55 protein-coding genes and 1 pseudogene (1 of these 56 only partly in view) are annotated in these 56,643 nt (G+C 69.3%); 27 read left to right on the forward strand and 29 right to left on the reverse strand.

Annotated elements, in window-relative coordinates:
• Positions 1–120 precede the first annotated feature (120 nt).
• Positions 121–600: pseudogene (locus KME78_RS15195) on the forward strand (transposase); the annotation flags it as partial.
• Between the two features lie 220 nt (positions 601–820).
• Here the strand turns inward: KME78_RS15195 and KME78_RS15200 are convergent.
• The 5 genes from KME78_RS15200 to KME78_RS15220 form a co-directional block, all read right to left on the reverse strand.
• Positions 821–1,180 carry a hypothetical protein gene (locus KME78_RS15200; RefSeq protein WP_219529539.1) on the reverse strand — a complete coding sequence of 120 codons (360 nt, stop codon included), beginning with the start codon at positions 1,178–1,180 and terminating at the stop codon, positions 821–823.
• Positions 1,181–1,274: 94 nt separating this feature from the next.
• Entirely contained in the window at positions 1,275–2,453 is a 1,179-nt protein-coding gene (locus KME78_RS15205) for a helix-turn-helix domain-containing protein (protein WP_219529540.1), read from the reverse strand.
• A 180-nt stretch (positions 2,454–2,633) separates the two neighbouring features.
• Positions 2,634–3,008, reverse strand: coding sequence for a FixH family protein (locus KME78_RS15210; RefSeq protein ID WP_219529541.1), 375 nt, complete (start codon positions 3,006–3,008; stop codon positions 2,634–2,636).
• A gap of 46 nt (positions 3,009–3,054) precedes the next feature.
• On the reverse strand, positions 3,055–4,377 hold the full coding sequence (locus KME78_RS15215) for a DUF8832 domain-containing protein (RefSeq protein ID WP_219529542.1): 1,323 nt from the start codon (positions 4,375–4,377) through the stop codon (positions 3,055–3,057).
• Positions 4,374–5,468, reverse strand: coding sequence for a hypothetical protein (locus KME78_RS15220; protein WP_219529543.1), 1,095 nt, complete (start codon positions 5,466–5,468; stop codon positions 4,374–4,376). Before KME78_RS15220 ends, KME78_RS15215 begins: the two co-directional genes overlap by 4 nt.
• 224 nt (positions 5,469–5,692) lie before the next feature.
• Here KME78_RS15220 and KME78_RS15225 point away from each other — a divergent pair, with 224 nt between their 5' ends.
• Genes KME78_RS15225 through KME78_RS15240 form a run of 4 tightly spaced genes read left to right on the forward strand, consistent with a single transcriptional unit; the run spans position 5,693 to position 9,017 of the window.
• Positions 5,693–6,460: an ATP-binding cassette domain-containing protein gene (locus tag KME78_RS15225; RefSeq protein WP_246651141.1), complete on the forward strand. Its 768-nt coding sequence runs from the start codon at positions 5,693–5,695 to the stop codon at positions 6,458–6,460.
• A 5-nt stretch (positions 6,461–6,465) separates the two neighbouring features.
• Positions 6,466–7,413, forward strand: a complete 948-nt coding sequence (locus KME78_RS15230; protein WP_246651170.1) for an ABC transporter permease — start codon at positions 6,466–6,468, stop codon at positions 7,411–7,413.
• Between the two features lie 10 nt (positions 7,414–7,423).
• A complete protein-coding gene (locus KME78_RS15235; RefSeq protein ID WP_219529546.1) occupies positions 7,424–8,380 on the forward strand; it encodes an ABC transporter substrate-binding protein in 957 nt (318 codons plus the stop codon).
• A 19-nt stretch (positions 8,381–8,399) separates the two neighbouring features.
• Positions 8,400–9,017, forward strand: coding sequence for a TetR/AcrR family transcriptional regulator (locus KME78_RS15240; RefSeq protein WP_219529547.1), 618 nt, complete (start codon positions 8,400–8,402; stop codon positions 9,015–9,017).
• Positions 9,018–9,051: 34 nt separating this feature from the next.
• Here the strand turns inward: KME78_RS15240 and KME78_RS15245 are convergent, their stop codons facing one another.
• The 5 genes from KME78_RS15245 to KME78_RS15265 form a co-directional block, all read right to left on the reverse strand.
• A complete protein-coding gene (locus KME78_RS15245) occupies positions 9,052–9,318 on the reverse strand; it encodes a hypothetical protein (protein WP_214639454.1) in 267 nt (88 codons plus the stop codon).
• Between the two features lie 70 nt (positions 9,319–9,388).
• Positions 9,389–10,240 (reverse strand): helix-turn-helix domain-containing protein, encoded by an 852-nt coding sequence (locus tag KME78_RS15250; protein WP_219529548.1) that lies wholly within the window; start codon positions 10,238–10,240, stop codon positions 9,389–9,391.
• 56 nt (positions 10,241–10,296) lie between these two features.
• Positions 10,297–10,545 carry a hypothetical protein gene (locus KME78_RS15255; RefSeq protein ID WP_308126961.1) on the reverse strand — a complete coding sequence of 83 codons (249 nt, stop codon included), beginning with the start codon at positions 10,543–10,545 and terminating at the stop codon, positions 10,297–10,299.
• 90 nt (positions 10,546–10,635) lie between these two features.
• Positions 10,636–11,655: a phosphotransferase family protein gene (locus tag KME78_RS15260; RefSeq protein ID WP_219529550.1), complete on the reverse strand. Its 1,020-nt coding sequence runs from the start codon at positions 11,653–11,655 to the stop codon at positions 10,636–10,638.
• 56 nt (positions 11,656–11,711) lie between these two features.
• Complete coding sequence (locus KME78_RS15265; protein WP_219529551.1) at positions 11,712–12,518, reverse strand: GNAT family N-acetyltransferase; 807 nt, start codon at positions 12,516–12,518, stop codon at positions 11,712–11,714.
• Between the two features lie 65 nt (positions 12,519–12,583).
• Here KME78_RS15265 and KME78_RS15270 point away from each other — a divergent pair, with 65 nt between their 5' ends.
• Positions 12,584–13,513: an ROK family protein gene (locus KME78_RS15270; protein WP_308126962.1), complete on the forward strand. Its 930-nt coding sequence runs from the start codon at positions 12,584–12,586 to the stop codon at positions 13,511–13,513.
• 31 nt (positions 13,514–13,544) lie between these two features.
• Here the strand turns inward: KME78_RS15270 and KME78_RS15275 are convergent, their stop codons facing one another.
• From KME78_RS15275 to KME78_RS15315, 9 genes are all read right to left on the reverse strand, one after another.
• Entirely contained in the window at positions 13,545–14,678 is a 1,134-nt protein-coding gene (locus tag KME78_RS15275; RefSeq protein ID WP_219529552.1) for a methyltransferase domain-containing protein, read from the reverse strand.
• Positions 14,678–14,833 (reverse strand): hypothetical protein, encoded by a 156-nt coding sequence (locus KME78_RS15280; RefSeq protein WP_219529553.1) that lies wholly within the window; start codon positions 14,831–14,833, stop codon positions 14,678–14,680. The genes KME78_RS15275 and KME78_RS15280 overlap by 1 nt, the downstream gene beginning before the upstream one ends.
• A gap of 44 nt (positions 14,834–14,877) precedes the next feature.
• Entirely contained in the window at positions 14,878–16,575 is a 1,698-nt protein-coding gene (locus KME78_RS15285; RefSeq protein WP_219529554.1) for an acyclic terpene utilization AtuA family protein, read from the reverse strand.
• The gene (locus KME78_RS15290; RefSeq protein ID WP_219529555.1) at positions 16,572–17,348 is read right to left on the reverse strand and encodes an enoyl-CoA hydratase-related protein; all 777 of its coding nucleotides are present in this window, start codon (positions 17,346–17,348) and stop codon (positions 16,572–16,574) included. The genes KME78_RS15285 and KME78_RS15290 overlap by 4 nt, the downstream gene beginning before the upstream one ends.
• Positions 17,345–19,216, reverse strand: coding sequence for an ATP-binding protein (locus tag KME78_RS15295; RefSeq protein WP_219529556.1), 1,872 nt, complete (start codon positions 19,214–19,216; stop codon positions 17,345–17,347). Before KME78_RS15295 ends, KME78_RS15290 begins: the two co-directional genes overlap by 4 nt.
• On the reverse strand, positions 19,213–20,745 hold the full coding sequence (locus tag KME78_RS15300; RefSeq protein ID WP_219529933.1) for an acyl-CoA carboxylase subunit beta: 1,533 nt from the start codon (positions 20,743–20,745) through the stop codon (positions 19,213–19,215). Before KME78_RS15300 ends, KME78_RS15295 begins: the two co-directional genes overlap by 4 nt.
• A 53-nt stretch (positions 20,746–20,798) precedes the next feature.
• Positions 20,799–21,431, reverse strand: coding sequence for a TetR/AcrR family transcriptional regulator (locus KME78_RS15305; RefSeq protein ID WP_219529557.1), 633 nt, complete (start codon positions 21,429–21,431; stop codon positions 20,799–20,801).
• Between the two features lie 85 nt (positions 21,432–21,516).
• A complete protein-coding gene (locus KME78_RS15310; protein WP_308126963.1) occupies positions 21,517–23,970 on the reverse strand; it encodes a serine/threonine protein kinase in 2,454 nt (817 codons plus the stop codon).
• 172 nt (positions 23,971–24,142) lie between these two features.
• Positions 24,143–25,504, reverse strand: coding sequence for an FAD-binding oxidoreductase (locus KME78_RS15315; RefSeq protein WP_308126964.1), 1,362 nt, complete (start codon positions 25,502–25,504; stop codon positions 24,143–24,145).
• A gap of 112 nt (positions 25,505–25,616) precedes the next feature.
• On the opposite strand from KME78_RS15315, the gene KME78_RS15320 reads away from it, so the two are divergent.
• On the forward strand, positions 25,617–26,138 hold the full coding sequence (locus tag KME78_RS15320; RefSeq protein WP_219529558.1) for a hypothetical protein: 522 nt from the start codon (positions 25,617–25,619) through the stop codon (positions 26,136–26,138).
• A gap of 46 nt (positions 26,139–26,184) precedes the next feature.
• Here KME78_RS15320 and KME78_RS15325 read toward each other — a convergent pair whose 3' ends face one another.
• The 3 genes from KME78_RS15325 to KME78_RS15335 are packed head-to-tail and all read right to left on the reverse strand — an operon-like array spanning position 26,185 to position 28,914.
• Positions 26,185–27,390, reverse strand: coding sequence for an aspartate aminotransferase type Ic (locus KME78_RS15325; RefSeq protein ID WP_219529559.1), 1,206 nt, complete (start codon positions 27,388–27,390; stop codon positions 26,185–26,187).
• Between the two features lie 45 nt (positions 27,391–27,435).
• Positions 27,436–28,047 carry a hypothetical protein gene (locus KME78_RS15330; protein ID WP_219529560.1) on the reverse strand — a complete coding sequence of 204 codons (612 nt, stop codon included), beginning with the start codon at positions 28,045–28,047 and terminating at the stop codon, positions 27,436–27,438.
• A gap of 39 nt (positions 28,048–28,086) precedes the next feature.
• Positions 28,087–28,914 carry a TIGR03619 family F420-dependent LLM class oxidoreductase gene (locus KME78_RS15335; protein ID WP_219529561.1) on the reverse strand — a complete coding sequence of 276 codons (828 nt, stop codon included), beginning with the start codon at positions 28,912–28,914 and terminating at the stop codon, positions 28,087–28,089.
• 209 nt (positions 28,915–29,123) lie between these two features.
• Here KME78_RS15335 and ctaD point away from each other — a divergent pair, with 209 nt between their 5' ends.
• The 8 genes from ctaD to KME78_RS15375 all read left to right on the forward strand — a co-directional run bounded on the left by ctaD (position 29,124) and on the right by KME78_RS15375 (position 38,230).
• Positions 29,124–30,827, forward strand: coding sequence for an aa3-type cytochrome oxidase subunit I (gene ctaD / locus KME78_RS15340; protein WP_219529562.1), 1,704 nt, complete (start codon positions 29,124–29,126; stop codon positions 30,825–30,827).
• Positions 30,828–30,907: 80 nt separating this feature from the next.
• The gene (locus KME78_RS15345; RefSeq protein ID WP_219529563.1) at positions 30,908–31,141 is read left to right on the forward strand and encodes a hypothetical protein; all 234 of its coding nucleotides are present in this window, start codon (positions 30,908–30,910) and stop codon (positions 31,139–31,141) included.
• A gap of 4 nt (positions 31,142–31,145) precedes the next feature.
• Positions 31,146–32,882 carry a fumarate reductase (quinol) flavoprotein subunit gene (gene frdA, locus KME78_RS15350; protein ID WP_219529564.1) on the forward strand — a complete coding sequence of 579 codons (1,737 nt, stop codon included), beginning with the start codon at positions 31,146–31,148 and terminating at the stop codon, positions 32,880–32,882.
• Positions 32,875–33,636: a succinate dehydrogenase iron-sulfur subunit gene (gene sdhB / locus KME78_RS15355; protein WP_308126965.1), complete on the forward strand. Its 762-nt coding sequence runs from the start codon at positions 32,875–32,877 to the stop codon at positions 33,634–33,636. Before frdA ends, sdhB begins: the two co-directional genes overlap by 8 nt.
• Complete coding sequence (locus KME78_RS15360; RefSeq protein WP_219529566.1) at positions 33,633–34,016, forward strand: succinate dehydrogenase/fumarate reductase transmembrane subunit; 384 nt, start codon at positions 33,633–33,635, stop codon at positions 34,014–34,016. Before sdhB ends, KME78_RS15360 begins: the two co-directional genes overlap by 4 nt.
• Positions 34,013–34,354: a fumarate reductase subunit FrdD gene (gene frdD, locus KME78_RS15365; RefSeq protein WP_219529567.1), complete on the forward strand. Its 342-nt coding sequence runs from the start codon at positions 34,013–34,015 to the stop codon at positions 34,352–34,354. Before KME78_RS15360 ends, frdD begins: the two co-directional genes overlap by 4 nt.
• A 112-nt stretch (positions 34,355–34,466) precedes the next feature.
• Entirely contained in the window at positions 34,467–37,211 is a 2,745-nt protein-coding gene (locus tag KME78_RS15370) for an immune inhibitor A domain-containing protein (RefSeq protein ID WP_219529568.1), read from the forward strand.
• A gap of 80 nt (positions 37,212–37,291) precedes the next feature.
• Positions 37,292–38,230 carry a diacylglycerol/lipid kinase family protein gene (locus KME78_RS15375; protein WP_219529569.1) on the forward strand — a complete coding sequence of 313 codons (939 nt, stop codon included), beginning with the start codon at positions 37,292–37,294 and terminating at the stop codon, positions 38,228–38,230.
• A gap of 196 nt (positions 38,231–38,426) precedes the next feature.
• On the opposite strand, the gene KME78_RS15380 is transcribed toward KME78_RS15375, so the two are convergent.
• From KME78_RS15380 to KME78_RS15395, 4 genes are all read right to left on the reverse strand, one after another.
• Positions 38,427–39,188, reverse strand: a complete 762-nt coding sequence (locus KME78_RS15380) for an SWIM zinc finger family protein (RefSeq protein WP_219529570.1) — start codon at positions 39,186–39,188, stop codon at positions 38,427–38,429.
• A complete protein-coding gene (locus KME78_RS64295) occupies positions 39,189–42,704 on the reverse strand; it encodes a DEAD/DEAH box helicase (protein WP_246651142.1) in 3,516 nt (1,171 codons plus the stop codon).
• Positions 42,705–42,722: 18 nt separating this feature from the next.
• Entirely contained in the window at positions 42,723–43,376 is a 654-nt protein-coding gene (locus tag KME78_RS15390) for a Uma2 family endonuclease (RefSeq protein WP_219529571.1), read from the reverse strand.
• A gap of 68 nt (positions 43,377–43,444) precedes the next feature.
• Positions 43,445–44,119, reverse strand: coding sequence for a Uma2 family endonuclease (locus KME78_RS15395; protein WP_246651143.1), 675 nt, complete (start codon positions 44,117–44,119; stop codon positions 43,445–43,447).
• Positions 44,120–44,185: 66 nt separating this feature from the next.
• Here KME78_RS15395 and KME78_RS15400 point away from each other — a divergent pair, with 66 nt between their 5' ends.
• Genes KME78_RS15400 through KME78_RS15430 form a run of 7 tightly spaced genes read left to right on the forward strand, consistent with a single transcriptional unit; the run spans position 44,186 to position 47,738 of the window.
• The gene (locus KME78_RS15400; RefSeq protein ID WP_219529573.1) at positions 44,186–44,761 is read left to right on the forward strand and encodes a class I SAM-dependent methyltransferase; all 576 of its coding nucleotides are present in this window, start codon (positions 44,186–44,188) and stop codon (positions 44,759–44,761) included.
• Between the two features lie 10 nt (positions 44,762–44,771).
• Positions 44,772–44,936: a hypothetical protein gene (locus KME78_RS15405; protein ID WP_219529574.1), complete on the forward strand. Its 165-nt coding sequence runs from the start codon at positions 44,772–44,774 to the stop codon at positions 44,934–44,936.
• A gap of 48 nt (positions 44,937–44,984) precedes the next feature.
• Complete coding sequence (locus KME78_RS15410) at positions 44,985–45,365, forward strand: phage holin family protein (protein WP_219529575.1); 381 nt, start codon at positions 44,985–44,987, stop codon at positions 45,363–45,365.
• Positions 45,362–46,087, forward strand: a complete 726-nt coding sequence (locus KME78_RS15415; RefSeq protein ID WP_219529576.1) for a DUF3618 domain-containing protein — start codon at positions 45,362–45,364, stop codon at positions 46,085–46,087. Before KME78_RS15410 ends, KME78_RS15415 begins: the two co-directional genes overlap by 4 nt.
• Before the next feature lie 26 nt (positions 46,088–46,113).
• The gene (locus tag KME78_RS15420; protein WP_308126966.1) at positions 46,114–46,560 is read left to right on the forward strand and encodes a protease inhibitor I42 family protein; all 447 of its coding nucleotides are present in this window, start codon (positions 46,114–46,116) and stop codon (positions 46,558–46,560) included.
• A gap of 30 nt (positions 46,561–46,590) precedes the next feature.
• Positions 46,591–47,289: a DUF1838 family protein gene (locus KME78_RS15425; RefSeq protein WP_246651182.1), complete on the forward strand. Its 699-nt coding sequence runs from the start codon at positions 46,591–46,593 to the stop codon at positions 47,287–47,289.
• 35 nt (positions 47,290–47,324) lie between these two features.
• Positions 47,325–47,738 (forward strand): HIT family protein, encoded by a 414-nt coding sequence (locus tag KME78_RS15430; protein ID WP_219529578.1) that lies wholly within the window; start codon positions 47,325–47,327, stop codon positions 47,736–47,738.
• Here the strand turns inward: KME78_RS15430 and KME78_RS15435 are convergent.
• Together KME78_RS15435 and KME78_RS15440 are read right to left on the reverse strand one after the other, a co-directional pair.
• Positions 47,716–48,939 (reverse strand): L-lactate MFS transporter, encoded by a 1,224-nt coding sequence (locus KME78_RS15435; protein WP_219529579.1) that lies wholly within the window; start codon positions 48,937–48,939, stop codon positions 47,716–47,718. The two genes, KME78_RS15430 and KME78_RS15435, sit on opposite strands and share 23 nt — an antisense overlap.
• Complete coding sequence (locus tag KME78_RS15440; RefSeq protein ID WP_219529580.1) at positions 48,936–51,125, reverse strand: FdhF/YdeP family oxidoreductase; 2,190 nt, start codon at positions 51,123–51,125, stop codon at positions 48,936–48,938. Before KME78_RS15440 ends, KME78_RS15435 begins: the two co-directional genes overlap by 4 nt.
• A 77-nt stretch (positions 51,126–51,202) precedes the next feature.
• On the opposite strand from KME78_RS15440, the gene KME78_RS15445 reads away from it, so the two are divergent.
• From KME78_RS15445 to KME78_RS15460, 4 genes are read left to right on the forward strand one after another with little or no spacing between them, the layout of a single operon-like run.
• Entirely contained in the window at positions 51,203–52,381 is a 1,179-nt protein-coding gene (locus KME78_RS15445; protein WP_219529581.1) for a sensor histidine kinase, read from the forward strand.
• 33 nt (positions 52,382–52,414) lie between these two features.
• Entirely contained in the window at positions 52,415–53,164 is a 750-nt protein-coding gene (locus KME78_RS15450) for a LytR/AlgR family response regulator transcription factor (RefSeq protein WP_219529582.1), read from the forward strand.
• Positions 53,161–53,574: a hypothetical protein gene (locus KME78_RS15455; protein WP_246651144.1), complete on the forward strand. Its 414-nt coding sequence runs from the start codon at positions 53,161–53,163 to the stop codon at positions 53,572–53,574. The genes KME78_RS15450 and KME78_RS15455 overlap by 4 nt, the downstream gene beginning before the upstream one ends.
• A complete protein-coding gene (locus KME78_RS15460; protein ID WP_219529583.1) occupies positions 53,571–55,058 on the forward strand; it encodes a sodium/solute symporter in 1,488 nt (495 codons plus the stop codon). Before KME78_RS15455 ends, KME78_RS15460 begins: the two co-directional genes overlap by 4 nt.
• Here KME78_RS15460 and KME78_RS15465 read toward each other — a convergent pair.
• A complete protein-coding gene (locus KME78_RS15465) occupies positions 55,055–56,044 on the reverse strand; it encodes a LacI family DNA-binding transcriptional regulator (RefSeq protein WP_219529584.1) in 990 nt (329 codons plus the stop codon). The two genes, KME78_RS15460 and KME78_RS15465, sit on opposite strands and share 4 nt — an antisense overlap.
• A 12-nt stretch (positions 56,045–56,056) precedes the next feature.
• On the opposite strand from KME78_RS15465, the gene KME78_RS15470 reads away from it, so the two are divergent.
• Positions 56,057–56,643 carry the 5' portion of a trans-sulfuration enzyme family protein gene (locus KME78_RS15470; protein ID WP_219529585.1) on the forward strand. It continues 577 nt past the right edge of the window, so 587 of the gene's 1,164 nt are visible here — the first part of the coding sequence; it begins with the start codon at positions 56,057–56,059; the stop codon falls past the right edge of the window.

Here is a 56,643-nt window from a genome sequence, read left to right on the forward strand (position 1 = left end):
GCTCGTTCAGGTGCGGAAACAGCACCCTGAACCGCGAGACAAGCTGATCGCGGACCTCGCTCGGTATGCCCATACCAAGTCAACGAGTTCAAGATCGAAAAGCAACGCCTTATTTCTTGACGGCTCCACTACCTGCGCAACCTGCTCACCACCGTGCCCAAATCGGCGCAGCCGTGGGTGGCCACGCTGGTGCGCACCATCTTCGACCAGCCCACCGCCGAACAGGTCCGCACCCAGCACGCCTGGGTCATCAACGCCCTGGAAGCCAAGTACCCGGCCGCCTGCGAGCACCTGGACGCCGCCCGCGACGACCTGCTGGCCTTCGCCGCCTTCCCGCGCGAGACCTGGCGCCAGATCTGGTCGAATAACCCACAGGAGCGGCTGAACAAGGAGATCCGCCGCCGCACCGACGTGGTCGGCATCTTCCCCGACCGCACCGCGATCATCCGTCTCGTCGGCGCCGTGCTGGCCGAACAGACCGACGAATGGACCGAAGCCCGCCGCTACATGGGCCTGGACATCCTCGCCAAAGCCCGCCTCCGGCTCATCGTCGGCGACACACCGACCCCGAACCCACTCCCACAGACACTTACCGCTTAACCTGCAGAAACAGGATCACGCGAAGATCGATTCATACACCACGTCCGTGGACGTGACCTCTGCCGGTCTCTTTATGGCCGTCTTTGGTGGTGGCGGAGGATCAAGAACTGTCCGCCTTGGCATGCTCACTTGTATATTCCGCCGCGGGACGTTTCTGTCACCCGGATACGACCTCTCGGGGCGTACGGTTCCCACGGCGCGTCTCGGTGGCGTGAAGACTTCATCCGTCGCGCTCGAACACGAGCTCGCCAGTCGCGTTGTCACGGCGTACGTGCATCAAGCTAGGCCCGTACTGATAGCTAGGGTGCCGCGCTGCGAGGTCAAGGCGGACACACCAGATCGTGCCGCTTGCCCCGGGCGCTGATGCCAAAAGGGCCTCAATAAGCCTGGCGGTAGCGCGCTGGTACTCGCTGGTGACGCCACACCCCCCGCGTCTGCTCCCGTTCGTGATGCCCCAGGCGTAGAAGCCATCGCCGTCCCCAAAGAGGTATTCCTGCGGCGTGTGGGAGGAGCGTGGCGACGGCTCGACGCGCCAGCGGATCCCGGCAGCCAGCAGCGAGAGCATGTCCTGGAAAGTCATGTAGCGAAGCTATGACTCTGAGTAGCCATCCTCCATGGACGGCGTGTCCTACCTGTGCTGACAGCCTCAGATGACCAGGACATCGTGTCCTACTTCAGATTTCGAGGGTGCTGGCCAGTGATCGAATGGCCGCCGAAGGGCGCGTTTCCCTTTCTCGGATGCTCTCCACTAGCTGGCGGGCAACTGTCTGGTGGCGGAACCACACCACCGATTGGGAGCGGGCCTCCATCAGCCGTTCGGTAGCGGTGGCCAGATGCCTGTTGTCAAGGTGAGCCTGTCCGACGTCCAGCAGGTGCCGACCGTAGGCGATGCCGGTAAGGTCGCCGGGCTGAATACGCCGGGCGGCTCGTAGCGCCTTCTCTGGCTCTCGCCGCACCGTGTAGGCGTGGGTCTCCTGTGTCGCTACGGCGGCAGGGCCGAAAGAGGTGTTGTAGAGGGCGACTCGGCGGCCGAGCCGCTGGGCACCGGCCATCGCCAGGTGGATGTAGCCGGCCACGTCTCGACCAGCCGCAGCAGTGGGTGCCAGAGCGGTCATCACTAGGTTGCCCCAGGCCGCCACGTGGTGATGTGGTGCTGAAAAGGCAGGCTCGATGCGTTGCGCCATGGTGGCGGCGAGACGTTCGGCCTCCTCCAAGCGGGCCTGATGCAGTAGCACCCAGGCGTAGGTGGCATGCAGGGTGGCCCACAGCAGTTCGTCAGTCCCACTGCGTGCGACCCTGATGGCACGTTCGGCGCCGATCGCGGCCAGATCCTCGCGGCCGAGATGGACCATGACGCTTGCGGCCAGGTCGTAGGCCATCGCCAGCGGGTAGACGGCTGCTTCACCCATAATCGAGTGGGTGAGCCTGGCTTCCAGGATCAGATCGGGCAGACGGCTGATCAAGGTGGCGAAGTCGCCCTTCCAGTAGGAGCGACACGCCTGATCAACCGCTTCGGCGATATCGCGTAGCGGAGTTGGTTCACCGTCGTGGCCGTCATCCAGGCCGGGCAGGAGCGACGGCGACAACAGAGCATTGCGAAGATCCAGGACGCTTGCTCCGTCACGGCCGGTCCCGAGTTGATCGCGCTTGCCGACCAACTTGCTCAGTTCGACGTCCAGAGCGTTGGCCAGTTTCATGAGGGAAGTAAGGCGGGCAGAGCTGCGCTGTCCCTGCTCCAGCTTGGCGATCAGGTCACGGGACAGGCCCGACCGCTCGGCAAGCTCCTCCTGCGTGAATCCCCGATCGCGTCGAACCGCCCGGAGACGCGAACCGATCGTGCCAGCGTGGGTCATCGACTCGGACCTTCCTCCGCATATCTCCACAATTCGCGATCAGCAATGCTGTGGCCTGGCGTTACGTGGAGTAAAACCCAGCAATCCTTGCCAGTCTGCCGAGGGAGAGCCGGAAAGGAAAGCGCCGGGATCAACACCCTCTTCCAGGACCTCGCGCCCTGCTAACCGATCGCGCGCCGATCAGCCAGTGATCGGCGCGTTCACGGTCAGCGTCTCCTCGCCCGCCGGTCCGTTCAGCCGGATCGAGAGCTCCCAGACGCCGGTCATCGGGAACAGCTCGCCCTCGGCGATGAAGTGGCCGGGCTCCGGCTCGCGGGCGGTGATCTCTGGCATGGAGTGGCCCATCGCGGGCATCACCGCGGACACGGCCACGCCGTCCGGATCGCCCGAAGTTGGCCGTACGTCCACGGTGACGCGGCCTGTGGTCGGCCGGTCGATCAGGACGGTGGCGGTGTAGCGCGTTCCCGTAATGGTCTGGCGGAGCGGGTCGGGGGCCGAGCTTCTGCCTACGATGAGGAACGCCGCTACCGCCACCGCGAGGACCGCGACGGCCACGGCCGCCCGCCTCACGACGAGTTTTCCGATGCCGTGATGTCCCGCCTCATGACGGGCTCCCTGATGCCGTGACGTCGACGGTGAAGGGCACGGTCACGATGCGGTCGCCGGTCGCGTACTGGGCCCAGGCGAAGTACCGTCCCGCCGACGGGAAGCTGAAGGTGAAGTGCAGTCGGGGGCCGGGTGAGCCCATCTCGTGTATGTGGCCGAGGAAGGTCCCGTCCTGGCTGCGTACGATCAGATGGCCGGTCATGCCCAGCCAGGGACGCACGGTGCCCGACGTGCCGAGTTCGATCGTCGTCGGGCGGCCCGCGACGGGAGCGGCGGGCCGTAGGAGTGGCGGCGCGGCGGCCTCGACGGGAGTCTCAGCTGTGACAGACGCGGCAGGGTCGCCGCCGACGCGGAACTCTCCGGCGAGGAGTTGTCCGCCGGAGTCCTCACGCTCCAGCTCGGCATAGGCCAGATACCGGCCCGGCCGGTCGACTCGCATCTTTACCTCCAACCGCCCCGGCGCCGTGCGCAGCGGGTGTACGTGGCGGAAGTAGCGACCGTCCTCGCTGGTCACGATCACGTGGGCGAGGGCTTCGTGATGGAGGACGAGATCGTCCACGGGCCGCCCGGTGGATCCGTCGATGAGGTCGAACCGCAGCGTGAACTCCTCTCCGGAGGCTGGGCGAGCCGGGGCCGTCACCACCAGGCCTTGCGCGAACGGGCGCCCACCCGCCAGCGCCCCGGCCGCCGTCCCCGCACTCGTTGCCACAGTCGGCGCCACCGTAGGTGCGGCGCCGTCGGGCGGGGCGGCGGGCAGCATCGGCTCGAAGATGACGGCCATGGCGGCTACCGTCACCCCGATCGCGGTGCCGCCGGCCAGCAGCATCGCCGGACCGGGACGGGTCAGTGCCCCGGTGAGCAGACCGCCCACCATCAGCAGGGCCGCCACAAGCAGGCCGCCGTAGATCAGCAGGTCTCCCGCCGACCCGCGGTCCACCAGGACGCGGAACGGCAGCACGGCGACCTCGTTCCCGGCCCGCAGCGTGAGCTCGTGCGGGCCGGTCGCGTCCACTTTGAGCTGGATGTACTGGGGGTCCCGCGCCGCCCGCGCCACGCCCGTCACCGTACGGCCGTCCGCGACCGAGCGCACCTCCAGCCCGACCGGCAGGTCGGTCACCGGCTGGAAGGCGATGACACCGATCTGCAACGGCCCGGGCACCCGCTTGGTCCCCTTGATCACGATGGTGAGCTCCGTGCCCGCGATCGTCTGGGCGATCCGCAGATCCGCTCCGGCCGTGACATTGTGCGCGGCGGCCGGAGCGGCCCCCGCCAACATCAGGACGGCGGCGAGACAGAGGACCCGGAGGACTCGGATCATGCCCGCTCGGCGTCGGGCGCGCTGGCCGGAACCGGCCCACTGTCGGCCGCACTGGCCGCAACCGGCCCGGCGTCGGCCGCAGTAGGCGGAACCCGCTCGGCGTCGGTCGCGGCGGCTGGAACCGGCTCGGCAGCGCCCCCGCTGGACGGAACGGCCTCGGCGGTGACCGCATTGGGCAGGAACAGCGCTCCCAGCGCCAGCCCGATCAGCCCAGCCACAATCGGCGCCCCGGTCCACAACTCAGGAACAGCAGGCAGCCCCCCAGCCGCCACCGACGCAGCCCCCATATACATCGACCACGTAAGGAACCCCGACAACCCAGCGAACGCCCAGTAAGCCCCCCGCCGCCCACCCGAAGGCCGCAGCCACCAGATCAGCAGGTCACTCACAAGCCCCGCCGCCACGAACGTCAGCAGAATCGACAGGTTCCCGAACGCGGTCTGCGCCCCCGACATCAAGATCCCCACCGCATGGAGAATCGTCACACTGCCGAACGGCAGACTCCACCGACGCGCCAGCAACAGCACAGGCGCCAGCGTGACCACGTTGCTGATGACCATGGCACTGGCGATCCGGTCAGCCCGCGTGCCCTCCACCGACGAGAAAGCTTCGACGATGCCCGGCCCGCTCCACTGCAGCGCATCGGCATACCCCAGGAACAACGACACCAGCGTGGTAGCAAACGCCAGCCCGATCAGCGACGGCAGCAGCCGCCCGAGCGAGGGCCGCGGGCCCAGATCGGGGGCGTTCCACGCGGAGCGCAGCGGCGTGGTGATGATGAGCATCATCGTCACGATCAGCCCCAGATGCGAAGGGCTGAACAGGATGTCGATGGTGGTCTCGATGCCGAGGAAGGTATGCCACATCAGGTCGAAGAGACCGAAGACGGCGAACGCGGGTATCGCGAGCAGCCCGGCCAGATACCCCATGGGCACCGCCGCCACTCCCTGGCGGCCGGTCCGGGTGTTACGCCACACCTGCCAGATGATCCACCCGGCGACCGCGGCGAACCCCGAATAGAACGCCGCATGCCACGGCGTGAAGAACGTCTCCAGCTGCGCCAGGTTGCTGTGCGCCCACGCGTCGATCATCAAACCGATGCCGAACCAGACCCCCAGCAGGGCCGTGACCAGGTCCGTCCTGGGTGACACCCACCCGCGTGGCTCCCCCGAGTCCGCGAGTAATCGCCGTATTCCGGCATTGTCCAAAGCCATGTCGAGGCTCCTCTCATCTAGATCAAATCTTGGCAGACATAGCTGGGAGTCGCGAAGATCGGGGATTGACAACGATGTCAGCCCAAGCGCTTGATAGTCCTATGTCGTCCGCACCACTGCTCGAAGCCCGGGAGATCGTCAAGAGCTACGGCCACGTCGAGGCGCTGCGCGGCGCGGACTTCAGTCTGTCACCCGGCGAGGTCGTGGCGCTGATCGGTGACAACGGAGCGGGCAAGTCCACCCTGGCGAAGATCCTGTCGGGCACCGAACGGCCGGACTCGGGGGAGATCGCCGTGGACGGCGAGCCGGTCGTGTTCGGGTCCGTCGAGGAGGCCCGGAGCGCCGGGATCGAGACCGTCTACCAGGATCTCGCGCTCTGCCCGGACCTGAGCCCGGCGGGCAACTTCTTCCTCGGCAGGGAACTGCTCAAACCGGGCCTGCTCGGCCGGCTCGGCTGGCTCGACAACGCCGCCATGCGCGGCCGTACCAAGGAGGCCTGTGAACGGCTCGGCGTCCAGCTCAAGTCACAGGTCGCGCCCGTGTCCACGCTGTCGGGCGGGCAGCGGCAGGGCGTCGCGGTCGCGCGGGCGGTGACCTGGGCCCGGCGGGTGGTGTTCATGGATGAGCCGACCGCCGCGCTGGGCGTCCTGCAGACCCAGCGGGTGCTCGACCTCATTCGCGGCGTTCGCGACTCGGGCGTGGCCGTCGTGCTGATCAGCCACAACATGCAGGACGTGAAGGCCGTCTCGGACCGGGTAGAGGTGCTGCGATTGGGCCGGCGGGTGGCCAGGTTCGACACGGCGAGGGTGTCCATGGAGGACCTGGTCGGCGCCATGACGGGCGCGATCGAGCACGAGAACGACAGGTGAGCGCCATGGAGCGGGTGCGGCTGCGTGACCGGCAGGTGGTGTGGATCGCCGCCGTGCTCGCCGTGCTGCTGGTGACCTTCTCGGTGCTGCGGCCGGGCAGCTTCGCCACCTCCTTCAACCTGCTGAACCTGGTCAGCGACGCCGCCATCCTGCTGCTCCTGGCCACCGGCATGACGTACGTGATCATCACGGCGGGCATCGACCTGTCGGTCGGCGGGGTGCTGGTGTTCTCGGCCGTGGCCGCCACGAAGATCATGGACGCCACCGGCTCGCTCCTGCTCGGCGCGGCGACCGCCGTACTGACCGGGCTGGCCTGGGGCCTGCTGAACGGCGTTCTGGTCGCCAAGGGCCGTATCCCGGCGCTCATCGTGACGCTCGGCACGCTGGGCATGTCGCTCGGCGGCGCGCTGCTGCTGACGGGTGGCGTGGACCTGCGCGCGCCCGGCGACCTCAACCTCGGCCTGGGGCTGGCGCGCTGGCTCGGCGTGCCGCAGATCGCGTGGATCTGCGCCGCGATCACCGCCGTGCTCGCCGTCGCTCTGGCGCGCACCCGCTTCGGCCGCCACACGTACGCGATCGGCTCCAACGCCGAGGCGGCCCGCCGCGGCGGCGTGGCCGTGAACAGGCACCTGATCAGGGTGTACGGCCTGGCGGGGCTGCTGGCGGGCCTGGCCGGATACCTGTCGCTCGCCAAGTACGGGATCACCGGCGTCTCCGCCCACTCCACCGACAACCTGCAGGCCATCGCGGCCGTGGTGATCGGCGGCACCTCGCTGTTCGGCGGCGTCGGGACCGTGGTCGGGACGGTCATCGGGGTGTTCATCCCGGTGGTGCTGCAGAACGGGTTCCAGATTCTCGGGGTGCGGCCGTTCTGGCAGCAGGTGGTGGTGGGCGCCGTGCTCGTCGCCGCCGTCTATGTCGACCAGTGGCAGCGCGGCAGGCGCGACCAGTAAGGAGACGACCATGCGCAAGGCTTTGGCACTCGTGACACTGTTGCTCACCGTCGCGGCCTGTGGTGGTGGGACGACAACCCAGAGTGGCCCCATCAAGGTCACGCTCATTCAGGGCCTGGCGGGGGAGGAGTTCTACGAGACCATGGCGTGCGGCGCCAAGGCCAAGGCCAAGGAGCTGGGCGTGCAGCTCGACGTACAGGGGCCGCAGAAGTTCGACCCGACGCTGCAGACGCCGATCGTCAACTCGGTCATCGCCAGTAAGCCCAGCGCCATCCTGATCGCGCCCACCGACGTGAAGGCCCTGATCGCGCCGCTTACCCAGGCCAAGCAGCAGGACATCAAGATCATCCTGGTGGACACGGTGGTCGACGATCCGAACATCGGCCTGTCCAGGATCAGCAGCGACAACGTCAAGGGCGGCGCCGCCGCCGCGAAGGCGTTGGCCGAGCAGATCGGCGACAAGGGCAAGGCGCTGGTCATCTCCACTGACCCGGGCGTCAGCTCGGTGGACGCCCGGATCAAGGGCTTCGAGGAGGAGATCAAGGCGAATCACCCGGGGATCTCCTATCTCGGCGTGCAGTACTCGCACAACGACGTCAGCGAAGCCTCCAAGATCGTGAACGCGGCGCTGGCCAAGGACCCGGACCTGGCCGGGATCTTCGCCACCAACCTCAACTCGGCCACCGGCGCCGGCTCCGCGCTCCAGCAGGCGGGCAAGCTGGACAAGGTGAAGATGGTCGGCTTCGACGCCGGCCCCGCACAGGTCAAGCAACTCCAGGACGGGGTCGTGTCGGCCCTGATCGCCCAGCTGCCCGGCGAGATCGGCGCGAAGGGCGTCGAGCAGGCCGTCGCCGCGGTGAAGGGCCAGCCGGTCACCGCCTCGATCCCGACCGACTCCACGATCGTCACCAAGCAGAACCTGAACACCCCCGAGATCCAGAAGGTGCTCTACAAGGCAGGTTGCTGAAGGCCGATAGGCTGGCCCGGTGCGGAGTACGAGCCGGGCCGAGCAGGCTGACCAGCGCAGGGCGGAGCTCCTGGAGGCGACCCGCAAGGTGGTCCTGGAGCGCGGCCTGGCCCACACCCGGATCGCCGACATCGCCAAGTCCATCAACGTCAGCGGCGGCCTGATCCACTATCACTTCGCCACCAAGGAAGAGCTGATCACCGCCATGCTGCGGGCCACCCTCGACATCGAGGGCGCCCGCCTGGCGGAGCTGGCGGCCGGTCCCGGCAGCGCGATCGACCGGCTGGACCGCGTCCTGCGCTACTACATCCCCGAGTCCCGCTCCGACCAGAGCTGGCTCCTGTGGATCGACGCCTGGAACACCGCCCTCCGCGAGCCGACGGTCAGTGAGATCATGCTGGACCTCGAATCGGCCTGGCTGGCGGCGCTGACCCAGGTCCTCGCCGAGGGCACGGAGTCGGGCGAGTTCAGCTGCGCGGACCCGGCGGCCTCGGCCGAACGCATCGACGCCATGCTGGACGGCCTGATCATCCGCTACACCCTCCATCCGGAGGTCCTGACCCGCGCGCGTCTGCTGGACCACGCGCACACGGCGGCGGCCAGAGAAGCCGGCATAGAGCCGACGGCCTTCACCTAGGAAGGCGCTTTCCCGGGCGGCCTGAAAAAAGAACCTAGGCCGGCAGCGCGGCCAGGAGAAAGGCAAGGCGGGCGGCGGCGCCTTCGACGTCGTCCGTCGTGCCGAGCCGGTATCCCCACGAGGTGATGAAACTTCCACCCTCGGACAGGGTGACGGTCTCGGCCAGGGTGGCGGAGAAGCGGTTGCGCACCGACACATAGGCGGGGTCGCTCGAAAGAGCGAGGTTCTGTACCGCCAGGTCGGCGTGACGTCCCGCGTACCAAGCGAACTGCTCAAGGTTGAGCGCGGTATCAAGCATCATCCGTCACCTCCGCAACGTCTCCGCGACAGAATTGCACGATCTTGTGGCGGGAGGCAAGCAATTGCGGCGGTTAATGTGAGGATTGTTTTCGATAATCGTCAAGAATGCTGATGATGACGTCCCGGCCGCCCTCGTCGAACTCCGCGCACTTCGCGTAGTCCTCGAAAGCCCGCACGTAGAACGCGATGTCGTCGGGGTCCCGCAACACCAGGTCCTTCGTCATCGTGGCCAGGCCGATCATGGCCTCGTTGTAGATCCAGAACCCGTTGATCGGCGACGAGGGGATCTCGGTGGTGAACGGGATCACCCCGAACTCCACGTTCGGCAGCGTGCTGACCGCCAGCAGCCGGTCGAGCTGGCCGTGCATGACGTCGAGCGGGGCGATCCGGGTGCGCAGCGCCGACTCCGTCACCACGAACCTGAACGTACGGCTGCGGTCATAGAGGATCTCCTGGCGCTGCATCCGCACCCGGACCGCCGCGTCGATCTGGTCGGCGGCGCTGTAGAGGCGCTTGACCTTGCGGAACACGTGCCTGGCGTACTCGGACGTCTGCAGCAGCCCGATCACGATCGACGGCTCGAACACCCGGAAGAGCTTGGTGCGCGCCTCCAGATCCCGGATGTCCTCCTGGAGCGCGGCCAGGCCGCTGCGGTGCCGCTGTTTCCAGTCGTCGTGCCGCTCCAGCAGCGCGATGGACTGCCTGATCAGGTCGTCCGCCGTGTCCGGAGGCGCGTTCACGGCAGCCGCCCAGACGACCACGTCGTCCTCTGTGGCGGTCTGCCGGGCGTTCTCCAGGCGCGACACCTTCGACGGCTGCCAGCGCAGCCTTTCGGCCAGCTCTTTGCCCGAAAGGTGAGCGGTCTCGCGCAACTGGCGTAGCTGGCTGCCGAGGTCGATGCGCGCCTGCTGAAACGACGTCACCGCATGAGGCTAGACGGGGTTGCGTGGATCATGCCAGACCCGGTTTGCAATTGTGATCAATCGATAGCGAAGGGTGCCCTGTCCATGGTAGGGAAATCGGTTGCCGCGGACAGGACCCGGCGGGCGATTTCGGTGATGAGCTCGCGGGGGACCTCCACCGCCGTCTCGCCATCGAGTACGTCGCGGAGATCCGCGAGCGCTTCTTTGTCGGTGAGTTCGAGGCCCTGGATGACGATCGTGCCCCGATCCGTCTCGTACAGGGTGGGGCAGGCGCCCGCCTCCGATGTGGAGCCGAGGAACCGCATGCGCATGACTATCCTTCCCCGAGTATTGCAATTGCGCGCAATTGTACGACTCGGGCGGATATATGTGATCGTTTTGGGGAAAATAGGTATTTAGGGACGGTCGAGAAGTCCTCCCATGAACTCCTGAGCCCTCGCGAACAGCGCCAGCGTCGTGGCGTGCAGCAGGTCGCCGATGTCCCTGGGGGCCTGGCCGGCGCAGGCTCTGGCGTGGCTGCCCTCCAGCACGATGCCCAGCTTGAAGCAGGCCAGCACGGCGTACCAGTCGATGGCCGACAGGTCGCGTTCGGACAGCGCCGTGTAGTAGGCGACGAGTTCGCCCGGCTGTGGCAGGCCCGGGACGTGGTCGTTGTTCGACGGCCAGGTGGCCAGCAGCCAGCCCAGATCGAGCAGCGGGTCGCCGATCGTGCACATCTCCCAGTCGACGATCGCCGCCACGCGCGGGCCGTCGTGGGCGAACATCAGGTTCGCGAAGTGGTAGTCGCCGTGCATGACCCCCGGCGTGAACGTCGCGGGCCGGTGTCGCTCCAGCCACTCGGCCGTCTCGGCGAGATGGGGGATGTCGGGTCCGGGGTAGCCGTCGAGCCGGCCGTAGGAGTCGAGCTCCTTGAGCCAGCGCGGCACCTGCCGTTCCAGGAACCCGTCGGGCCGGCCGAACCCCGGCAGCGCGGCCGGATCGACCCGCCCCAGCTCGGCCAGCGCGGCCGCCGCCTCCAGCCCCATCCGGTGCCGGATCGCCGGATCGGCGGCGTGCGGCTCGGGCAGCCCGGTCGACGGGTTGAACCCGTCGACCGGCTCCATCAGGTAGAAGACCGGCTCGTCGGCCGTCTGCGCGGCCACCAGCCTCGGCGCGGGCACCGGCGTGTCACGCAGCACCGCGAGCACCCGCGCCTCCCGGCGCAGCACCTCGTTGCTCTTCTGCCGGGCGTGCAGGGGAGGTCTGCGCAGGATGTACGGGGTGCCGCCGCGCTCGAAGCGGACCATGACGTTCTGCGTGCCGCCGAGGACCGGTACGGCGCCGCTGATGTCGCCGCCCGGCAGGCCCTGGGCATCCATCCAGGCGCCGAGCGCGCCGAAGTCGATGACGCCGACGTCGATGTGGGTGGAGGTCATCGCCGCCCTCTTGTAGAATGATGTTCTAGTACCCTATGAGACCCCCGTTCGAGCGGTCAACCGAGCGCCTGCATGAACGGCAGGAACTGGCGGCTCCTGTCGCCAGGCAGGTCCCCGCCCCGCACCATGAGCGAGACCGTCCACGGGTTGCCGATGCCGTGCTCACCCGCCCACCTGACCAGGCCGTCCTTGGCCAGGTCGAGATCCAGTCGCACGACGCCGCCCACGTGCAGGGCCAGGTCGCCGATCAGCGCCTCGGCGGTCTCCTGGTCCCGCGCCACGACCGGGCCGATGACGACCTCGTCGTCGTTGCGCCACGCGTGGCCGAAACCGCCTTCGGCGATCCGCACCTGCTCCCCGAAGCCGAACATCCGGCGCAGCAGCGCCGACCGGTCCGTGCCGAACACCTCCGTGTCCAGCGCCAGGATCTCGTCGAGGTCCGCCGCCGTGGCGGGCCGGGTTCTTCCGGAAGGCTCGCCCCGGAAGACGCCGGTGTGCTTGGCGACCCTGCCGACGGTACGGAAGCCGAGCCGCTCGTACAGCGGGCGCCCGTTCTCGGTCGCGTGCAGCGACACGGCGCGGTCTCCCGCCTCCCGCAGCGCGTGCTCCATCAGCTTGCCCGCCAGCCCCTGCCTGCCGTACCTGGAGGCGGTCAGGACCATGCTGATCACGGCGTGGTCGTGGCCGTAGCGGGTCAGGATGGTCGTCGCGGCCAGGCCGTCCCCGTCGGGCGCGTCGATCCCGTACACCTCGCCGACCTCGAACAGCAGCCCCCACTTGTGCCGCTCGGGCGGCCAGTCGCGGTCCTGGGCCAGCCGGGTGCAGTCGTCCAGGTCGGTGGGGGAGAGCAGACGCGGGTTCATGGCGGACATCTTCCTGGTCCCCGGCCGCTCGTTCAAAACGATTTACTGGGCGTGTGGAGTGTGTTGTGGCGGTTGATGTGGGTGGCACGACGATGAAGGGCGGGCTCGTCGGCCGTGACGGGGCGCTGTTGTACGTGGAGCGCCGGGTCACGCCGCGTGCCGAGGGGCCGGAACGGGTGATCGCCGCCATCTCGGCCTTCGTCACGGACCTGTCCCGCCCGCGCTCGGTTGGCTTGGACGGTGGGGTTCTGGAGCCTGTCGCGGTGGGGCTGGCCGTGCCGGGGCTGGTGACGGCGACGCACGCGGTGTTCTCCGCCGCGTTCGGCTGGCGTGATGTGCCGGTTGAGGCGTTCACGCAGGTGAGCCTGCCGGTCGCGCTCGGCCACGACGTCCGTTCGGCGGGGGAAGCCGAGCTGGCGTACGGCACGGGCTCCGATGTCCGCACGGGCTCGACCGGCTCCGACACCCGGTCCGGTGCCGGAGATGTGCTGTACTTGCCCATCGGCACGGGTATCGCGGGCGCGGTGGTCCTGTCCGGGAGCCTGTACGGCGGAGCCGCCGGCTGGGCGGGCCAGATCGGCCACATCCCGGTATGGCCCGACGGCGTCCGCTGCGCCTGTGGCCAGCGCGGCTGCCTGGCGGCGTACGCCTCGGCCTCGGCCATCGCATCCCGCTGCGGCGAGGACTCCGCCGCCGACGTGGTCGCCCGCGTGACGGCTGGCGACGCTCGGGCGGTTGCGGTGTGGAACGAGGCAGTGGAGGCGCTGTCCCTGGCTCTCGCGACGTACACCCTGCTGCTCGACCCCGCCCTGGTCGTCATCGGCGGCGGCCTCTCCTTGGCAGGCGACACCCTGATCGCACCCCTTCGTGACCGCCTGCCGACCCTGCTCACCTTCCGCCACCCGCCTGCCCTGCGCGTCTCCGCCCTCGGTGTCCACGCGGGCCTCCTGGGCGCGGGCCTCCTGGGCTGGCGTGCCCAGGAGGACCACTTATGAACTGCCACGAGTGTCCGGGAAGCGTGCTTGGTCAGCCCACGACACGCTCCGGTGTGTCCAGCCAGATGCGCTGGCCCTCGGCGGTGACCGTCATCCCGAAGCGGTCACGACCGGGCTCGCCCCAGCTCACCCACTGGAAATAGGCCTCCACAGCCTCCTGCCAGACGGCCCGGTCGCCGATCTGGAAGGCCTCGTACTCCTCACGCTTCGGTTCCCAGGTCGCCGCCGCCCACTGGTCGCTGCCGCCGATCACCCACATGCGGAAGAAGTCATCACCCCGGTAGGTGGCGGAGCGGAGCCCGGTCAGCGCCGAGATCGCCAAGTCGGCTCCGGCGGAGGCGTGAGCGACGGCACGCGGATCGATCCTGGTCTGGAACTCACGAGCGGATGCGGGGTCGACGTCGCTGAGGTCGGCTGGGCGTTGAGAGCGCATCATCATGTACGAGGCGAACCCCGGGAAGCGGCCGGTCGCCGTGCCGTCCGGACCGACCACCAGCCGAAGCGCGTGGTCGGTGCCGAAGCCCGGGCAGTACGGCGCCACGATCACCGCACTCGGCCGGGACTGCTCGACCCAGGCGTAGGGCACGGTGTGGATGCCGCAGGTGACATGCACCCGGTCATAGGGGCCGCCGTCAGGCAGGCCGTCGGCCCCGTCGCCGGTGATCAGGCGCGGCTGCACCGCGGCGGCGGCGAGGTTCTTGGCGGCCCGCTCGGCGACGGCGGCATCCACCTCGATCGACGTCACGCTGCCCTGCTCACCGACCAGGTGGGACAGCAGGGCGGCTGTCCAGCCGGTGCCGGTGCCGATCTCCAGGATCCGATTGCCAGGGTCGGGGTCCAGGAGCTCCAGCAGGTGCGCGACCGTGCTGGGAGCCGAGGACGACGACGTGTACTGCCTGGACGCGGCCCTGATATCGGACTTGCCGTCGTCGAGCTGGGTGACGATCGAGTGCTTGGAGTAGACGGTCTCCCACCACCGGCCGGGATCGGCATCACGGTCGATGATGAACGGCTCGTCTTCGTCTGCGGCGGCCAGCGCCACGGCTGGGATGAACAGGTGGCGCGGCACCGCGCGGATCGCCGCCTTGACGGGCTGCCCGATGTCCCCGCACACGTCGGCGTGATCGATCAGTCGCTCGATCCGCTGAATGGTGTCGTCGTCCATTACTTCTGGCCGTCTTCGGGGTCCTCGGCGTGTGAGCCGCCGGGCTTGCGCAGTTGGTCGAAGTTGCCTCCGGGATCGGGCTTGAATGGCTCGTCCTTGGGGCTCTTGGGGTCTTCGTGCTTGCCCACGTAGATCTCCTTCTCCTCACTGGCCATCCCGTCGTAACCGTACGACTACGGACTGAGACCAGACAAGCAGATCAGGGCAGCAGCGTCGCCGGTACGTCGATCGGCTGGGCACGTAGCTGCTCGCCAAGCGCCTTGGCCTGGGGATCCATGCGGGGGCTCGCCGCCACACCCCTGCCCAGCAGGCCGTGGACGACGAAGTTGAGCGCGTGCAGGTTCGGGAGCTCGTAGCGGGTGATCCGGTAGGCGGCCAGACCGGGGAGGAGCTTCTTGAGGCGGTCCGTCGTCAGGTGCGCCTCAAGCCAGTTGTACCGCTCCGCCGTGTCGGCCCAGACACCCAGGTTGGCGTTGCCGCCCTTGTCTCCCGAGCGGGCGCCCGCGATGCGGCCCAGCGGGGTGCGGACAGTGGGCTGGTCGTCTGTGGCGTCGGCCCACCGTGGTTGCGCGACCGAAGGCATCCCCTCACGGTCCGCGACCGACGGCACCCGCACGTCGTCCACGGGCAGCGGCACCTCGTCCCCGTCCAGAAAGACACGGGGACGCACCTCCGTAGCCGGTACCAGGACCGGCCAGTACACCCCGTACGGCGACGCGCTGCCCGGCGGGGTGAGGCCGTAGAAGCCGGGGTAACTGGCCAGCCCCGTCTCCACTACGGCCGAGGAGAAGGCCCGGCCGGCCCGGCGCTGGTCGGCGTCCATCACCGTGATCCGCAGCAGCCCCCCGTCCTCGAGCGTGACGTCCACCGCGTCGAACGACTCCCGGGGGATCCTGGCCCAGAGCGCCTCCTCCGCCAGGCGGGCCTTGGCCTCGAGGTCCAGGCCCGTCAGCACCAGCGTCATCGTGTTGCGGTATCCGGCCAGATAGTTCACCGCGACCTTGAGCGTGCCGGGCGGCGGCTCGCCGCGTACGCCCGAGACTCGGACCCGGTCAGGGCCGTCGTCCGACAGTGTGATGGTGTCGAAGCGGGCCACCACGTCCGGCCCGAGGTAGCGGGGGCCGGCGATCTCGTAGACGAGCTGGGCGGTCACCGTGCCGATCGAGACCAGGCCGCCCGTCCCGGGGTGCTTGGTGATCACCGAGGAGCCGTCGGCGTGCAGCTCGGCGATGGGGAAGCCGCAGTGCGCCAGATCCGGTACGTCCTGGAAGAACGCGTAGTTGCCGCCCGTGGCCTGGCAGCCGCATTCGATGATGTGGCCCGCGACCACCGAGCCTGCCAGGGGATCGAGGTCGTCGGGCCGCCAGCCGTACCGCCAGATGCCGGGGCCCGTCACCAGGGCGGCGTCCGTGACGCGGCCCGTCACCACGACGTCGGCGCCCGCCGACAGGGCCGCCGCGATCGGGCGCCCGCCCAGGTAGGCGTTGGCGGTCAGAGGCGAGGCGGGCGGCTGCTCGCCGGTGTCGGCGTTGGTCAGGTCCAGGTCGCGGCCGATGAGGTCGTCGCCGGTGACGTGGGCGACCCTGGGGGAGAGGCCGAGGCGGGCGGCGAGCTCGTGTACGGCGGCGGCGCACCCGGCCGGATCCAGCCCGCCCGCATTTGTCACGATCTTTATGCCTTTATCGAGACAAGTGGCCAGGACCTGTTCGAGCTGGGCCAGGAACGTCGGCGCGTAGCCGGGGCGGCCCTTGAGGCGGTTCCCGGCCAGGATGAGCATGGTCAGCTCCGCCAGCCAGTCGCCCGTGAGCACGTCGATCGGCCCGCCTTCGACCATCTCCCGCGCGGCCGACAGCCGGTCACCGTAGAAGCCGCTGCAGTTGGCGATGCGCAACGTCATGGAACCCACTTGGCCGGGCGCTTCGCCATGAAGGCCGCGATGCCCTCCTGGCCCTCCTCGGAGGTGAAGCGCTGCGCGGAGAGCGCGGTCATCTGTCGCAGCCCCTCCTCGAACGACACCCCCGGCAGGTCCCTGACCAGCCATTTCGTGATGGCCAGCGCCTCGGGGCCGCCCTTGAGCAGCATTCCGGCGTAGTGCTGTACCGCCGCGTCGAGCTCCTCGGCCGGTACGGCCCGCGTCAGCAGCCCGATCTGCACCGCCCTGGCCGCGTCGAACACCTCGCCGGTCAGGAAGTACTCGGCCGCCGCCCGGGGATCGAGCCGGCGCAGGACCGGCACGGAGATCATGGCGGGCACGACGCCGAGCCGTACCTCCGTGAACGCGAAGGAGGCCGTCACCGGCGCGATCGCGAAGTCGCACGCGGCCACCAGGCCGAGCCCGCCCGCGCGCGCCGTGCCGTTCAGGCGGCAGATGACCGGCTTCGGGCTCTCCCAGATCAGCGCGAGGATCTCCGGGAACGACGCCGTCACCGGCGCGTCGCCCACCCCGGAGGCAGGCTCGACGCGCTGCTCCTTGAGGTCGGCGCCCGAACAGAACACCGGGCCCGCACCCGTCAGCACGATCACCCGCACGTCCGGCTCGGTCAGCGCCCAGTTCAGCCGCCGTTCGAGGTCGCCGAGCAGCCGTACGGACAGCGCGTTCCTGTTGGGCGGCGAGTCCAGCGTGATCGTCGCGATGCCGCCGGCCAGCTCCTTGTGGACCAGGCTCGTCATGGGCTTCCCTCCTGGATGATCGCCAGCACGGCTCCCGCCTCGACCTGCTGCCCCTTCTCGACGTGTACGCCGGAGACGACCCCGTCGGCGGGCGCGGCGATCTGATGCTCCATCTTCATCGCCTCCAGCACCAGCACCGCCTGGCCCTTCACCACGCGGTCACCCGGCTCGACCTCGACCCGCAGCACGCTACCCGGCATGGGAGCGAGCAGGGAGCCGGGCACGACCTGCTCGACGGGCTCGGGCAGGCGGGGCGCGGGCGTCAGCTCGACGGAGCCGCCGGGAGAGTCGACGCAGATCTTCCCGTCGTAGCGGGCTATCTCGAACGCATGCCGTACGCCACCACGTTCCAGGACGATCCTGGACGGCTCCGCGGTGATCAGCTCGATGCCGTCGGGGAGCGGCTGGTAGACGACCTCGGCCTCCTCGAAGACGGCCCGCAGGGGCTGCGACCGGACATTCCGCCAGCCGGAGGGCAGGCTGCGCAGGACCGGCGCGGCGGCCCGGTTGGCGGCGGCCTGCGCCAGGGCGGCGGCCAGCACGGCCAGCTCGTCGATGGGGCCGGTGCCGCTCAGATCGTGCTCGTCGAGAAATCCGGTATGCGTGTCACCCGCCCTGAAATGCCGATTTTTCAGTACGTTCAGCAACAAATCCCGGTTGGTGGTGAGGCCGTGGATCCGTGCGCGTCGCAGCGCGGTCGTCAGCTTCCGTATGGCCTCCTCCCGAGACGAGCCATGAGCGACCGAGCCATGAGCGATCACCTTGGCGAGCAACGCGTCGTAATGAGGGGAGACGACCGACCCGGCCTCCACCCCAGAATCAACCCGTACGTCCCCGGGCACCTCGAAGCGGCGCAGCGTCCCCGTCTGAGGGAGATAGTCCCCGTCCTCCGCGTACAACCGCACCTCGACCGCATGCCCCTGGGGCACAGGCGCGGAGCGGGGCAGCGCCGACCCCTCGGCCACCTCGATCTGCAGCCGCACCAGATCCACCCCGTAGACCAGCTCGGTGACCGGGTGTTCGACCTGGAGCCGGGTGTTCATCTCCAGGAACGCCACCTGATCGCCCTTGACCAGGAACTCCACGGTGCCGGCGCCGACGTAGCCGATCTTCCTGGCCGCTCTGACCGCCGCCGCGCAGAGCTCGTCCCTGATCCGCTGGGTGATGCCCGGCGAGGGGCACTCCTCCACGACCTTCTGGTGCCGCCGCTGGATGCTGCACTCCCGCTCGCCGAGCGCCCACACGGTCCCGTGGCGGTCGGCCAGGACCTGCACCTCGACGTGCCTGGCCCCTTCGAGCAGCGGCTCGACGAACACGGTCCCGTCGCCGAACGCCGCCTCGGACTCGCGCCGCGCCGACGCGATCTCCCGATCGAGCTCGCCGGCGTCGCGCACCACCCGCATGCCCCGCCCGCCGCCACCGGCCGACGCCTTCACCAGTACGGGGAACTCCGTGACGGCCGCCGGCAGCGACGGCAGCACCGGCACCCCGGCCTCGCCCATCAGCCGCTTGGCCTCGATCTTCGACCCCATGGCCGCGATGGACTCCGGCGACGGACCGACCCACACCAACCCGGCATCCAGTACGGCCTGCGCGAAGTCCGCGTTCTCCGACAGGAACCCATATCCCGGGTGTACGGCGTCGGCGCCCGCCGCCCGGCAGGCCGCCACGATCCGCTCGATGTCCAGGTAGGTGTCCGCGGGCTTGGCGCCGCTCAGCCGTACCGCGAAATCGGCCTCGGCCACGTGCGGTGACCCGGCGTCGGCGTCGGAGAAGACGGCCACGGTCTCGATGCCGAGCGACCGGCAGGTGCGGAAGACGCGCCGGGCGATCTCGCCCCGGTTCGCGACGAGCAGACGGGTGATCACGGGCGGAACACCCCGAATCCCGCCGCCTCGGGCACCGCGGCACTGTTGATCGCCGACAGGCACAGCCCCAGCACGGTCCTGGTGTCGCGCGGATCGATCACTCCGTCGTCGTAGAGCCGCCCCGACAGGAAGAACGGCAGCGACTCCGCCTCGATCTGCGCTTCCACCATGGCCCGCATGGCCGCGTCGCCCTCCTCGTCGTACACCTGGCCCCGGGCCTCGGCCGACGCCCGCCCGACGATCGACAGCACCCCCGCGAGCTGCGCCGGCCCCATCACCGCGGACTTCGCGCTCGGCCACGCGAACAGGAACCGCGGATCATAGGCCCGGCCGCACATCCCGTAGTTGCCGGCTCCGTAGGAGGCGCCCATCACCACGGTGAGGTGCGGCACGGTCGAGTTCGACACCGCGTTGATCATCATCGCGCCGTGCTTGATGATGCCGCCCTGCTCGTAGTCCTTGCCGACCATGTAACCGGTGGTGTTCTGGAGGAACAGCAGCGGAGTGCGCGACTGGTTCGCGAGCTGGATGAACTGGGTCGCCTTCTGCGATTCCGCACTGAACAGCACACCTCGCGCGTTGGCCAGAATCCCGACCGGATAGCCGTGCAGCCGCGCCCACCCCGTCACCAGCGAGGCCCCGTACAGCGGCTTGAACTCCTCGAACTCGCTCCCGTCCACGATCCGCGCGATCACCTCGCGCGGATCGAATGGCACCTTCAGGTCCTGTGGCACGATCCCGAGGAGCTCCTCCGCCGGATATCCGGGCTCCTGTACGGTCAGCGGGGCGGTGCCGAGCTTGCGCCAGTTCAGGGACCGGACGATCTGCCGCCCGATCCGCAGCGCGTCGTGCTCGTCGAGGGCCAGGTAGTCGGCCAGGCCGCTGGTGCGGGCGTGCATGCCGGCCCCGCCGAGCGACTCGTCGTCGGACTCCTCGCCGGTCGCCATCTTGACCAGCGGCGGCCCGCCGAGGAACACCTTGGCCCGCTCCTTCACCATCACCACGTAATCGCTCATCCCGGGCACATAGGCCCCGCCGGCCGTGGAGTTGCCGAACACGAGCGCGATCGTCGGCACCCCCGCCGCCGACATCCGCGTCAGGTCCCGAAATATCCGCCCACCCGGGATGAAGATCTCCTTCTGCGTCGGCAGATCCGCGCCACCGCTCTCCACCAGATTGACGTACGGCAGGCGGTTGCTCAGTGCGATGTCGGCGGCCCTGAGCGTTTTCTTGAGTGTCCACGGGTTCGACGCGCCGCCTCTGACCGTGGGATCGTTCGCGGTGATCACGCACTCGACGCCCTCGATCACCCCGATGCCGGTGACCACGCTGGCGCCCACCGGGAAGTCGCTGCCCCACGCGGCCAGCGGCGACAGCTCCAGGAACGGCGAGTCGGGATCGACGAGCAGCTCGATCCGCTCGCGGGCCAGCAGCTTGCCCCGTTTCCGGTGCCGCTGCACGTATTTGTCGCCGCCGCCCGCGACCGCCTTGGCCTGCTCGGCGTCGAGCTCTTGCAGCTTGCCCAGCATCGCCGCGCGCCGCTCCCGATAGTCGGCGCCGCTGGGATCGAGCCTGCTCCGGATCACACGCCCTCCTGTTGCCAACTTGACGCCGGTGTCAATCCGATGGCCCTGGCCCAGAGCTTGGTGAGCAGCTCCACGGCCGTCCGCTCGTCCGCGCGTTCGCCCAGGTCAAGCCAGACGTGGGCGAAGTGCTCCACCATCCCGCCCAGCATGACGGCCGTCAGCCGGGGATCGAGCGCCGGGTCGGCCAGCCCCTGCTCCTGCAGCCGCCGGAGCCCCTCGGCGCCGCGCCGGACGAACACCTCGCGCAGCTCCAGCAGCAGCCCGCGCAGGCTCTCCTCGGCGGTGGCGGCCTGTTCGAGCATCCTGACCAGCCGCGAGTTGGCCGCCCAGGCGCGCAGGTAGAGCCGGTTGGCCGCCTCGATCCGCGCGTACGGGTCGCCGGGCACGCCCGGACCCACGACGCTCGCCGTGAACATCTCCCCGACCACCGCCGCGGCCACCTCGCCGAACAGCGCTTCCTTGGAATCGAAGTAGGTGTAGAACGTGCCGTGCGAGACCCCGGCCCGCGCGCAGACGTCGTCGATGCGCACGCTTTCGTAGCCGTGCTCGTCGAAGGCGTCCCGGCCCGCCCGCACGAGCGCGTCCCTCGTACGCCGGCCGCGCGCGGTGAGCTCGGACTTGACGATCACGTCAACTAGAGTAACCCGCAGCCCTGGCACGCGAAAAGCCCTCCACGACGATCCTTTCCGTCGTGGAGGGCTTGATAGAGCTATGTCAGGTGCAGTGGCTCCAGCCGGACTTCCAGGACGCGGTCCCCCACGAGCCGCCCCAGATCACGCACTTCTTGACGGCCGCCACGCGCACCGGGCCCGCGTAGGCGGTGAACTTGCCCGGGTTGCTGCCGCTGCCGCCGTTCTGGACCTGGAGTGTGGCGTTCATCGAGACCTTGCCGGGATAGACCAGCTTGGACATCGTCACCACGCAGTTCTTGCCGTTGCCGTACAGCAGGTAAATCGTCGCGTTGCTGCCCAGCGCGTGGCTGTCGATCACCTTGAAGCCGGCGCCGCACACCGACGCCGCGCTGTAGGGGTTGGGCTTGGGCTGGACGGTCGGCTTCACCGTCGGCTTGGGGGTGGTCCTCGTCTTGGTGGTGGTCGGCTGGGGGATGGTCTCGGTCGGACCCGCGGTGGGCTTGCTCGTGGGATCGGGGTCCGGGTCCACCATGTCGGTGGGCTTGGCCTTGGTGGGCTTGGTCGTGGGCTTCGACTCCGGCTTGTGGGTCGTGGGCCTCGACGTCTGCGGGACCGTGGGGACGGTGACCGGGACCTGGGTACTCGGGTCCTGGATCACCTGCTCCTTGGTCTTCGTCTTGGTGGGCGCCGGCTCTTCCAGGGTCGGGACCGGCTGGTTGACGACCGGGCTGTCTTCCGTCAGGGGCGGGTCGACCGGTTGACCGGCGCCGGAGCCGTCGGTGGGGGTGGCTTCGGTGGCGGCTTCCACGTTGATGACCTTCTGCGCGGGGTTGCTGTTGGCCTGCACCACCACCGCGCCAACCACGACCAGCAGGGCCGCGGCGGCCGCGCCGGTCAGGGCGAAGGTCAGAGTACGGCGCTGCTTCGCCGAACCGGCGTCAGCCCCCTGCGGCTTCTGCCCTGGGCCGCCCGGCCCGCCCGCGCCCGGACCGCCTGGCCCGCGACCGCCGGGGCCGTATGCCGGGCCGCCCGCGCCGAACCCAGGAGCGCCGCCCTGCGCCGGTACGCCGCCCATAGGCTGTCCCGGAGCGCCCGCGCCCATGGGCTGTCCCGGAGCACCCGCTCCCTGGGGCATGGAGCCCTGCCGTAGCGTCGGACCGCCGGGGGCTCCCTGGCCTCCGGCAGGCATGCCCTGGCCGCTCGGCACGTTGCCCTGCGGGCCGCCCTGGCTGCCCGGCGCCCCACTCTGACCGCCCGGCGCATTTCCGTACGGCCCGCTCTGGCCGCCAGGCATGTTGGCGTGTGGCCCGCTCTGGCCGCTCGGCGCAGTCCCGTGCGGGCCGCTGTGAACGCTCGACGGATTGCCGGGCATACCAGCCGGACCGCCGGGCATCCCAGGGCCGGTCGGACCGGTGCCGTGCGGCGTTCCGGCCGCGGCGACCGGGCCGCTCGCCGCGGGACCGCCTGCCGAGGGGCCACCTGCCGCCGCCATGGGGGCCGGGGTGCCGCTCGCGCCCGGCTGGCCGAAAGGGCCGGTCTGAATCATCTGGCCGGGCTGGGACGCGGCGCCGGGCTGCGTCCAAGGGCCGGGGTAAGAGCCCTGCGGGGGGCCGGGGTAGGAGTCCTGCGGGTTCGCTCCCGCCTGCGGCCCCGTACCCGCCGCAGCGCCCGCGACGGCGCTCATCCGGGCACCCGTGGTCAGCGGGTCCACGGCCGCCGGAGGCGCCGGCTGCCCCGTCAGGCGCACGATCAGCTCGTCCGCGCTGGGCCGCTGCGACGGGTCCTTGGACAGGCACGCCGCCACCAGCATGCCCAGCGCGCCCTCCATCCCGCCCAGCTCCGGCTCCTCGTTCAGGATCCGGTTCATCACCACGGGAATCGAGTCGGCGCCGAAGGCGGGCTTGCCCGTCGCCGCGAACACCATCGTGACGCCCCAGGCGAACACGTCCGCCGCCTCGGACACGGCGGCTCCGCTGAGCTGCTCGGGCGCCAGGTACGACGGCGTCCCCATGGCCATGCCCGTCGCCGTCGCCCCGGGAGAGTCCAGGGCCCTGGCGATGCCGAAGTCGATCACGACGGGACCTTCGGGCCCCATGAGGACGTTCGCGGGCTTGAGGTCGCGGTGCAGGATGCCGGCCCGGTGGATGGCCGCCAGCGCGGTCGCCGTACTGATCGCGAGCCGCTCCAGCGCCGCGCCCCGGCGCGGGCCCTCGTTGATGACCAGCTCGCGGAGGGACGGCCCCGGCACGTACTCGCTCACGATGTACGGCCGGCTGCCCTCGAGGTCGGCGTGCAGCACCGGAGCCGTGCAGAACCTGGCCACCCGCTGTGCGACCGAAACCTCGCGCAGGAACCTGGTTCTGGCCTCGGCATCGGCCACCAGCGCGTTGTGCAGCAGCTTGACCGCCACCTGATCGCCGGTGTCACTTTGGCCGAGGTACACGATTCCCTGGCCGCCCTCACCAAGCCGGGCGACGAGGTCATAGGCCCCCAGCCGCCGCGGGTCGTCCGCCGCCAACGGCTGGTGCTGATTCACGCTGTACCCCCAAGACCTCGCATAACAAAACGATAGATGGGGCAAAAGCTACCAGCGTGACCCTTGGGGCGTTGCCCGGACCTGTCAGATGTTTCCCCTTTTGACGCAACATGTCAGTGTTTTCGGGCAGGTCGTGTCCACATTTGCCCAGCTAGGTCACGGCTTGGTGAACTCAGATCGCCTTGCCCGGATTGAGCAGGCCGAGCGGATCGAACACCGCCTTGATGCCCTGCTGCATCTCCTGGGCCACCGGCCCGGTCTCCAGCGCGAGCCAGCGCCGCTTGAGCAGGCCGACCCCGTGTTCGCCGGTCAACGTGCCGCCGAGCTGCAGCGCGTGCGTGAAAACGTCGTCCGCCGCGGCCCACACCTCGGGCGGCGGCTCGGCCGTACCGTGCTCGAAGATGAAGACCGGGTGCAGGTTCCCGTCACCCGCGTGCGCGACTGTGGCGATCTTCACACCATGCCGTACGGCGGCCGCCTCGATCGCCATGATCATGTCGGGCAGCACCGAACGCGGCACGCACACGTCCTCCACCAGGCACGCGCCGAGGCGCTCCTTGGCGTCGTAGGCCATCCTGCGCAGGCCGATCAGCTCCTCGGTCTCCTGCGGGCTGGAGGAGACCGCCACGAAGGGCGAGCCGTTGTCGACGCACAGCTGCTCCATGCGTTTGACGACGGCCTCGCCGTCCGACGCGTCGGACTGGCCGATCAGCATGGCCATCGTGCCCGGCTCCAGGCCGATGTTGCGCCAGTCGTCGATCGCCTCCAGCGTCGCCCGGTCGAGCAGCTCCATCAGCGACGGCTGGCATCCGGCGGCCATGATCGCCGACACGGCCGCCCCCGCCTCACGCAGCGAGCCGAACTCCGCCGCGAACGTGGCCGGCGGCGCCGCGGGCGCCCTGCGCAGCCGTACCGTCGCCGCGGTGATCACGCCGAGCGTGCCTTCCGAGCCGACGAACAGCCCGGTCAGGTCGTACCCGGTGACGCCCTTCATCGTGCGGCGGCCCGTCTGGAGTATCCGGCCGTCGGCCAGCACCACCTCCAGACCGAGCGCGGAGTCGCGGGTGACGCCGTACTTCACGCAGCGCAGCCCGCCGGCGTTGGTCGCCAGGTTGCCGCCGATCGTGGAGATCTCGTACGACGACGGGTCGGGCGCGTACATCAGCCCGTGCTCCCTGGCCGCCCGGTCGAGGTCGGCGGTGATCACGCCGGGCTCGACCACGGCGATCTCGTCGGCGGGGGAGAGTTCCCTGATCGCCGTCATCCTGGCCAGCGAGAGGATCACCGCCCCATCGCCGGCGGTGGCGGCGCCCGCCAGTCCCGTACCGCCGCCGCGCGGCACCACGGGGACCCGGTGCTCGGTCGCCCATTTGAGCGTCGTGACCACGTCGTCACGCGAGGTGGCGAGCACCGCGGCCAGCGGCTTGCCGGGTTCCAGGAACGTCCGGTCGCGGGCGTAGGAGTCGATCACATCGGGGTCGGTCAGGACACGGCCCTCAGGCAGGGCGTTCACCAAGGCATCAAGAGGTCTCACATGGGAAACCTTACGGTTTGCACCTACCGCGGCTAAAGGCCAGACTGCCCAGGTGGAAGTGACGTGCCCGGTATGCAGCCAATCTGACCAGGTCTCCGCAGTCCCTGGAGTGGTGGCGGCGGGCACCACGTACCGGATCGGCCGCGTCCGGATGGCCGGTACGCGCGACATCGTGGACCTGCCGATGGCGGCCTCGCTCGGCGCCTCGAAACATCACATGAGCCGTACGCAGCTGGCGGTCTGGCTGTCGTTCCCCAGCCGCCACTACACGGCGTGGACCAGGAACCAGGGCTACATCCTGCTCGGTGTCGCCGCCCTGGTCCATCTGGTGACCGCGCTGGTGATCGCGATGGGCAAGGACGCGAACTGGACCGAGGTGCTGCTCGCGCCGTTCTGCCTGACCGGGTTGTTCTGGGGGTTCGGGCTGCTGTTCGTCCTGGGGTCGTACGGGGCGCGGAAGCGGGACCTGGCGGAGGCCCCGGCCCGCGTCCAGGCGCTCGCGGTGTGGGAGAGCCTGCGTTACTGCGCGCGGGACAACGTGGCCTACGAGCCGGGGGTCGGGGTGTCGTTCCACCCCAGCGAGACCCGTGAGTACATCTTCGGCTTCCGCAAGGGCCGCGCCGCCGCCGGGTGACTTCCGGTACGGCAGGCCGTACCGGAAGCACACCGGATGGGTGGTGTCAGGCGCGCTCTTCGGCCACCGCGCGGACGCAGACGGCCAGGCCGGTGATGGCCTGCTCCAGCTCTTCCAGGTCGGGATAGGTGGGGGCGATCCGGATCGTCCGGTCGTCGGGGTCCTGGCCGTAGGGGTGGGTGGCGCCCGCCGGGGTCAGCGCGATCCCGGCAGCCTTGGCCCTGGCCACCACCTCGGCGGCATGCGACACCTCGAGGCTGATGAAGTAGCCGCCCTGCGGGCTCGTCCAGGTGCCGAGGTCGCCCAGCTCCTTGGCCAGCACCCGGTCGACGAGCTCGAACTTGGGCCACACCAGCTCGGCGTGCTTGCGCATGTGCGCGGCCACGCCCTCGGTGTCGCGCAGGAACTCGACGTGCCGCAGCTGGTTGAGCTTGTCGGGCCCGATGGACTGCTTGGCGGTGTTGGCCAGGAACCACTTCACGTTCGCGGGCGAGGACCCGAAGAACGACACGCCGCTGCCCGCCAACGTCACCTTGGACGTGGACCCGAACACGAAGGCCCGGTCGGCGTTGCCGTGCTCAGCGCACAGGGCCAGCAGGTCGGCCAGCTCGGCGTGGGTGTCGGTGAGGTGGTGGACCGCGTAGGCGTTGTCCCAGAAAATCCTGAAATCAGGCGCCGCAGCGGACATGGCGGCCAGCCGCCGGACGGTCTCGTCGCTGTAGGTGACACCGGACGGGTTGCTGTACTTCGGCACGCACCAGATGCCCTTGACACTCGCGTCCTCGGCGACCAGGCGCTCGACGACGTCCATGTCGGGACCTTCGCCGTTCATCGGCACGGGCACCATCTTGATCCCGAACCGCTCACAGATCGTGAAATGCCGGTCATATCCCGGCACCGGGCACAGGAACGTGATCTCCGGCTCCTCCACCCACCGCCGCTCGGCCCCGGGCACCTTGGTGAGCAGCGCGTGCACGATCGTGTCGTGCATCACGGCCAGACTCGAGTTGCCACCCACGACCAGCTGCTCGGCGGGCACCTGGAGCAGCGGTGCGAACAGCTCCCGCAGCTCCGCCAGCCCCTGCAGGTTGCCGTAGTTACGCCCGTCGGTCCCGTCCGCCGCCTTGTAGGACGTCGGCAGTTTGAGCAGGTCGTTGGCGAGATCCAGCTGTCGCGGCGACGGCTTCCCCCGGGTCAGGTCGAGCGAAAGGCCACGCTGGACGAGGTCGGCGTAGTCGCGCTGAGCGTTCACTGGTATCTGCTCCTCCGATCGGGTCGATACGAAGGATAGCCGCAGTCAGCAGCCGGCGATGCGGCAGAGTTTGGCGGCCATCTTCGCGGCGTCCGACTGGTGCCTGGCCATGGTGGTGATGGCCGGGGCGTCGTTGTGCAGGTCCCAATAGAGGGCCACGGCCGCGCCCTTGCGTACCGCGATGAACCGCTGGGTCTGCGGGACCACGTTCGTCTTTGTCTTCTTGTCGAACATCGTGGCCCCGATGGCGTCGTCACCGATGCTGGGGTCGATTACCTTCACCCGCTTGCCGCACTTGGCCAGGCGGGTGCTGAACTGGGTCATCAGTTTCTCCGCCGCACTTGCGTCGGTGAAAAGGAATACCTGCTCGCCGCGTTCGGCACTGGTCTTCTCGCCGCCGCCCGGGTGCGGGTCGAAGGTGAGGTCGCGGCGGGCGATCCAGTCCTTTTTCAGCTTGGCGTTCGAACACTGGATGTTTGACACTTCAATCAGGTTTCCCTGGTTGAGATACCAGTGCTTGGTGTCCTTGCGGGCCTCCTTTTCGTACAGGAGGAAGTTCTTCGGGATCGACGGCGCGGCCAGTGCCGCCGCCGGCGGGAGCAGCAGGGCCGTAATCAGTGCGCCGCCGGTCAGCAGGGTGATCTTCTTCAGAGTCATGTGCAATTGGATGCCGGCGAGCGGGAAAAGGTTCGGGACTTAAGTGAGGAATTCGGCTGGGGCGTTTCGCTGGACGAAGGTTTCCAGCTCGGCGAGAGACAGGCCTGGAGGGGTGGCCACGATGAGCCGGTCCACGCCCAGGTCGGCGTACGCCCTGACGGTGGCGGCGTCCAGGCGGCGGGCCGGGGTCACCGAGATGTGCAGGGGTTTCGTCGACACGGATCTGAGTGACTCCAGTTGAGCGGCCGTGCCGCGCAGGCCCAGCATCCAGCCGTACCAGCCGTCGGCCAGGGCGGCGGCTCGGCGGTGGGCGGCCGGGGTGTGGCCGCCGATGACGACCGGGACCGGGCGCTGGAGGGGGCGCGGGTAGGCGTCCACGTCCTTGAAGGAGACGTGGCGGCCGTCGAAGGCGGGCTTGTCGTCCTGCCAGAGGGAGCGGATGGCCGCGAGGTACTCCTCGACGCGGGAGCCCCGGTCCTGCATGGGGACGCCCAGGGCGCGTAGTTCGGGCTCCAGGTAGCCGGCGCCCACGCCGAAGATCAGTCGTCCGCCGCTGAGGACGTCCACGCTGGCCAGTTGCTTGGCGAGGAGCAGCGGGTCGCGCTGGGGGAGGACGATGATGCCGGTGGCCAGCAGGATGCGCTCGGTGTGGGCGGCCAGGAAGGCCAGCGAGACCACGGCGTCCAGGAGTGGCGCGTCCGGTTCCAGCGGGGACCCGTCCACGCGGGGGCTGGGCAGGACGATGTGGTCGGCGGTCCACAGCGACTCGTAGCCCAGGCTTTCGGCCAGCTTCGCCACGCGGGCGGCGCCCTGGCGGTCGGCGGCGGCGAAGCCGTTCGGCATATGGAGGCCGATTGAGGGGGACATATTGCGAAAGGTTAGGGGAGCGGGGGACGATCCACCACCGACGATCTCGCATGGGCTCCATGCGGGAAGCGCATGCCATACGGGCTGGAAAAGCGCGCCAGGCAAAGACGTGTGCGACGAATGTTGAAGAATTGCTTCCCGTATGGCAATCGTTGGCGTGGAATTGGAGGATCGGGGGCAGGCCACACTCCGCATAGGAGGGAGCACTCGTGACGACTGTTCGCGAGACCTCGATCGAGCAGGTCAGGCGCCGGCGCACCGGGACCGTCATCGCGGCCTGGCTGTCGACGACCGACCACAAAGTGATCGGGTATCTCTATCTGATCACCTCGTTCGTGTTCTTCCTCATCGCGGGTGTCATGGCCATGGTGATCAGGGCCGAATTGGCGCAGCCGGGGATGCAACTCGTGAGCCAGCAGCTCTACAACCAGCTGTTCACCATGCACGGCACGATCATGCTGCTGTTGTTCGCCACGCCGCTGTTCGCGGGATTCGCCAATGTGGTGATGCCCCTGCAGATCGGCGCACCTGACGTCGCGTTTCCCCGGCTCAATGCGGTCGCCTACTGGATGTTCCTGTTCGGCGGGCTGATCGTGCTGGCCGGATTCATCACGCCGGGTGGGGCCGCCGAGTTCGGCTGGTTCGCCTATACGCCGTTGTCCACCGCCACTTATACGCCGCACATGGGCGGCGATCTGTGGATCATGGGGCTCGCGCTGTCGGGGCTCGGGACCATTCTCGGCTCGGTCAACTTCATCACCACGATCATCGGGCTGCGGGCGCCGGGCATGACGATGTTCCGCATGCCGCTGTTCACCTGGAACACGCTGCTGACCAGCATGCTCGTGCTCATGGCGTTCCCCGTGCTGGCCGCCGCGCTGCTCGTGCTCGAATCGGATCGCAAGTTCGGCACGCACGTCTTCGACGCCGCCAACGGCGGGGCGTTGATCTGGCAGCACCTGTTCTGGTTCTTCGGACATCCCGAGGTGTACATCATCGCGCTGCCGTTCTTCGGGATCATCACCGAGGTGATCCCGGTGTTCAGCCGCAAGCCGATTTTCGGGTACGGCGGGCTGGTCGGGGCGACGATCGCGATCGCCGGACTGTCGATGACCGTGTGGGCGCACCACATGTTCCCCACGGGTCAGGTGCTGCTGCCGTTCTTCTCGTTCATGACGTTCCTCATCGCGGTGCCGACCGGGGTGAAGTTCTTCAACTGGATCGGCACGATGTGGCGCGGCCATCTCAGCTTCGAGACGCCCATGCTGTTCGCGATCGGGTTTCTCGTGACGTTCCTGCTGGGCGGTCTGACCGGGGTCATCCTGGCGTCGCCGCCGCTCGACTTCCACATCAGCGACACGTATTTCGTCGTCGCGCACTTCCATTACGTGGTGTTCGGGACCGTGGTGTTCGCCATGTTCTCCGGGTTCTACTTCTGGTGGCCGAAGATGACCGGGCGGATGCTCGACGACCGGCTGGGGAAGGTGCATTTCTGGACGCTGTTCGTCGGGTTCCACACCACGTTCCTGATCCAGCACTGGCTGGGGGCGATCGGCATGCCCAGGCGGTACGCCGACTACAGCGTGGCCGACGGCTTCACCCGGATGAACGAGATCTCGTCCGTCGGGGCGTTCCTGCTCGGCGCTTCCACGTTGCCGTTCCTCTACAACATCTGGAAGACGGCCAGGCGGGCGCCCAAGGTGACGCTCGACGACCCGTGGGGCTTCTGCAACTCGCTGGAGTGGGCCACCTCCTGCCCGCCGCCCCGGCACAACTTCACCTTCCTGCCGCCCATCCGGTCGGAACGGCCCGCGTTCGATCTGCACTATCCCCACGTGCCCGCGGAAGAAGAACTCGAAGAGAAGGCCGAGGAAGAACTCGAAGACAAGCCCACAGAAGAGACGCCCGGCTGACCGCCAAAGCCGGGCCTTCTCCGAAGCAGGTCGTGGTGCTTGTGTGGAGATGACGTTTCGCCCATCTAAGGAGATCGGCGATGACAGGCACGAAGACGCCCTTCACCCCCGAGACGGCCCCCTGCGGCAAGAAGTCCGCCGGTGAGCGCCTCGTTGACGACGACGGTTACGGCCTGGTGATCCGCGACCAGATCTTCGACTGCGGTTGCCGCAGGATCCGCCACGAGTACCACGACGGCAGCATCCATCTCTCCTCCATCCGCCACGACGGCAAGCGGGTGAAGGACCCGATACAACCCGACCACGGGAGCTGATCGCATGATCGACGTGCTCATCGTCGGAGGAGGCGGAGCGGGTCTGCGCGCGGCCATCGCGGTCGCCGAGACGGACCCCGAGCTCACGGTGGCGGTCGTGTCGAAGGTCTACCCGATGCGCAGCCACACGGTCTCCGCCGAAGGCGGCGCCGCCGCGGTGATCGGCGTCGGCGACACGCTCGACGAGCACTGCTACGACACGATCTCCGGCGGCGACTGGCTCTGCGACCAGGACGCGGTCGAGGCGTTCGTCCAGGAGGCGCCCCGCGAGCTGATCCAGCTGGAGCACTGGGGCTGCCCGTGGAGCCGCGAGGACGACGGCCGGGTGGCCGTCCGTCCGTTCGGCGGCATGAAGCGGATGCGCACCTGGTACGCGGCCGACAAGACCGGTTTCCACCTTCTCCACACCTTGTTCCAAACAACACTGAAATATCGGGACATAGTGCGGTACGACGAGTGGTACGTCACCAAGCTCATCGTCGACGACGGCCGCGTCCACGGCGTCGTGGCCGTCGAGCTCAGGACCGGCCGGATCGAGACCATCGCCGCCAGGACCGTCATCCTGGCCACCGGCGGCTGCGGCCGGGTCTTCCCCTTCACCACGAACGCCGCGATCAAGACCGGCGACGGCATGGCCCTGGCCTACCGGGCGGGCGCGCCGCTGAAGGACATGGAGTTCGTCCAGTACCACCCGACCGGCCTGCCGTTCACCGGCATCCTCATCACCGAGGCGGCCAGGGCGGAGGGCGGCTGGCTGATCAACAAGGACGGCTACCGCTACCTCCAGGACTACGACCTGGGCAAGCCCACCCCGACGCCCAAGCTCCGCAGCATGGAGCTCGGCCCGCGCGACCGCCTCTCCCAGGCGTTCGTGCACGAGCAGGAACTGGGCCGCACGATCGACACCCCCTACGGCCCGGTCGTGTACCTGGACCTGCGGCACCTGGGCGAGGGCAGGATCGACGCCCGCATCCCGTTCGTCCGCGAGCTGTGCAAGAGCTACCAGAACCTCGACCCGGCCACCGACCTCATCCCGGTCCGCCCGGTCGTGCACTACATGATGGGCGGCGTCCACACCGACCTCGACGGCGCCACTCCGATCACCGGGCTGTACGCCGCCGGCGAGACCGCGTGCGTCAGCATCAACGGGGCCAACCGGCTCGGCTCGAACTCGCTTCCGGAGATCCTCGTCTTCGGCAGAAGGGCGGGTCTGGCCGCCGCCAGCTTCGCGAAGGAGCATCAAGAGGAGAGCGAGCACCGGGCCGTACGGACACAGGGTGACGACGAGCGGCGGCGGCTGGAACGCGTCCGGGACGGATCGGGCAAGGGCGAACGGATCGCCGACCTGCGTGAGGAGATGCAGCACACGCTGGAGGGCGCGGCCGGGATCTACCGTACGGGCGGCGTGCTCGCCGCGGCCGTCGACACCCTCGCCGAGCTGCGCGAACGCGCGGAAGACGCGCTCGTCGACGACTCCAGCACGACCTTCAACACCGAGCTGATCAATCTGCAGGAACTGCACACCATGCTCGACGTCGCGCAGGCCATCGTCGCCTGCGCGCTCAACCGGAAGGAGTCGCGCGGCGCGCACCAGCGCACCGACTTCTCCGTCAGGGACGACTCGGCCTATCTCGCGCACTCGCTGGTGCACCGCGCGCCCGACGGCACGCCGTCGGTCGGCCTGCTGCCCGTGACGATCACCCGCTGGCCTCCGGGGGAAAGGGTCTATGGACGTGACTGACACCGAAGAGTCCGTACGGCAGGCGGCGGCCACCCGCACGATCCGGCTGGAGATCGCCCGCTACCGGCCGGGACAGGACAGCGAGCCGGTGTTCCAGGGCTATGACGTGCCGCTGACGACCGACTGGGCCGTGCTCGACGGCCTGAACTACGTCAAGGACCGCCTCGACGGCAGCCTGTCGTTCCGCTGGTCGTGCCGGATGGGCGTCTGCGGCTCGTGCGGCATGACCGTCAACGGCGAGCCCCGGCTGACCTGCGGGACCTTCCTCACCGAGTACGGTGACGGCCCGATCAGGATCGAGCCCCTCAAGGGCTTCCCGGTGATCAGGGACCTGATCGTGGACATCGACGACTTCCTGGCCAAGCTGTCGTCGGTGCGGCCGTGGCTGATCAGGGAGGGCGAGGAACTGCCGCTGACCACGGAGTACGCGCAGACGCCCGAGCAACTCGACGCCTACAAGCAGTACAGCATGTGCATCAACTGCATGCTCTGCTACTCGGCGTGCCCGGTCTACGTGCTCAACCCCGACTTCCTCGGCCCGGCCGCCATCGCGCTGGCGCAGCGCTACAACCTCGACTCCCGGGACATGGGCGACCGGTTCGACGTGCTCAACCTGGAGGACGCGGTCTGGGGCTGCACGTTCGTCGGGGAGTGCACGCGGGCCTGCCCCAAGCACGTGGACCCGGCCGAGGCGATCCAGCGCTACAAGCTGACCGCGGCTCTGCGCTCGGTGTTGCCTTGGAGCAAGCGATGACCAGTGCATATCGCCCGCCGCGGGACGCGTTCTGGTTCGCCCGTACCCGCACCTACACGCTCTTCGTGCTGCGCGAGCTGACCAGCGTGCTGGTCGCGTGGACGATCGTCTTCCTGCTCATGCTGGTCGGCGCCCTGCTGGGCGGCACCTTCCGGGATTTCACCGCCCTGGCCGCCCAGCCCTGGATGATCGCCCTCAACGTGGTCGCCCTGGTCGCGACCGCCTTCCACGCCGTCACGTTCCTGAACCTCGCCCCGAAGGCCACGGTGGTGCGGCTCGACGGCTGGCGGGTGCCCGCCTGGATGATCCAGGGCGGCAACCATTCGGCGTGGCTGGCGCTGTCCGTCCTGATCGCCTACTTCATCATGAGGTCACCGTGAAGCGGACGATCGAACCGTACCTGTGGCTGCTCTTCAGCGGCGGGGGAGTGGCCGCGGCGCTGGTGCTGCCCGTGCTGGTCCTGCTGTTCGGCGTGCTCATGCCGCTCGGCGTGATCGACTGGCCGACCGTCGAGCACCTGCGCGCGCTCCTGGACAACGTCCTGGTGCGGGCGGCGCTGCTGGTGGTCATCGTGCTCTGCCTGTTCCACGCGGCGCACCGGATCCGGTTCACCAGTGAGGAGCTGTTCGGCATCGCCAGGTACGACTTGCTCATCGCGGTGCTCTGCTATGGCGGGGCCATCGTGGGCGGCGTTACCGGCGCATTGCTTTTGTTCTAGTTTCATCACATTTCAACAGGGCTCTTTACGTTGGCTTTACCCACCCTCTAAATTCCGGCATTGCACACCCTGTGGCCATGCGCCCGGCGATCCCGGGCAGAGAGGGTAATCAGTGCCCAGTAGAAAGCGCCTGTTAGCAGCATTCCCCGCGGCCGCCCTTCTCGGCGCCGCCTTAACCGGCCCCGCCGCCCCCGCCTCCGCCGCCAGGTACGAGCCGGGCGCGTCCGACTTCTACATCAACTACGCGCCGCCCAGCGTCGAGGAGACGCCCGACGAGCCCCTTCTGCCCAATCAGAAGGCCCGCTCGCTCAACCCGGCGCAGAAGGTCGACCGGAAGTTCGTCAGCGGCAACCCGGCCGCCGCCCGTGTGCTGGCGGCCCGCGAGAACGAGGCCATCAAGACCGGCCGCAACCCCGCCGACTTCATCTTCAAGAAGTCCAAGCAGACCCGCGTCGCCAAGCTGCTGACCGTCCTGGTCGAGTTCAACGACAAGGCCAACGACGACTTCTCCGGCTACAACCGCCTGCGCACGGTCAACAGCGCACCCGACGACTGCGTCGTCGAGCCGGCGGGCACGGTCAAGAACGGCCCGCTGCACAACAACATCCCCAACCCCGCGACGCTGCCGCACAAGGACAACAACAGCTTCTGGGTCAAGGACTTCAGCACCTCGCACTTCAACACGATGCTCTACACCGACAAGGGCATCACCGAGCGCGTACGTCCCGACCTGAAGGACCCGCGCGACGGCCGCGCCGGCATCGACATCTCCGGCTTCACGATGAAGAAGATGTACGAGGAGATGTCGAAGGGCGCCTACTCGGTCACCGGCTCCGCGGTCGGCTGGATCAAGGCGCCGCACTCCGAGGCCTGGTACGGCGCGGCGGCCTGCGGCGGCGCGCCCCAGGACATGACCGGCCACCCGGACAACCCGACCGGCGCGGGCCAGCTCGCCATCGACACGGTGGACGCGCTCGCCAAGAGCCAGCCGAACTTCCCGTGGGCCGACTACGACGTCGAGGACGTCTCCGACGCCGACGGCGACGGCAACTTCAGCGAGCCCGACGGCGTCATCGACCACCTGGTCCTGGTGCACGGCGGCAAGGACAAGTCGTCCGGCGGCGGCGCCGAGGGCACGTACGCGATCTGGGCGCACTCCAGCGCCGTGGCCGGCGGTTACAAGATCCCCGGCAGCGACAAGAAGATCTCCAACTACATCGTGCAGCCGGAGGACTCCGGCGTCGGCGTCTTCGCCCACGAGTACGGCCACGACCTCGGCCTGCCCGACCTGTACGACACCTCGGGCGCGGCCAGCTCCGCCGTCGACTTCTGGGACCTGATGTCGAGCGGCTCGCACTCCGGGCCGATCTTCCAGTCGATGCCGACCCACATGGGTCTGTGGGACAAGTGGGTGCTCGGCTGGGCGAACCCTAAGGTGTTCGAACCCGGCGACGCCGCCAAGCTGGTCACGGTCGGCCAGTCGTCGCGGACGCCCAAGCTCACCCAGGACGGCGTCCGGGTGAACCTGGCCTCCGAGCCGCTGAAGATGGTCGACCCGCACAGCGGCGCCAACGCCTGGTGGACCGGGCTGGACCAGGAATGGGCCAACGTCCACCTGGCCCGTGACGTGGCCGTGCCCGCCGGGACCGACCTGCGGTTCTGGATGTGGAACAACTACGAGATCGAGCAGGACTGGGACTTCGGCTTCGTCGAGGTCTCGACCGACGGCGGCGAGACCTGGACCCAGCAGAAGGTCTACGACGAGGCCGGCAACGAGGTCACGACCCCCGACGGCTACCCGGACCCGAACAAGAACCTCAAGACGTTCGGCGACAAGAAGTACGGGCTCACCGGCAACACCGACGGCTGGCGGCACGACTACGTCAACCTGACCGCGTTCGCCGGTAAGACGATCAAGCTGCGGCTCACGTACAACACCGACGCGGCCTTCACCCCGCGCGGCTGGCACGCCGACGACTTCCAGCTCACCAACGGCGGAGCCGCCGTGTGGAGCGACGACGTCGAGGGCGGCGACAACGGCTGGAAGGCCACCGGCGGCACGTTCACCAACACGAGCGGCCAGGGCTGGACGATCAACAACGGCTCGCGCGAGGTGTCCCGGTTCTACCTGGCCGAGTGGCGCAACTTCGACGGCTTCGACAAGGGCCTGCAGTACGCCTACGACACCAACTACTCCCGTGACGGGGCGTGGAAGGTGGAGAAGGTCAAGTACAACGCCCCCGGCCTGCTGGTGTGGTACCGCGACTCGACGTTCACCAACAACTCGGTCGCGAACAACCTCAGCCTCCCGCCGAGCATCGGCTCGAAGGGCAGCCTGCTGATCGTGGACTCGCACTTCGATCCGCTGCGCCGCACCGGCACCGCCGCGCAGAAGGACCCGTCGAGGCACAAGAACCTCGACGGCCGCACCCAGTCGTCCAACGCGGCATTCTCCTTCGGCAAGACCTATCCGCTCAAGGAGTGCCTGGAGGCGGCGGACGAGCCGTTCAGCGAGTACTGCACGGACGTCCCGGCGCTCAAGGGCGTGCCGAACTTCACTGACGCCAAGACCTGGTACCCGGGCCTTGAGGTGCAGAACGGCAGCCTGTTCTACCGGGACTTCGACGCGTCGACGGTGGTGCCGTCCAAGGGCGACCAGCCCTACAGCACCCGCGTCGTGAACCTCGACGGCACCCCCGCCACCGAGCTGTACGGCACGGACCTGGGTGGCGGCAACGTGGCCGGCTCCGGAAATCCGGGTGACGAGGGCAAGGCGCTCGGCGTCCAGTTCAAGCTGGTCTCCCCGCTGCCCGGCAACCTGGGCGCCATCGTCCAGGTGATCCCGCCGAAGAAGTGAACCAAAGGGGCCGCCGGTCCACCCGGCGGCCCCTTTTGGCCGACCACAAGCAGGGTCCCCTGCACCTAACATTGGTGACCATGAGCGAACTGCGTACCAAGGCCGCGCACACGGAGGCGATCCGCCAGGACCGCCGGGTGGCGGTGGTGGTCAACACTCGCTCACGCCGGGGCCGCCGGCACTACTTCGAGGTGATCGACCAGATCCACGCCCTCGGCTTCGAGCCGATGGCCGAGCTGTCGGTCTCCAATCCCAAGCGGCTGCGCAGCCTGCTCGACCAGGCCCTCGAAACCCGGCCCGATCTGTTGATCGTCGGCGGCGGCGACGGCACCTTGTCGTCGGCCGTCCGCCATGTGGCCCACCGTGACGTGGCGCTCGGCGTGCTGCCGCTCGGCACCACCAACAACTTCGCCCGCAGCCTCGGCCTGCCGCTCGACCTGGCCGGGGCGATCGGGGTGTTCGCCACCGGCAAGGTGGCCGACATCGACCTCGGCATGGCCGGTGACCGGCCGTTCGCCAACCTGGCCAGCTTCGGCGTGTCCGTCGAGGTGGCGGGCACGGTCAAGCCGTGGCTCAAGCGCATCCTCGGCCGTCCGGCCTACCCGCTGACCGCCCTTCGCGTCTTGCCCGGCCACCGGCCGTTCCGCGCCTACATCACGGTCGACGGCAAGCGCCACGAGCTGTTCACCCACCAGCTCAACATCGCCAACGGCCGCTTCCACGGCGGCTGGCAACTGGCCAAGGACGTCAGCATCGACAACGGCATGCTGGTCGCCTACCAGCTCGGCTCGGGCAAGAAGCTGCGACTGCTCGGCGAGACGCTGGTCCGCGCAACCACCGGCCGCTGGCGCAGCCTGGCGGGCGGGCCGTTCGTGATGGGCCGGGAGATGCTCCTGGAGACCGACCCGCCGATGCCGGCCGACGTCGACGGAGAGGTGCGTCTGCTCACCCCGATCCGGCTCCGCGTGGTGCCGAACGGCGTACGCGTCATGGTCCCCGACGACTTCGACGACCGCTGACCCCAGCCAGCCGCACACCGCTTCGTCACCATCACTTGGAGCGCCCCCCGCTCCCGCTCCCCAGAAGGACCCGAGCGAGCGGCGCCTCCGCCCCTCAGAAGGACCTGAGCGACCACCGCTCCCGCTCCACAGAAGGACCCCAGCCGAAGTACGGCGGGGAGTGCGGATCGCACGCCCCCGGCGGCATCGCGACAGTTCACTCGCCGAGGCGGCGGTACGCGGCGGCCAGCGGGTCCGCCAGGTCGCGCGGCGGCGGGAAGACCCGCGGCAGAAGGTCGGACGCCACCGCGGCGGAACGGCGTTCGGGCCGATGAGCGGTGGCACCCGGGGCGTAGAAGTCAGCCAGCCGGTCGGCGAACGGCACATCCCGCACCAGAACCGGCTCCGGCTCAGGCGCGGCCAAGGACCCGAGCAGCCGGTCGCGACTGCGCCCACGCCAGGCCAGCACCAGGAACGGATCGTCGTCGAACGACTCCGCCAGCAGGTACAGCACCGCCGACAGGTGCTTGCACGGCAGCCCCCAGTCCGGGCACGAGCACGCCATGTCCAGGTCACGGGGAAACAGGTCGATGCCCAGCGCGGCGAACAGCTCCTCGATCTCCGTCGGCATCTCCCCGGCCAGCAGCTTGGCCCGGTAGACGGCCTGCGCCGCGATCGCCTCCTCGATGGCGGTCCAGCGCTCCTCGTCGTACGCCTCGATCTCGATCGTGATCTCGTACGGCTTCCGCCGCGAGCCCTGCACGGCCGCCCGCACCACGCCGGAGGCGAGGTCGATCGACAGGACCTGGCCCGCGCGGGCGTAGGCGCGGCCCCGGGAGAGGCGGCCCTTGTCGCAGACGCGCTCCAGGATGTCGATGAAGCGGCGCGACCACCAGGTGGAGCCGATCGAGCCGCGCTGCGTGCGCGCCCGCAGGCCGCCTTCGACCCTGATCGGCTTACCGGCCTCGAACCACGCCACTCAGCTCACCGCCTCGGCGGTCAGGCGGAAGACCTCGCGCAACTCGCCGGTGGACAGGTCGGTCAGCCAGTCCTCGCCGGTGCCGACCACCCGCTCGGCCAGTGACTTCTTGCGTTCGATCATCTCGTCCACGCGTTCCTCCAGCGTGCCCGCGCAGATGAGCTTGCGCACCTGTACGTTCTTGCGCTGGCCGATGCGGAAGGCGCGGTCGGTCGCCTGGTCCTCGACGGCGGGGTTCCACCAGCGGTCCACGTGGATCACGTGGTTGGCCGCCGTCAGGTTGAGTCCGACGCCCGCGGCCTTCAGCGACAGCAGGAACAGCATCGGCTCGTCATCATGCTGGAAGCGGTCGACCAGCCGGTCGCGCGTCTTCTTGGGCAGCCCGCCGTGCAGCCAGAGGACCGGCCGGTCGAGCCGCTGGGCGAGATAGGGCTGGAGCATCGTCCCGAACTCGGCGTACTGGGTGAACACCAGCGCCTTCTCCCCCTCGGCCACGATCTCCTCCGCGAGCTGCTCCAGCCGGGCCAGCTTGCCCGACCTGCCCGACAGGAGCGAGCCGTCCTTGAGCAGGTGGGCGGGATGGTTGCAGACCTGCTTGAGCTTGGCCATGGCCGCCAGCACCAGGCCGCGGCGCTCGATGCCCTCGCTGTCGTCGATCTTGCCCAGCATGTCGTCGACGACGGCCTGGTAGAGGCTGGCCTGCTCGGGCGTGAGCAGGCACCACTCCTTGACCTCCATCTTCTCCGGCAGATCGGAGATGATGGACTTGTCGGTCTTGACGCGCCGCAGTACGAACGGGCCGGTCGCCCGTTTGAGCGCATGCATGGCCTGCTCGTCCTGGCGGGCCTCGATCGGTTCCTGGAACCGGGTCCTGAACCGCGATCGCGACCCGAGCAGCCCCGGATTGGCGAACTCCATGATCGACCAGAGTTCGGCGAGATGGTTCTCGACCGGTGTGCCGGTCAGGGCCAGCCTCGTGCCCGTGGGGATCGCCCGGACGGCTTGGGACTGCAGGGTGCCGCTGTTCTTGATCGCCTGGGCCTCGTCGCAGACGACCCGCCGCCACTCGACCCCGCGCAGCGTCTCCAGGTCCCGCTGGGCCGTGCCGTACGTGGTGATCACCAGGTCGGCGCCGCCGATCTCCTGGGCGTCGCGGCCACTGCCATGGTGCACGTAGACCCGCAGCCCCGGCGCGAACCTGGCCGCCTCCCGCTGCCAGTTGCCCACCAGCGACATCGGGCACACCAGCAGCGTCGGCGTCTCGGACCGCTCATGGACCAGCAGCGCCAGCGTGGTGACCGTCTTGCCCAGCCCCATGTCGTCGGCCAGCACCCCGCCCAGCCCCAGCTCCGACAGGAAGCTCAGCCAGGCCAGCCCGCGCTCCTGGTACGGCCGGAGCGTCGCGTCCAGGCCGGCAGGTGTGGCCATCGGCTGGAGCCGCCGTTCGGCCTGCCCGGACAGCAGGTCGCCGAGCACGCCGTCGGCATCGATCTCCAGCAGCGGCAGCTCGTCGTCGCCCTGGACCACGTGACGCAGCAGCTCGGCCGCGGGCAACTCGCCGCTGCGTTCGCCCCCGACGGCCTTCAGCGCGGCCTTCAGCTGGCGGTCGTCGAGCTCCACCCACTGACCCCGGACACGCACCAGCGGCACCTTCAGCCGGGCCAGCTCGGCCAGCTCCTCCTCGCTGATCGTCTCCCCGCCGACCGCCAGGTCTATCCGGAAATCCACCAGCTCGCGCAGCCCGAACCCCTGAGCGGTGGCCGCGCTCTGGGTCTTGGTGCGGGTGGTCAGCTTCAGCCCCAGCCTGGTCCGGCCGGCCCAGCGCGGCAATTGCACCCCGAACCCGGCGGCCTGCAACAGCGGCGCCGCCTGCCGCAGGAACCCGAACGCGCCCGCCGTGTCGAGCTCCAGCCCGGTCGGCTCGGCGACCCGAAGCGCCTGGTCGAGCTCGGGGTAGAGGCGTACGGCCCGGCCCAGCCCGGCCAGCAGCTCGCGCTCCGGCCTCCTGGGCAGACCGGTCACCGGCTCGCCGCTCCACACCCGGTCGGCGGTCACGTAGAGGCTGGGGTCGTCGGCGGCCTGCAACGCGATCTCAACCCGCCAGCCCCGGACGCGGCCATCGCTCTCCGTGCGGCTGGGGTGGTCCGTGCGGCCGTCGCTCTCCGCGGGGCTGCGGCTCTCTGTGCGACTGGGGCTGTCCGTGCGACCGTCGTTCTCCGTGCGGCTGCCGCTGTCCGTGCCACCGTCGCTCTTCGCGCGGCCGGGGCGGTCAGCGCCGTTTAGGCCGCCATCGCGGCCGATGCGGTCAGTACCGTCCGTGTCGTCAGCGTGACCCGTGCCCACGGCAAGGTCGGTGCTAGCAAGAGCGGAGCCAGCAAGGCCCGTCCCGGCGTGGGCGGTGTCAGCAAGGGCGGTGCTGTCTGGGTGGCCGAGGTCATCGATGGGTTCGAGCAGCCGGAAGCACACCCGGGCGGCCCCGTCCGCGGCGGCCACGGAAGCCCGCCACTCCTCCAGCTCGCGGCGCAGCTCCGGGCTGTCAGGGCAGGTGTCGTCGTCACCGGTCAGCGCCGCCAGCCACCGCTCCTGGCCCGTGCGGGGGTTGGTGACGAGCGGCTCCCCGAGCGCCGCCCTGACGAGCGCGTCGGTGAACGCGTCGAGCGCCGCCCCGAGAACCTCCACCGATGAGCGCTCGATCTCGGCGGTACGGCAGGCGGGCGGCATGGCGAGAGCGAGGTCCCGGAAGTACGCGGCATCAGCCCCGCTCAGCACCGCCCGCCACACCGCGCGCCCACCGGCCACAGCCTGTGCGGAGTGCTCGCCCCGGGGGATGAGCTGGGGGATCACGCGGCCCCGCCGTACCAGATCGCGGGCGAACTCGGCGACCACGGCCCAGTGCCGGACGGTGGCAGCCCCGGAATGTTCGGCGATCACCCGCAGCGCGTCACCGGTGGCAGGGACGACGGCGGGCACCTGCCACAGATGCAGCCGCGGCCGGGCAACCCCGGACAGACGCCCCGCCTCAGGCGAGGCCAGCGGCTCCTTGACGGAACCGGGCAACATCAGCCGCAGCTCACGCACGATGCCCCCGGAGAAGGACGCGAGGCCGCCGGGCGCGGGTGCGGAGGTGGGTGCGAGGTCGCCGGGCGAGGCCGCGGAGGTGGGCGTGAGGTCGAGCAGGTCGATGAGCGCGGCGACGGTAGCCGCGAACGGATGCGGGCGTACGACTCCAGCGCCCGTCCCTGCAGCTGGACGGATGATCGGGCCTTCAGCACCCGTCCCGGCGTCCGGACGGGCGATCGGGAGTCCGGCGGGCTGTGGGCGGGCGGCGGCTCCAGTGGTCGCCTCGGCGGCTGTGTGTGTCGCCGAGGTTGCGGGAGAGTGCAGGAGGGCGGCGGCTCCGGCGGTTGTCCCGGTGGTCGTGTGGCTGGTCGGGGTGGTTGGGTGCGGGGTGTCGTCGGTGGCCTCTGCCCAGAAGGCGAGTGCGTCTTCTGCCCAGACCCCGTGTACGACCAGCATCTCGGCAGGGTACCTCGCCTAGCGGAAGATCAGGTTGGTGTCGAGCGTGACCCCGAACGGCTCCGGCAGCGGCAGCGGCAGCCCGGCATCGGCGACGATCGAGGTGCGGTATTCGCCCTCGGCGAGCCCGTAGAGCAACCTGACCGACGGAGGCGTGGAGAAGTCGTCGAGGACCAACATCATCGGGACGCCCGCCCGGGCGTACTCGGCCGGCTTGACGTCCAGATCGTCGTCCCGGCTGTCGGAGGACACCACTTCGACGACCATCAGCGTGCCGTATCCGTACGCCTGGTTGTCGTCGAACTCGGGGCTGTCCGGTGGTGCGATCAGCAGGTCAGGGATCCGCTTGTCGCCGCGATCGGGCGGGATGTGAACCGCCCAGGTCTGGTAGAAGTCCCAGCCGTTCTTCCGCTTGATGTCAAAGAGCTGGTCCGACAGACGGTCGACCAAGACGCAATGCCGCATCTTGGCCCGGGGACCTACATAGATTCGTCCACCGACGATCTCCGGCCTCAGCCCCTGACGGACGAGCTTCTCCCACACCTGTTCGCGATGGAGCTCGTCTTCCGTGGGTCCCGATGCCCCCCATCCCGGCCCCCACGTGGGTGCGGCGGCCGCCGGGTGCTCCGGACCCAGGGCGGCGCCGTGCCCGGGCGTGATGCCGGTGGCCATGGCGGTCATCCTTTCGCTCGTGTCATCGAATGTGCCCAGACCCGGCAGCCCGGCGGGGGGTGCCTCGCCTAGAGGAAGATCGGACCGGTGTCGAGGGCGATCCCGAACGGCTCCGGCAGCTTCAGCTGCTCGCCCTCATCCACCTTGGTCATGCTGCGATATTCGCCGTCGCGCGGGTCCGACAGCAGGGTGACCGAGCGAGGCTCGGAGAATTCGTCGACGATCAGCATGATGGGGACGCCCGCTCGGGCGTATTCGGCGGGCTTGACCTTCAGATCGTCGTCCCGGTTGTCGCTGGAGGTGATCTCGACGACCAGGATGGTGCCGTCGCCGTAGGCCTGGTTGTCGTCGAACTCGGGGCTGTCCGGTGGTGCGATCAGCAGGTCAGGGATCCGTTTGTCGCCTCGATGGGGCGGGATGTGAACGGCCCAGTTCTGATAGAACTCCCAGCCCTTGTCGATGGTGAACTCGAAGAGCTGCAGCTGAACGCGATGGACCAGCTGCGCGTGGCGCCTCTTCGTCCAAGGGCTCACAATGATCCTTCCACTGATGATCTCGGCTCTCCAGCCGTCTTCGATGAGGGATTGCCAGAGCCGTTCGCGCTTGAGCTCGGTCTGGGTCGGTCCGGACTGTCCCCAGCCTGGACCCCACGGAGATGAAGGTCGGGTGTCGCATTTCGGCTCAGGCGCGGGTGCGCGCCTACGTGACTTTCTGCGCGTCGTGCTGGTGGCCACAGCGGTCATCCTTTCGCTCGCGTCATCGAAAATACTACACTGCGTGACCGTTCATTGACTGTATGAAAGGGGCTCATGATGGGGTTCTCAGCAGGCGAGAAAAGGTGGCGGGAGCGGCTGGGCAGCCTGCGTGACGTGGTCAGGCAGGAGCTGGTGAGCCGTCAGCTGGCGGCCCATCTCCCGCCCGCCCCGGCCAGAGTGCTGGACGTGGGCTGCGGGCAGGGCACCCAGGCGCTCAGGGCCGCCGCCCAGGGGCATCGCGTGACCGCGCTCGACGCCTCCGGTGATCTGCTCGGGCTGCTGTCACTCCTTGTGCGCAACGGCGACGCGCTGGCCATGCGGGCCGGGCAGATGGGGGACTGGGCGGCGGCCCGGGCGGCGTTCGACGGGAACCGGTACACCAACCGCCTGGGCGTCGTGGCGCGGGCGGACGGGCTCGCCGACCTGACGCGGCGCCTGGCCGTACAGGAGTTGGGAGTTCTGGAGTGGTACGGCGTGCGGGTGTTCACGGACCTCGCGGCCGACGACGCGCCCCTTCCCGATGACCTGGACCTGCTGCTGGAGTGCGAGGAGCGGGCCGGGGCGAGCGAGCCCTATCGGCGGGTCGCTCCGTTGGTCCACGTCATCGCGCAGGCCGGTCCTGCGAAGTAGAGTAAAAGGTATGAATCCTCCCGGATCATGGTGCGAGCGGCCCAAGCCGCAGGCTCCTTCGTGTGAGCTGCCCTCCCCGTGGAGCAAGCCGAAGAAGCCCGACAACTGGTGCGAGGTTCCCAAGTCCCCGGTCCTGTCGGTCGTCGACTTCCTGCTGCGGGCCGCCAAGCGGTGATAGAAAGCCAGTTCGCTGGGTAGTCGCCTCCTCGGCAGAGGAGGCGACGTGAACGACACCCACAAGCTGGTCAACGATCTCTCCGAGCAGGTTTCCCAGCTCGTGAGGGATGAGTTGCGGCTGGCCCGGCTGGAGCTCACGCGGAAGGGCAAGCGGGCGGGATTCGGCGCGGGCCTGTTCGGGGCGGCGGGAATGGCCGCGTTCTTCGGTGGTGCCGCCCTGGTGGCCACCGTCATTCTGCTTCTCGCTCTGGTGATGCCCGCGTGGGCGGCTGCCGCGCTCGTGGCCGGAGTCCTGTTCATCGTTGCCGCGGTTCTGGGTCTCCTCGGCAAGAAACAGGTGAAACAGGCGACGCCACCGGTGCCGGAGGAGGCGATCGCCAGTGTCAAGGCCGATATCGACATGGTCAAGGAAAGGGTTCGGCGATGAGCGAGACGGACCCTGAACACAGAGATCAGGGATATATCGAGCAGCACGCGGGGGACGTGGGCGCTCGCCGGACAACGGTCGGCATGCCGACGGACCACGAGTCCGTCAACGTGCCCCCCACCAGGCCGGGCGCGGCGGAGAACGCGCTGAAGGCGGAGGCCGCCCGCCGGGAACACGGAACATTCATCCCCGAACCCCCCATGGTCGACGACCGGACCGAGGCGACGGAGGCCCGGGAAGGCGAGGCGGAGTCGCCGGGGGAGGGGTCGGGCGACGATGACGACGAGGAAGAGGACGACGACGTGCGAAAAAACATCAAGGACACCCGCGAGGAACTCGGCAACACCGTGTCGGCTCTGGCCGACAAGACGGACGTGAAGGGACGGGCGAACGACGTGGCCGAGGCGGCGAAGGGCAAGGCCGCCGAAGTCGCCGAGGTCGCCAAGGACAGGGCGGTTGAAGTGGCCGAGCTGGCGAAGGACAAGGCCGCCGTCGTGGCGGATGTCGCGAAGGACAAGGCCGCCGTGGTGGCGGACGTCGCGAAGGACAAGGCCACCGAAGTGGCCGAAAAGGTACGAGACGTCACGCCCGACCAGGTCAAGGACGCCGCCGACAAGGTCGCCACCGAGGCCAGGAAGCGCCCCGTGCTGGCCATCGCCGCCGCGGCCGGCATCGTGGCCCTGCTGCTGCGCCGGATCATGAGGCGCAACAGGGCCAAGTGAGCCCCAGAGCCCGATAGCCTGCCTCAGTGATTCGTCGAACGGCCGCCACCGCACTGCTCGCCCTGCTCGTGATGGGGATCGGCACGAGTTGCGGCGCGGGGTCGGCCGTCAACGACTACGGCCAGATCTTCAAAGGCGCCAAGGGTTCGACCGTCAACGTGGAGATCGGCACGGGCCGGCGGTTCTCGCTGGCCGTCGTCGACAACCCGTCCACCGGCGACCAGTGGCGCCTCCTGGCGGTGCCCGACGCCAAGGTGGCCTCGTTCATCAGCAAGGAGCACGTGAGCGACGGCGGCGGGCCGGGATCGGGCGGCACCAGCTACTTCGTGTTCAACAGCAAGCACCCGGGCACCACCGAGATCAGACTGCAGAACTGCTGGCGCTGTCCGAGCGCCACACCGAGCCCCACGCCGGTCGACGCCCAGAGCAAGGAGCAATCGGGCGAGGCGATATTCTCGGTGATCGTCAAGTAGGGCAACCGCTTGGGGAGAGCTGTGGATTTCATGCGAGTACGCGCCTCCACCGATGGCGCGGAGACGATCTCGTGGTGGACCGGCGACGTCTACGGCTGGCAGCAGGACGACGGTCCCCACCATCTGTTCGGCTTCGAGGGCGTCAACGTGGCCAGGGCGGTCGAGACCGACGGCGGCTGGCAGATGCTGACCAGGGAGGCGGCGGCCTACCTCGACCCCAGGTCACGCGAGATCCTCACCACCTGGGACAACCCGTTCACCGGCGCGTCCGTCGAGGTCCAGCACGTCTTCAACGACCCGGTCAACCAGCGGTTCGGCGCCTACCCCGTGCCCACCACCAGGCTCGGTGACCAGGTCGTCTTCAACGCTGACATCCGGCTGGCCTACCCGTCGCCGCTCAAGGTCGCCGACTATCCCGACAACTCGGCCAGTGACACCTACCGTGCGCTGGAACTGTTCCAGTTCTTCGCCCCGGCCAAGGATCTCGACTCCGATCTGCCGAGCGTGCCGTGCGTGTTCTCGTGGTGCCGGGTCTCGCCGTGGCTGCCGTGGATGGCCATGGGACAGCGCCAGGGCGGCCTGGTGTACCACTGCCGGGGCCACAAGACCACAGAGGTGCCCGACCGGCTCCGCGCGCACGTCGGCGAGCACTTCCTGCACGCGCCCACGGAGTGGTCGGTGCCCAACGTGACCAGCTGGACCGCTTTCGCGGCGAAGGCCGCCCGGTAGAGCGGGGAAGGCGGCCCGATAGGTAGGGTCGGTCGGTGAGCAACGACCTGTTCTGCGAGATCGTCGCGGGCGAGCGGCCCGCCCACATCGTCCACTCCGACGAGGTCGTGGTCGCCTTCCTCGACACCCGCCCGGTCTTCAAGGGCCACGTGCTGGTCGTACCGAGGCTCCATGTAGAGACGTTCGGCGACCTCGGCGAGGTCGGCCCGTTCTTCGAGCGGGTCCAGCTCGTGACCCGCGCGGTCGAGGAGGGGCTGGAGGCGGCGGGCACGTTCGTCGCGATGAACAACCGGATCAGCCAGAGCGTGGCGCACCTGCACGTCCATGTGGTGCCGCGCAACCCGAAGGACGGGTTGCGCGGTTTCTTCTGGCCACGCACCAAGTACGCCTCGGAGGAGGAGGCCGGTTCCTACGCCGAGCTGATCGCTAAAGCGCTTCCTGCGGGATGATCTGCTCGGCCTTCGGCGGCCGGGTGACGAGCGGCAGCACGATGGCCACCAGCGCCATGATCCCGATCACGGTGAACGCCGTCGTGTAGTTGTCGCCCGAGATCAGCGCGGCCGCGAGCAGCGGCCCGACGATCCCGCCGACGCTCCACGCCACGATCATCAGCCCGTAGATGGCCCCCGCGTTGCGCAGGCCGAAGAAGTCGCCCGCGGTGGCGGGCATGGTGCCGAACCCGCCGCCGTAGCAGAGGTAGACCACCGCCGACAGGATCGCGAACACCGCCACCTGCGAGGCGTGGCCGAGCAGCAGGAAGCAGACGCCCTGCAGGCCGAGCATCCCGGCGAAGGCGAACATCCGCCCGGTCCGTTCCGAGAACCAGCCCCAGAAGATCCGCCCGGCGCCGTTGAACAGCCCCATGACGCCGGTCAGCGTGGCCGCGGCGGCCGCGGTGTAGCCGGCGATGGACGTGGCGGCCGAGCTGATCACCGAGATGAGCGCGATGCCCGCCGTCACGTTCAGGCAGAGGACGGTGGCCAGCAGGTACCACTGCGGCGTACGCAGCGCCTCGCCCTGCGTGTACTCGCGCCCGCTGGCGGCGATCCGCCCGGTCGCGGCGACCTGGTAGCCGGCCGGCGGGTTGCGGAAGAAGAACGAGCCGATCAGCGTCATCACCAGGTACGCCACGCCCAGCGTGAGGAACGCCCTGGTCGGCACCGCCGCGTTGGCCTCGACCAGCCGTTGCGCGACGGGCGAGGTCACCACGGCGCCGAAGCCGAAGCCGCCCACCGCGATCCCGGTGATCAGGCCGCGCTTGTCCGGGAACCACTTCTGCAGCATGGCGATCGGCACGATGTAGCCGAGTCCGAGGCCGAAGCCCGCGATGACGCCGTAGCCGAGGATGAGCAGCCACAGTTGTGCGTGACCTGCGGCGAAGCCGGCCAGCAGGATGCCGATCGAGTAGAGCACGCCGCCGGCCATGGCGACCGGCCGCGGGCCGCGTACGTCCTGGATCCGGCCGCCGATGTAGGTGCCGAGGAAGATCATGCCGATCGTCACCGAGAACGGCAGCGCGGCCTCGGCCTTGGTGAGGTCGAAGTCGCTCACCTTGGCCTGGAGCGCCTTGGAGAACACGCTCCAGGAGTAGACGGCGCCGAGCGCGAGCTGGAAGAGCACCGCGGCGCCCGCGAGTAACCAGCGATTCATTCGATCGTCACCACCGCGTTGTAGTCGGGGATGCCCGCCTGCGGCGAGCGTTTGTGCCGGTCGATGAGCACCTCGCCCTCCGGCCAGTGGACCTGCAGGTTGCCCGGTGCCACGGGGGCGTGTACGACCCGCCCGGTCAGCTCGCCGGTCTCGCTCCGCAGCCGTACCGGGTCGCCGTCCTTCAGGCCGAGCCGGTCGGCGTCGAGCGGGTTCATCAGTACGGCCTCGCGGGTGGCGCCGGTGAGGGCGTCGCGTTTCTCGTACACCATGGAGTTGAACTGCTTGCCCCTGCGGGTGGTGACCACGAACGAGCCGTCGGGGCGGTTCAGCGGCGGCACCTCGACCACCGAGAAGTGCGCCCGGCCGTCGGCGGTGGGGAACTTCCAGCCCGCGCAGAGCAGCGGGCCGCCGTACTGGAGGTTGTCACCCTTGGCCTTGAGGTCCTCGATGCCGGCGTAGGCGGGGACGGAGCGGGCGATGTCCTCGCGGATCTGTGGCGTGCCGGTATAGCGCACCTGTCCTGAAATTTCGGGACGTGTGCGGGCGGCCAGTTCGGTGGTGATCTTCCACTCCGGCCACGCCTCCGGGACGCGCGGGCCGGGGATCTCGGGGGAGAAGATGATCCGCCGCTCCGTGGAGGTGGCCGTGACCCCGCCGATCATCTCGTACCGGGTCTGGGCGGGCAGCAGGAGCACCGCGGCACCGGGCTCGACCAGCATCTGGCTCGACAGGCAGATGTCGATGTGCACCCGCAGCGGGATCCGGGCCAGCGCCCGGCGGCAGGCGGCCGGGTCGGGCAGGACCTCCAGGAAGTTGCCGCCGCTGGAGATCAGCACGTCCAGGTCGGCCGCCAGCATCTCGGGCGCGGTACGACCGGGCGACGAGGGCACCTCGAAGCCCCACAGTGCCGCGAACGTGGCGGCGTTCTCCGGGGTGACGGCCAAGCCGCCCGGCAGTGCCGTGCTGTAGGCGCCCATCTCGGCGCCGCCCTGCACGCCGCTGTGACCGCGAATCGGCATCAGCCCGGACTTCTCGCGGCCCACGAAGCCCTTGCTGAGTCCTAAATTGATGATCGACCGGACGTTGTCCTCGCCGAACTCGTGCTGGGTGATGCCCATCGACCACACCAGCACGGCGGTCTTCGCCTCGGAGAGCATCCTGGCCAGCTCGCGCATGTCGTCTTCCGACGCCCCGGAGATCGCGCTGAGCTCCTCGAACGAGCGCTTGCTGAGGGACTCGGCCAGCTCCGGGTAGCCCGCGGTGTGCGAGTCGACGAATTCGTGGTCCACCCAGTTGTTCTCGATCATCATCTTGAGCACGCCGCTCAGGAACGCGATGTCGCCGCCCACGTTCACCAGGAAGAACCGGTCGGTGATCCGGGTGCCGAAGACGGCGCTCTCGATGTTCGACGGCACCCAGTACTTGTCCATGCCGGGCTCGCGGTAGGTGTTGACCACCGCGACCTTCGTGCCCTCCTTCTTGGCGTGGTAGAGGTACTTCATCGCGACCGGCTGGTTGTTGGCCACGTTCGAGCCGATGAAGACGATCAGGTCGCTGCCGATCCAGTCCGTGTAGGAGCAGGTGGTGGCCGCCACGCCGAGTGACCCCTTCAGCGCCACTGTCGACGGTGAGTGGCAGATCCTGGCCGCGTTGTCGATCGAGTTGCCGCCCAGCGCGCGTACGGCCTTCTGCGCGGCGAAGTAGTTCTCGTTGGGTTCGCCGCGGCTGGTCATGTAGAGGCCGAACCTGTCCGGGCCGGCCTGCCGGAGCCGGTCGGCGGCCAGGTCCAGCGCCTCGTCCCAGCCGATCCGCCGGAACCCGGCGTCGCCGCTCTCCCGCAGCATCGGGTACGGCAGCCGGCCCAGGTCGCGTAACTCGGCGCTGCTCATGGCCGACAGCTTCGACACGTCGGACAGCAGCCCGCCGTCCAGCGGCGGCATCGTGTTGAGCCGCAGCAGCCGCAGGCGGATGTTGCACAGATGGACCTCGTCCATCGTCCAGTCGCGCATGCCGGTGGTGCCGAGCGCGCAGCCGTCACAGGCGCCGTCACGCAGGATCCGCCAGGCATACCGCCGTTGGCCGCGGTTCTCGCGGACGGCGTTCCAGATCTCGAGGTAGTTGTTGGGCTTCTGCTCGCCGAGCCCGAACGGTTTCAGGCCGGCCCAGTTCTTCGGATCGAGGCCCATGACAGAACTCCTTGCTGTTTGTCGGAACGTAGATCCGGACTGGGAAAGCGTCAAGGTGGCCAGTAAGCTCCGGCGGCGTGGAGTACCTGGTCGGATTCGCCGTCGTGACCGTGCTCGTCGGCGTGCCCTCGATCGTGCTCTGGCGGGTCCTGCGCGGCCGGCGCGAGCTGGGCACCAGCCCGGCGGAGCGGGCCACGTTCGAGACCCTGCACACCGCGTCCCTGGCGGGCCCGCCGCTGCGCGCCGGGCTGACCGAGGAGGGCGCGCTGAAGGCGTCGCGGCACCTGCGTGCGCTGCTCGGCTCGTCGGCGTTGGCCATCACCGACGGCGAGCGGCTGCTCGTCTACGACGGCGCGGGCGAGCACCACGCGCGGCAGGCGTTCGAGCACGCGGGAGCGACGCTGAAGGACGGCCGCATCCAGGTGCTCGCCATCGAGTGCGAGCTGCTCGAATGCCCGATCAGGCACGCCGTGGTCGTGCCGCTCAGCACCGACGACCGGGTCATCGGCGCGTTGGCGGCCTACGGCCCGCACGCCTCGGCGGGGCTGGTCAAGGCCGCCCAGGAGGTGGCCGGCTGGGTGGACTCGCAACTGGAGCTGGCCGAGCTGGACCGCTCCCGCACGCTTCTGATGGAGGCCGAGGTACGGGCGCTGCGGGCGCAGATCTCGCCGCACTTCATCTACAACTCGCTGACCACGATCGCGTCGTTCGTCCGCACCGACCCGGAACGCGCCCGCGAGCTGCTGCTGGAGTTCGCCGACTTCACCCGCTACTCCTTCCGCCGGCACGGCGAGTTCACCACGCTGGCCGAGGAGCTGCGCTCGATCGACCGCTACCTGATCCTGGAGCGCGCCCGCTTCGGCGACCAGCTCCAGGTGACGCTCCGCATCGCCCCCGAGGTGCTGCCCGTGGCGGTGCCGTTCCTCTGCCTGCAGCCGCTGGTGGAGAACGCCGTCCGCCACGGCCTGGAGAGCAAGAACGGCGTCGGCCGCATCACGATCGTCGCCGAGGACGCCGGAGCCGAGTGCCGCATCGGCGTCGAGGACGACGGCCTCGGCATGGAGCCCGACAGGCTGCGCCGCATCCTCGCAGGTGAGGTGGCTCCTGCTGGTGGGGTGGGGCTGGCCAACGTGGACGAGCGGCTCCGCCAGGTGTACGGAGACGAGTACGGGCTGGTCGTCGAGACGGGCCCCGGCGCGGGCACGAAGGTCAACATCAGGTTGCCGAAATATCACCCCGGCGTCTCAGCCCGTTGACCTCGATCTTTGTTGTCTGTTTTATCACTGTCTATGGCACAACTCCGGGTCCTCGCCGTTGACGACGAGCTACCCGCTCTGGAAGACCTGTCGTACCTACTGCGCGCCGACCCCCGCATCGGGGAGGTGGCCACCGCCAGGGACGGTGCCGCGGCGCTGCGGCTGCTCGACCGTGCCATCGCCGACGGCCGGCCGATCGACGCCGTCTTCCTCGACATCCGCATGCGCGGGCTGGACGGGGTGGTGCTCGGGCGGCTGCTGTCGCAGTTCGCCAACCCGCCGCGGGTCGTGTTCGTCACGGCGTACGAGGAGCACGCGGTCGACGCCTTCGAGATCAAGGCCGAGGACTACCTGCTCAAACCGGTGCGCCCGGAACGGCTGGCCGAGGCGATCAGGCGGGTGGCCGTCTCGGCCGACGTGCCGGTCGAACTCGGCGAGTCCGACACGATCCCGGTCGAGCTGGGCGGCGTGACCAGGTTCGTGTCCAGCGCCGACGTCGTGTACGTCGAGGCGCACGGCGACTACGCCCGCCTGCACACCGCCACCGGCAACCATCTGGTCCGCATCCCGCTGGCCACGCTGGAGGAGCGCTGGGCCTCGGCCGGGTTCATCCGGGTGCACCGCAGCCATCTGGTCGCGGTCAAGCACATCGAGGAGCTGCACATCGACTCGGGCAAGTGCACGGTCCGGGTGGGTGAGACCGAGATCCCGGTCAGCCGCCGCCACACCCGCGAGCTGCGCGACCTGCTCGTCCGCAGAGCCAAGAGAGGACGGCTGGAGTGAGCCCGGAACCCCGCCCCGCCCGCCGGGTGCCGCTCGCCCGCCACGACACGGCCCGCCGGGTCACCGTGACCAGCCCGAGGACCGCCGCCGCGCGGCGTCCACGCTATCCGGCCACCCGCGAGATCGACGAGCAGACGCACCTCGGCGAGGTGTACATGCGCTCGCTGCTGCGGACCCAGTTCCGCCTCGCCCTGTTCGTCTGCACCGTGCTGGCGTGCGTGGTGGGCGGGCTGCCGCTGCTGTTCCTGGCCATTCCGGAGCTGCGCGAGGTGGACCTGCTGGGCATCCCGCTCCCGTGGGCGGTGCTCGCCGGCCTCATCTATCCCGCCTTCGTCGTGGGCGCCTGGCTCTACGTACGCCAGGCCGAACGCAACGAGCGCCACTTCGCCGACCTGGTCGAACGCCCATGAGCCTGCTCGCGGTCGTCGTCGTGGTGGTGGCGGCCGTGCTCATCGGGGCGTTCGGCATCCGGTTCTCCCGTACGACCTCCGACTTCTACGTCGCCTCCCGCTCGGTCACCCCGTTGTGGAACGCCTCGGCGATCGGCGGGGAGTACCTGTCGGCGGCGTCGTTCCTCGGGGTGGCGGGGCTGATCCTGTCGTTCGGCGCCGACATGCTGTGGCTGCCCGTCGGCTGGACCGGCGGCTACCTCGTGCTGCTCGTGCTGGTGTCGGCGCCGCTGCGCCGCTCGGGGGCGTACACGCTGCCCGACTTCGCCGAGGCCAGGCTGGAGTCGATGACCGTGCGCCGGACCGCCAGCGTGCTGGTGGTGCTCATCGGCTGGCTCTACCTGATGCCGCAGTTCCAGAGCGCGGGCCTGGTGCTGCGGACGGTCACCGGGGCGCCGGTGTGGGTGGGCGGGCTGCTGGTGGCGGTCGTGGTCGCGGTCAACGTGCTGTCGGGCGGCATGCGGTCGATCACGTTCGTGCAGGCGTTCCAGTACTGGCTCAAGCTGACGGCGCTGGCCGTGCCGCTGGTGTTCCTGGTCATGGCCTGGCACGCCGACGGGCGGCCCGCGGTGAGCGCCGCCGACGCGGTCACCTGGCAGATACCGCTGGGCGGCGGCAAGGAGTACGGCCTGTACTCGACGTACTCGCTGATCCTGGCCACGTTCCTGGGCACGATGGGCCTGCCGCACGTGCTCGTCCGCTTCTACACCAACCCGGACGGCCGGGCCGCCCGCCGCACCACGCTCGTGGTGCTGTCACTGCTCGGCGCGTTCTACCTGCTGCCCGCCCTGTACGGCTGGCTGGGCCGGATGTACGCGCCCGACCTGGTGCGGACCGACGCGGTCGTGCTGACGCTGCCGGGACGGATGATCGGCGGCACCCTGGGCGACCTGCTGACCGCGCTGGTCACGGCGGGGGCGTTTGCCGCGTTCCTGTCCACCTCGTCGGGCCTGACCGTGTCGGTGGCCGGGGTGATCGCCCAGGACCTGCTGAAGGGCAGCGTCCGCTCGTTCAGGGCCGCGACGCTGATGGCGGTCGCCGTGCCGCTGGGCCTGGCGCTGTGGGCGCGGGCCCTGCCGGTGGCGGACGTGGTGGGGCTGGCGTTCGCGGTGGCGGCCTCGTCGTTCTGCCCGCTGCTCGTGCTCGGCATCTGGTGGCGCCGGCTCAGCACCACGGGCGCGCTGGCCGGGCTGTTCGTGGGCGGCGGCCTGGCCAGCGCGGCGGTGCTGGCCACGATCACCGGCGGCCCGTACGACGGGATCGCCGGCGCGCTGCTGGCCCAGCCGGCCGCCTGGACGGTGCCGATCGCGTTCGCGGTGATGGTGTCGGTGTCGTTCCTGACGCCGCACCGGGTCCCGGCGGGCGTGGCGCGGACCATGGTCCGGCTGCACACGCCCGAGAACCTCGACCTCGACCGCGGCGACTGGCGGCCCCGCTCGTCCTAAGGGGGTGGTAGCTCGCCGGAGCCCCGGGCGACCAGTTCGACTGGGACCTCGACTCGCCGCGGGGTGTCCGAGCGGTCCAGGAGCAGGTCCACCGCGCTGCGCCCCAGCCGGGTCACGTCGTAGCGCACCACCGTCACCCCCGGGTTGAACACGTCCGCCAGGGCGAAGTCGTCGAACCCCACGTACGCGGGGCGTTCGGGCCGCTCGCGCAGCGCCTGGAGGATGCCGATCGCGGCCCGGTTGTTGGTGGCGAAGAACGCCGTCGGCGGGTCGGCCAGCGACAGCAGCCGCGTCACCTCCTGCCCGGCCCGCCACGGGTCGAACACCTCCCGCACCACCAGCGACTCGTCCACCGGCACCCCCGCCTCCCGCAGCGCCGCGCGGTAGCCGCAGGCGCGGTCGTGGACCGAGCTGAACGCCTCGTCGTCGGAGATCAGCCCGATGCGCCGGTGGCCGCGCGCCAGCAGGTGCTCTGTGGCGATCCGCCCGCCTCTGACGTCGTCGAGCAGCACCACATCCGCCTGTTCCAGGCCGGGCGGCACCCGGTCCACGAACACCGCGGTGAGGCCGCCGTGCTCGCCGATCCAGCCGTGGTCGGCGGCCGACGGCACGATGATCAGCGAGTCGACCCCCCGGGCGTACATGGACTCCACGAGCATCCGCTCCCGCTCCGGCCGTTCCTCGTAGGAGCCGAAGACCACCAGCGCCTCGTGCTCGGCCGCCGCCGCCTCCACGGCCTTGGCCAGGCGGGAGTAGAACTCGTTGGAGATGTTCTCCATGATCAGGCCGAGCGTCAGCATGGTGGCGCGGCGGGCCAGGCGGCTGGCCGCCTCGTTGCGGCGGAAGCCGAGCGCGCTGATCGCCGCCTGCACCCGCTGCTGCACCGGGGCGCTCACATGCGGCTCCTGATTGACCACCCGCGAGACGGTCTTCAGGCTCACCCCCGCATGCCGGGCCACGTCGGCCATGGTCGGCCTGCTTGTCATATGGTGCCCCCCATGGATGATGAATGGATCTGTGGCCGGCTGGGCGAGGACGAGCCGTGGATGCTGGGCGCGGTCAACCCGCCGGTGTTCGAGAACTCCCTGTTCACCTTCGAGACGGCCGGCGAGCTGGGCGAGGCCATCAAGAACGAGGACGAGCGCTACGTCTACTGGCGGGGCACCAACCCGACAGTCGATCTGGCGCAGCGCAAGCTCGCCGCGCTGGAGCGGGGGGAGCGGGCCAAGTGCTTCGCCTCGGGCATGGGCGCGATCGCCGCGACGATCTCCTCGCTGGTCAAGGCCGGTGACCACGTGCTGGTGCTGGGCGCGGTCTATGGACCGACCACGCAGTTTCTGCGTTACCTGGAGAAGTTCGGCGTCACGCATACGCACGTCGACGATCTCGAAGGCTGTGACAGCGCTATCAGGGCGAGCACCCGCCTACTCTACTTCGAGTCTCCCTCCTACATGGCCTACGCGGTCGTGGACATCGCCGAAGTGACCGCGTGGGCGCGGGAACGCGGGCTGGTGAGCGTGATGGACAACACCTGGTCCACGCCGATCTTCCAGAAGCCGCTGACACTCGGCGTGGACCTGGTCGT

Source organism: Nonomuraea guangzhouensis, assembly GCF_019396345.1.
In the GTDB taxonomy this organism is placed as follows: domain Bacteria; phylum Actinomycetota; class Actinomycetes; order Streptosporangiales; family Streptosporangiaceae; genus Nonomuraea; species Nonomuraea guangzhouensis.

Coding starts and splice junctions, on each gene's coding strand:
- KME78_RS15265 (WP_219529551.1), bottom strand. CDS start 12,518: ATGAACCCGCGTCTGCTCTCCCCCACCGACCTGGACGACTGCACCCGG.
- KME78_RS15345 (WP_219529563.1), top strand. CDS start 30,908: ATGACAGGCACGAAGACGCCCTTCACCCCCGAGACGGCCCCCTGCGGC.
- KME78_RS15205 (WP_219529540.1), bottom strand. CDS start 2,453: ATGACCCACGCTGGCACGATCGGTTCGCGTCTCCGGGCGGTTCGACGC.
- KME78_RS15425 (WP_246651182.1), top strand. CDS start 46,591: ATGCGAGTACGCGCCTCCACCGATGGCGCGGAGACGATCTCGTGGTGG.
- KME78_RS15290 (WP_219529555.1), bottom strand. CDS start 17,348: ATGACGAGCCTGGTCCACAAGGAGCTGGCCGGCGGCATCGCGACGATC.
- KME78_RS15260 (WP_219529550.1), bottom strand. CDS start 11,655: ATGACCTCCACCCACATCGACGTCGGCGTCATCGACTTCGGCGCGCTC.
- KME78_RS15440 (WP_219529580.1), bottom strand. CDS start 51,125: ATGGGCCTCGATCCGAAGAACTGGGCCGGCCTGAAACCGTTCGGGCTC.
- KME78_RS15255 (WP_308126961.1), bottom strand. CDS start 10,545: ATGCGGTTCCTCGGCTCCACATCGGAGGCGGGCGCCTGCCCCACCCTG.
- KME78_RS15225 (WP_246651141.1), top strand. CDS start 5,693: ATGTCGTCCGCACCACTGCTCGAAGCCCGGGAGATCGTCAAGAGCTAC.
- KME78_RS15200 (WP_219529539.1), bottom strand. CDS start 1,180: ATGACTTTCCAGGACATGCTCTCGCTGCTGGCTGCCGGGATCCGCTGG.
- KME78_RS15360 (WP_219529566.1), top strand. CDS start 33,633: ATGACCAGTGCATATCGCCCGCCGCGGGACGCGTTCTGGTTCGCCCGT.
- KME78_RS15400 (WP_219529573.1), top strand. CDS start 44,186: ATGATGGGGTTCTCAGCAGGCGAGAAAAGGTGGCGGGAGCGGCTGGGC.
- KME78_RS15330 (WP_219529560.1), bottom strand. CDS start 28,047: ATGACTCTGAAGAAGATCACCCTGCTGACCGGCGGCGCACTGATTACG.
- KME78_RS15405 (WP_219529574.1), top strand. CDS start 44,772: ATGAATCCTCCCGGATCATGGTGCGAGCGGCCCAAGCCGCAGGCTCCT.
- KME78_RS15300 (WP_219529933.1), bottom strand. CDS start 20,745: ATGCTGGGCAAGCTGCAAGAGCTCGACGCCGAGCAGGCCAAGGCGGTC.
- KME78_RS15275 (WP_219529552.1), bottom strand. CDS start 14,678: ATGGACGACGACACCATTCAGCGGATCGAGCGACTGATCGATCACGCC.
- KME78_RS15230 (WP_246651170.1), top strand. CDS start 6,466: ATGGAGCGGGTGCGGCTGCGTGACCGGCAGGTGGTGTGGATCGCCGCC.
- KME78_RS15235 (WP_219529546.1), top strand. CDS start 7,424: ATGCGCAAGGCTTTGGCACTCGTGACACTGTTGCTCACCGTCGCGGCC.
- KME78_RS15335 (WP_219529561.1), bottom strand. CDS start 28,914: ATGTCCCCCTCAATCGGCCTCCATATGCCGAACGGCTTCGCCGCCGCC.
- KME78_RS15280 (WP_219529553.1), bottom strand. CDS start 14,833: ATGGCCAGTGAGGAGAAGGAGATCTACGTGGGCAAGCACGAAGACCCC.
- KME78_RS15375 (WP_219529569.1), top strand. CDS start 37,292: ATGAGCGAACTGCGTACCAAGGCCGCGCACACGGAGGCGATCCGCCAG.
- KME78_RS64295 (WP_246651142.1), bottom strand. CDS start 42,704: ATGCTGGTCGTACACGGGGTCTGGGCAGAAGACGCACTCGCCTTCTGG.
- KME78_RS15435 (WP_219529579.1), bottom strand. CDS start 48,939: ATGAATCGCTGGTTACTCGCGGGCGCCGCGGTGCTCTTCCAGCTCGCG.
- KME78_RS15450 (WP_219529582.1), top strand. CDS start 52,415: ATGGCACAACTCCGGGTCCTCGCCGTTGACGACGAGCTACCCGCTCTG.
- KME78_RS15395 (WP_246651143.1), bottom strand. CDS start 44,119: ATGACCGCTGTGGCCACCAGCACGACGCGCAGAAAGTCACGTAGGCGC.
- KME78_RS15220 (WP_219529543.1), bottom strand. CDS start 5,468: ATGATCGACGCGTGGGCGCACAGCAACCTGGCGCAGCTGGAGACGTTC.
- KME78_RS15460 (WP_219529583.1), top strand. CDS start 53,571: ATGAGCCTGCTCGCGGTCGTCGTCGTGGTGGTGGCGGCCGTGCTCATC.
- KME78_RS15390 (WP_219529571.1), bottom strand. CDS start 43,376: ATGGCCACCGGCATCACGCCCGGGCACGGCGCCGCCCTGGGTCCGGAG.
- KME78_RS15415 (WP_219529576.1), top strand. CDS start 45,362: ATGAGCGAGACGGACCCTGAACACAGAGATCAGGGATATATCGAGCAG.
- KME78_RS15245 (WP_214639454.1), bottom strand. CDS start 9,318: ATGATGCTTGATACCGCGCTCAACCTTGAGCAGTTCGCTTGGTACGCG.
- KME78_RS15285 (WP_219529554.1), bottom strand. CDS start 16,575: ATGACGTTGCGCATCGCCAACTGCAGCGGCTTCTACGGTGACCGGCTG.
- frdA (WP_219529564.1), top strand. CDS start 31,146: ATGATCGACGTGCTCATCGTCGGAGGAGGCGGAGCGGGTCTGCGCGCG.
- KME78_RS15215 (WP_219529542.1), bottom strand. CDS start 4,377: ATGATCCGAGTCCTCCGGGTCCTCTGTCTCGCCGCCGTCCTGATGTTG.
- KME78_RS15465 (WP_219529584.1), bottom strand. CDS start 56,044: ATGACAAGCAGGCCGACCATGGCCGACGTGGCCCGGCATGCGGGGGTG.